Annotated in this window: 45 protein-coding genes and 2 pseudogenes (1 of these 47 running past the window's edge); 9 read left to right on the forward strand and 38 right to left on the reverse strand. The window is 70.5% G+C overall.

Features of this window, described 5'->3' with window-relative positions; genetic code table 11:
• Positions 1–653 precede the first annotated feature (653 nt).
• The 5 genes from ACZ6TU_RS30790 to ACZ6TU_RS30810 form a co-directional block, all read right to left on the reverse strand.
• Entirely contained in the window at positions 654–1052 is a 399-nt protein-coding gene (locus ACZ6TU_RS30790) for a PIN domain-containing protein (protein WP_467681553.1), read from the reverse strand.
• Entirely contained in the window at positions 1049–1333 is a 285-nt protein-coding gene (locus tag ACZ6TU_RS30795; protein WP_326590899.1) for a hypothetical protein, read from the reverse strand. The genes ACZ6TU_RS30790 and ACZ6TU_RS30795 overlap by 4 nt, the downstream gene beginning before the upstream one ends.
• 142 nt (positions 1334–1475) lie before the next feature.
• A complete protein-coding gene (locus ACZ6TU_RS30800; RefSeq protein WP_467681557.1) occupies positions 1476–1658 on the reverse strand; it encodes a hypothetical protein in 183 nt (60 codons plus the stop codon).
• Between the two features lie 941 nt (positions 1659–2599).
• Positions 2600–5050: an ABC transporter permease gene (locus ACZ6TU_RS30805; protein WP_467681559.1), complete on the reverse strand. Its 2451-nt coding sequence runs from the start codon at positions 5048–5050 to the stop codon at positions 2600–2602.
• On the reverse strand, positions 5047–5739 hold the full coding sequence (locus ACZ6TU_RS30810) for an ABC transporter ATP-binding protein (protein ID WP_469552258.1): 693 nt from the start codon (positions 5737–5739) through the stop codon (positions 5047–5049). The genes ACZ6TU_RS30805 and ACZ6TU_RS30810 overlap by 4 nt, the downstream gene beginning before the upstream one ends.
• Positions 5740–5959: 220 nt before the next feature.
• Between ACZ6TU_RS30810 and ACZ6TU_RS30815 the strand changes: the two genes are divergently transcribed.
• Both ACZ6TU_RS30815 and ACZ6TU_RS30820 read left to right on the forward strand, forming a co-directional pair.
• Positions 5960–7258 (forward strand): sensor histidine kinase, encoded by a 1299-nt coding sequence (locus tag ACZ6TU_RS30815; protein WP_469552261.1) that lies wholly within the window; start codon positions 5960–5962, stop codon positions 7256–7258.
• A complete protein-coding gene (locus ACZ6TU_RS30820) occupies positions 7255–7944 on the forward strand; it encodes a response regulator (RefSeq protein WP_469552263.1) in 690 nt (229 codons plus the stop codon). The genes ACZ6TU_RS30815 and ACZ6TU_RS30820 overlap by 4 nt, the downstream gene beginning before the upstream one ends.
• A 162-nt stretch (positions 7945–8106) precedes the next feature.
• On the opposite strand, the gene ACZ6TU_RS30825 is transcribed toward ACZ6TU_RS30820, so the two are convergent.
• Positions 8107–8499, reverse strand: coding sequence for a hypothetical protein (locus ACZ6TU_RS30825; protein WP_469552264.1), 393 nt, complete (start codon positions 8497–8499; stop codon positions 8107–8109).
• A gap of 1406 nt (positions 8500–9905) precedes the next feature.
• Here ACZ6TU_RS30825 and ACZ6TU_RS30830 point away from each other — a divergent pair.
• The gene (locus tag ACZ6TU_RS30830) at positions 9906–10586 is read left to right on the forward strand and encodes a phosphatase PAP2 family protein (protein WP_469552266.1); all 681 of its coding nucleotides are present in this window, start codon (positions 9906–9908) and stop codon (positions 10584–10586) included.
• Positions 10587–10598: 12 nt separating this feature from the next.
• On the opposite strand, the gene ACZ6TU_RS30835 is transcribed toward ACZ6TU_RS30830, so the two are convergent.
• The 22 genes from ACZ6TU_RS30835 to ACZ6TU_RS30940 all read right to left on the reverse strand — a co-directional run bounded on the left by ACZ6TU_RS30835 (position 10599) and on the right by ACZ6TU_RS30940 (position 40032).
• Complete coding sequence (locus ACZ6TU_RS30835) at positions 10599–11924, reverse strand: glutamate-1-semialdehyde 2,1-aminomutase (protein WP_469552268.1); 1326 nt, start codon at positions 11922–11924, stop codon at positions 10599–10601.
• A gap of 7 nt (positions 11925–11931) precedes the next feature.
• A complete protein-coding gene (gene rfbC, locus ACZ6TU_RS30840; protein ID WP_467681572.1) occupies positions 11932–12483 on the reverse strand; it encodes a dTDP-4-dehydrorhamnose 3,5-epimerase in 552 nt (183 codons plus the stop codon).
• A complete protein-coding gene (locus ACZ6TU_RS30845; protein WP_467681574.1) occupies positions 12480–13730 on the reverse strand; it encodes a polysaccharide pyruvyl transferase family protein in 1251 nt (416 codons plus the stop codon). Before ACZ6TU_RS30845 ends, rfbC begins: the two co-directional genes overlap by 4 nt.
• On the reverse strand, positions 13727–14701 hold the full coding sequence (locus tag ACZ6TU_RS30850) for a glycosyltransferase family 2 protein (protein ID WP_469552271.1): 975 nt from the start codon (positions 14699–14701) through the stop codon (positions 13727–13729). The genes ACZ6TU_RS30845 and ACZ6TU_RS30850 overlap by 4 nt, the downstream gene beginning before the upstream one ends.
• Positions 14698–15987, reverse strand: coding sequence for a hypothetical protein (locus ACZ6TU_RS30855; RefSeq protein WP_469552272.1), 1290 nt, complete (start codon positions 15985–15987; stop codon positions 14698–14700). Before ACZ6TU_RS30855 ends, ACZ6TU_RS30850 begins: the two co-directional genes overlap by 4 nt.
• A 4-nt stretch (positions 15988–15991) precedes the next feature.
• The gene (locus ACZ6TU_RS30860; RefSeq protein WP_469552273.1) at positions 15992–17314 is read right to left on the reverse strand and encodes a DUF4910 domain-containing protein; all 1323 of its coding nucleotides are present in this window, start codon (positions 17312–17314) and stop codon (positions 15992–15994) included.
• Positions 17302–18327 carry an NAD-dependent epimerase/dehydratase family protein gene (locus ACZ6TU_RS30865; protein WP_469552275.1) on the reverse strand — a complete coding sequence of 342 codons (1026 nt, stop codon included), beginning with the start codon at positions 18325–18327 and terminating at the stop codon, positions 17302–17304. The genes ACZ6TU_RS30860 and ACZ6TU_RS30865 overlap by 13 nt, the downstream gene beginning before the upstream one ends.
• A 3-nt stretch (positions 18328–18330) precedes the next feature.
• A complete protein-coding gene (locus tag ACZ6TU_RS30870; protein ID WP_469552277.1) occupies positions 18331–18978 on the reverse strand; it encodes a PIG-L deacetylase family protein in 648 nt (215 codons plus the stop codon).
• The gene (locus tag ACZ6TU_RS30875) at positions 18975–19769 is read right to left on the reverse strand and encodes a glycosyltransferase family protein (RefSeq protein WP_467681586.1); all 795 of its coding nucleotides are present in this window, start codon (positions 19767–19769) and stop codon (positions 18975–18977) included. Before ACZ6TU_RS30875 ends, ACZ6TU_RS30870 begins: the two co-directional genes overlap by 4 nt.
• 11 nt (positions 19770–19780) lie before the next feature.
• Positions 19781–21016, reverse strand: a complete 1236-nt coding sequence (locus ACZ6TU_RS30880; protein WP_467681588.1) for a class I SAM-dependent methyltransferase — start codon at positions 21014–21016, stop codon at positions 19781–19783.
• A complete protein-coding gene (locus ACZ6TU_RS30885) occupies positions 21013–22254 on the reverse strand; it encodes a glycosyltransferase (RefSeq protein WP_467681590.1) in 1242 nt (413 codons plus the stop codon). Before ACZ6TU_RS30885 ends, ACZ6TU_RS30880 begins: the two co-directional genes overlap by 4 nt.
• 2 nt (positions 22255–22256) lie before the next feature.
• The gene (locus ACZ6TU_RS30890; RefSeq protein ID WP_469552279.1) at positions 22257–23510 is read right to left on the reverse strand and encodes an O-antigen ligase domain-containing protein; all 1254 of its coding nucleotides are present in this window, start codon (positions 23508–23510) and stop codon (positions 22257–22259) included.
• A gap of 1 nt (position 23511) precedes the next feature.
• Positions 23512–25035 (reverse strand): right-handed parallel beta-helix repeat-containing protein, encoded by a 1524-nt coding sequence (locus ACZ6TU_RS30895; protein WP_467681594.1) that lies wholly within the window; start codon positions 25033–25035, stop codon positions 23512–23514.
• Between the two features lie 8 nt (positions 25036–25043).
• On the reverse strand, positions 25044–27029 hold the full coding sequence (locus ACZ6TU_RS30900) for an alginate lyase family protein (protein WP_469552281.1): 1986 nt from the start codon (positions 27027–27029) through the stop codon (positions 25044–25046).
• Positions 27026–29212: a bi-domain-containing oxidoreductase gene (locus ACZ6TU_RS30905; RefSeq protein ID WP_469552283.1), complete on the reverse strand. Its 2187-nt coding sequence runs from the start codon at positions 29210–29212 to the stop codon at positions 27026–27028. Before ACZ6TU_RS30905 ends, ACZ6TU_RS30900 begins: the two co-directional genes overlap by 4 nt.
• Positions 29209–31164, reverse strand: a complete 1956-nt coding sequence (gene asnB, locus ACZ6TU_RS30910; protein WP_467681600.1) for an asparagine synthase (glutamine-hydrolyzing) — start codon at positions 31162–31164, stop codon at positions 29209–29211. The genes ACZ6TU_RS30905 and asnB overlap by 4 nt, the downstream gene beginning before the upstream one ends.
• Before the next feature lie 3 nt (positions 31165–31167).
• On the reverse strand, positions 31168–32721 hold the full coding sequence (locus tag ACZ6TU_RS30915; protein WP_469552284.1) for a Wzz/FepE/Etk N-terminal domain-containing protein: 1554 nt from the start codon (positions 32719–32721) through the stop codon (positions 31168–31170).
• On the reverse strand, positions 32718–34115 hold the full coding sequence (locus ACZ6TU_RS30920) for a Wzz/FepE/Etk N-terminal domain-containing protein (RefSeq protein WP_469552287.1): 1398 nt from the start codon (positions 34113–34115) through the stop codon (positions 32718–32720). Before ACZ6TU_RS30920 ends, ACZ6TU_RS30915 begins: the two co-directional genes overlap by 4 nt.
• Entirely contained in the window at positions 34112–35377 is a 1266-nt protein-coding gene (locus ACZ6TU_RS30925; protein WP_467681606.1) for a glycosyltransferase family 4 protein, read from the reverse strand. Before ACZ6TU_RS30925 ends, ACZ6TU_RS30920 begins: the two co-directional genes overlap by 4 nt.
• Entirely contained in the window at positions 35367–36692 is a 1326-nt protein-coding gene (locus ACZ6TU_RS30930) for a nucleotide sugar dehydrogenase (protein ID WP_469552288.1), read from the reverse strand. Before ACZ6TU_RS30930 ends, ACZ6TU_RS30925 begins: the two co-directional genes overlap by 11 nt.
• Before the next feature lie 112 nt (positions 36693–36804).
• Complete coding sequence (locus ACZ6TU_RS30935) at positions 36805–38286, reverse strand: sugar transferase (RefSeq protein ID WP_467681610.1); 1482 nt, start codon at positions 38284–38286, stop codon at positions 36805–36807.
• 543 nt (positions 38287–38829) lie between these two features.
• A complete protein-coding gene (locus ACZ6TU_RS30940; RefSeq protein ID WP_469552289.1) occupies positions 38830–40032 on the reverse strand; it encodes an aminotransferase in 1203 nt (400 codons plus the stop codon).
• Between the two features lie 191 nt (positions 40033–40223).
• Here ACZ6TU_RS30940 and ACZ6TU_RS30945 point away from each other — a divergent pair, with 191 nt between their 5' ends.
• Positions 40224–40673 (forward strand): RidA family protein, encoded by a 450-nt coding sequence (locus ACZ6TU_RS30945; RefSeq protein WP_467681614.1) that lies wholly within the window; start codon positions 40224–40226, stop codon positions 40671–40673.
• A 90-nt stretch (positions 40674–40763) separates the two neighbouring features.
• On the opposite strand, the gene ACZ6TU_RS30950 is transcribed toward ACZ6TU_RS30945, so the two are convergent.
• The 4 genes from ACZ6TU_RS30950 to ACZ6TU_RS30965 are packed head-to-tail and all read right to left on the reverse strand — an operon-like array spanning position 40764 to position 46879.
• The gene (locus ACZ6TU_RS30950) at positions 40764–41936 is read right to left on the reverse strand and encodes a stearoyl-CoA 9-desaturase (protein WP_469552292.1); all 1173 of its coding nucleotides are present in this window, start codon (positions 41934–41936) and stop codon (positions 40764–40766) included.
• Positions 41933–43003: a methyltransferase domain-containing protein gene (locus ACZ6TU_RS30955; protein ID WP_469552293.1), complete on the reverse strand. Its 1071-nt coding sequence runs from the start codon at positions 43001–43003 to the stop codon at positions 41933–41935. Before ACZ6TU_RS30955 ends, ACZ6TU_RS30950 begins: the two co-directional genes overlap by 4 nt.
• Positions 43000–46530 (reverse strand): caspase, EACC1-associated type, encoded by a 3531-nt coding sequence (locus tag ACZ6TU_RS30960; protein ID WP_467681620.1) that lies wholly within the window; start codon positions 46528–46530, stop codon positions 43000–43002. The genes ACZ6TU_RS30955 and ACZ6TU_RS30960 overlap by 4 nt, the downstream gene beginning before the upstream one ends.
• Positions 46520–46879: an effector-associated constant component EACC1 gene (locus ACZ6TU_RS30965; protein WP_467681622.1), complete on the reverse strand. Its 360-nt coding sequence runs from the start codon at positions 46877–46879 to the stop codon at positions 46520–46522. The genes ACZ6TU_RS30960 and ACZ6TU_RS30965 overlap by 11 nt, the downstream gene beginning before the upstream one ends.
• A 417-nt stretch (positions 46880–47296) precedes the next feature.
• On the opposite strand from ACZ6TU_RS30965, the gene ACZ6TU_RS30970 reads away from it, so the two are divergent.
• A complete protein-coding gene (locus ACZ6TU_RS30970) occupies positions 47297–48589 on the forward strand; it encodes a phosphatase PAP2 family protein (protein WP_467681676.1) in 1293 nt (430 codons plus the stop codon).
• Here the strand turns inward: ACZ6TU_RS30970 and ACZ6TU_RS30975 are convergent.
• The 3 genes and pseudogenes from ACZ6TU_RS30975 to ACZ6TU_RS30985 form a co-directional block, all read right to left on the reverse strand.
• The gene (locus tag ACZ6TU_RS30975; RefSeq protein ID WP_467681624.1) at positions 48579–48953 is read right to left on the reverse strand and encodes a hypothetical protein; all 375 of its coding nucleotides are present in this window, start codon (positions 48951–48953) and stop codon (positions 48579–48581) included. The two genes, ACZ6TU_RS30970 and ACZ6TU_RS30975, sit on opposite strands and share 11 nt — an antisense overlap.
• On the reverse strand, positions 48950–50662 hold the full coding sequence (ctaD, locus tag ACZ6TU_RS30980) for an aa3-type cytochrome oxidase subunit I (RefSeq protein ID WP_467681626.1): 1713 nt from the start codon (positions 50660–50662) through the stop codon (positions 48950–48952). Before ctaD ends, ACZ6TU_RS30975 begins: the two co-directional genes overlap by 4 nt.
• Positions 50663–50932: 270 nt before the next feature.
• Positions 50933–51646: pseudogene (locus tag ACZ6TU_RS30985) on the reverse strand (RNA-guided endonuclease InsQ/TnpB family protein); the annotation flags it as partial.
• Between the two features lie 293 nt (positions 51647–51939).
• On the opposite strand from ACZ6TU_RS30985, the pseudogene ACZ6TU_RS30990 reads away from it, so the two are divergent.
• A pseudogene (locus ACZ6TU_RS30990) lies at positions 51940–52408 on the forward strand (MBL fold metallo-hydrolase); the annotation flags it as partial.
• On the forward strand, positions 52405–52965 hold the full coding sequence (locus ACZ6TU_RS30995; protein WP_469552296.1) for a GNAT family N-acetyltransferase: 561 nt from the start codon (positions 52405–52407) through the stop codon (positions 52963–52965). The pseudogene ACZ6TU_RS30990 and the gene ACZ6TU_RS30995, both read left to right, overlap by 4 nt.
• Here ACZ6TU_RS30995 and ACZ6TU_RS31000 read toward each other — a convergent pair.
• Both ACZ6TU_RS31000 and ACZ6TU_RS31005 read right to left on the reverse strand, forming a co-directional pair.
• Entirely contained in the window at positions 52951–53178 is a 228-nt protein-coding gene (locus tag ACZ6TU_RS31000) for a hypothetical protein (RefSeq protein WP_469552299.1), read from the reverse strand. The two genes, ACZ6TU_RS30995 and ACZ6TU_RS31000, sit on opposite strands and share 15 nt — an antisense overlap.
• Positions 53175–54185, reverse strand: a complete 1011-nt coding sequence (locus ACZ6TU_RS31005; protein ID WP_469552301.1) for an RraA family protein — start codon at positions 54183–54185, stop codon at positions 53175–53177. Before ACZ6TU_RS31005 ends, ACZ6TU_RS31000 begins: the two co-directional genes overlap by 4 nt.
• A 282-nt stretch (positions 54186–54467) precedes the next feature.
• Here ACZ6TU_RS31005 and ACZ6TU_RS31010 point away from each other — a divergent pair, with 282 nt between their 5' ends.
• Positions 54468–55529: a peptidoglycan recognition protein family protein gene (locus ACZ6TU_RS31010; RefSeq protein WP_467681632.1), complete on the forward strand. Its 1062-nt coding sequence runs from the start codon at positions 54468–54470 to the stop codon at positions 55527–55529.
• Between the two features lie 9 nt (positions 55530–55538).
• Here ACZ6TU_RS31010 and ACZ6TU_RS31015 read toward each other — a convergent pair whose 3' ends face one another.
• Positions 55539–57029, reverse strand: a complete 1491-nt coding sequence (locus ACZ6TU_RS31015; protein WP_469552302.1) for an alpha/beta hydrolase — start codon at positions 57027–57029, stop codon at positions 55539–55541.
• Between the two features lie 147 nt (positions 57030–57176).
• On the opposite strand from ACZ6TU_RS31015, the gene ACZ6TU_RS31020 reads away from it, so the two are divergent.
• Positions 57177–57671 carry the 5' end (the start) of an ATP-grasp domain-containing protein gene (locus ACZ6TU_RS31020; protein ID WP_467681636.1) on the forward strand. 762 nt of this gene lie beyond the right edge of the window, so 495 of the gene's 1257 nt are visible here — the first part of the coding sequence; the start codon lies at positions 57177–57179; its stop codon lies beyond the right edge, outside the window.

The raw sequence follows: 57671 nt of genomic DNA on the forward strand, positions 1-57671 counted from the left end.
CACGATCCACGGCCGCGACTGACGTTTCCCCACGACTCGACCAACGAGCAGACAAGCCGACAGTCACTTGATCAACAACTTCTGTTAGGACCTCTGAGACCGGGATCTGCGGCGGACCCGGCCTCTTCGACCAGACTGAAACCAAAAACCAGGTTCCACCCTGCAGCTCGTGACCGACCTGACCACCTGTGTGGATGGGGCCGCGACCGGAACGGGCAACCGGTCGCGGCCCCGCGTCGCGTTACCCCCGCTCTGCCTGACACAAATCGCCGACTGGGGATCGTCTACTACGCCTTCCCCGCCCTGCTCGCTCGCATCACGGTCGACACCGGATGGTCATCGGGTGCCACGACCGGTGCGTTCTCCCTGACACTCCTCGTCTCCACGGCGGCAGGTGTACCGATCAGTCGCATCCTGGACCGGCGCGGCCCGCACCTGGTCAGGGCAGGCGGCTCGGCCCTTGCGGTTGTCGGGATGCTGATCGTGGCGTTCGCCCCCAACCCCCTGCTGTTCTATGCCGTCTGGGCGGTCAGGCAGGCAAAGGGCGCCGCCCGGTAGCCAACCGAGAGGCGTACTGCACGAAGGCCCCTGGCCGTCGACGAGGTCGGGCCGGCCGGGAAATGGTGAAGTCGATGAAAGCACACGGTTGCGGATCAGACCTTTTCGGCGTTCACGCGAGGGTGGTCCGCGGTGAGCATGGTGACGTTCTCGACGTCGGAGGTCAGGATGGTGACGCGGCCCGGCTGGGCGAGGGCAGTGGCGCAGAGCATGGCGTCGATGGCGTACTTGTGGCCGTGCAGGCCGGCCGCGCGCAGCAGGCCGGCGGCGGATTGGGCGAGGGTCTGGGTGACGGGCTCGACCCGGAGCCGGGATAGCGTCCACTTCAGCGCGGCGTCGTTGATCCGGGGGTGGATCACCTCGACGAGTACGGCTGCCGAGGTGATCACGGGAAGGTCGGCGTCGCGGGCGGCGGCGAGCCATTCGTGGACCTCGCGGTCGCGTTGTACGGCCTTGGCTAGGCCCTCGCTGTCCAGGATGAGGGCGCCGCTCACGCAGCTGCCCCGGCATCGGAGGTGGTGCCGCCGGTGAGCTTGGCTCGCTTGGCGGCGACGGCCTCGGGGTCGGCGGGGCCATGGGTCTTGTCGAAGTCGGCGATCAGCTCGTCCAGGTTGTCGCGCTCGATCTGCTGCTGTGCGGCCCTCTCCAGGTAGGCGGACACGCCCCGCTTGCCGACCCGCTCACGGATCGCTTGCAGAGTGCCGGCGGTCAGTGAGACGGAGATTCCACTGGTAGGGCCGTCGCCAGGAGGGAAGTCGGTGTCGTCGTCAGCCATGACACAAGTATGGCATTTCGAATGCCATACGACGAGATTCTCGGCGACGCAGAGCTCCAGGTGCGCTTCGGGCGTGCGTCAGAGGTCGCACGTAGCCCCGTGTCGGGGTCGGTGACGGTGTAATGGCCGTCGGCGTCGCAGGTTAGTGGGACGCGGGCGGTGCCGGACTCGGGGCGGACGGGGCGGTACGGACGTCGATACCGGTGGTGGCGAGGTAGTGGTGCGGCCAGTCGGCTACGACGTCGTCGGTATGCGGGAAGCGTGCGGGTGTGGCGAAGGCGCTGCGGGCGTGGGCACTGGTTCTCGGGCACGTTGTACGTCCCATGACACTGCCGCTCTGACACGCACATCCGGGGTGGGCCGGTCGATCGCCGCCCGGTTTCCGGGCAGCCGCCGCGAGGTGGCCCTCGCCTGGGAGCAGCGTGTGACCAGGCCGAGAAGGGCCGTACGGCCGTACAAACTGAGCCTTGCCGACGACCAGGTTCGGCGCGACCGGGAAGCGGCGGAGGCCGAACGCGAACGACCGCTCCGGGAACTCGGAAACGAGGTGGACCAACGCCGTACCGCGACCAAAGCGCAGGCCGGCACATTGGCCGGCACTCCACGGATGGCAGTGATCCTGCCGCCTGCCCCCAGCACACCACCGCCCGCGGGCCGCCAGCCCCGCCTGTGCCCCCGCCGCTCCACTCGCGGAGGCTCGTCGACCCCGGCACGCTCCGGCTCGTCGGTCCGAGCGGCATCATCACGCCGCCGAAGCCTTCGGCTGCGGGCGCGCCCAGCGCACGGCCGAGCGGATACACCTCGGGTACGTCCGGCCTGCCGCAGCCCCGCGCCGGATCGGCGATCCCCCAACAGCACACGTCACCGCGCCCCTACACGGGTACGGAGCAGGAAAAGGTGGCTCTGGACGTGGTGCGCAAGGCACTCGCCACCGACGACGACTGGCTGCGTGACGTATGGGCCCAACGCGGCCTCGGCGCCGACGCGGTGGACGCACTGTCGCGGTTCTGAGAGATTGGCGGGGCAGGGCTCAGCGACCGATCGTGCCGCGGGCGGCATGGACTCCGTCCTCGACGATTCCGCTGAGCCAAGAGAAGTCGTTCACAGCCACCCGCACCGCTTCCCGCTGCCGGCCCCTGTCCGGGCCTCCCGAGTCCCTGTCAAGAGGACCTGCCTGGACGGGGGCCTCGTCGCCTGTGCCTGTACGGGCAGCCCGACCCCGCGGGCCTGGCGGATCGGCCCCAGCGGCTCGCGCTCCGGCGGACGCTACTCGGTGCGCAGCGCCGTGGCCGTACGGGCCCTGGCCGCCCAGCCGGCCGGGATCAGCGCGCCCAGCACCGCGATCACGACCCCGCCGAGCCCCAGCAGGAGCAGCTGGAAAGGCCCGAACACGTCGAGGACAAGCGACGGCAGGCTCGTGCCTACGGCACGCCCCATCACCGGCATGACGACGTGGTGCAGCGCGTACCCCGTAGGGACGCCGATCAGCCCGCCGATCACGCCGATCACGGCCACCGAGGCGAGCACGAGGCCCATGGTCTGCCGCGGCGTCATGCCGATCGCCTTGCAGACGCCCAGGTCGTGGATGCGTTCCCGGGTGTCGAGGACCACGGAGTTGAGTACGCCGAGACCGGCCACGGTGATCAGCATGAGGGTGAGCAGCACCGCCATCGCGGACATGATGAGGATGACGCCCTCCTGCCCCGAGGAGGCGTTGGTGGTGGCGTCGCCGCCCAGCGGCTGTACGACCGCGGCGACCTTCTGGGCGTATTCGTCGGCGGAGACGCCGGACTTGGTCTCGACGAGGAAGGTACTGGGCTCGGCGGACGCGAAGTTGGCCATGTCCGCGTGGATCTCCAGCTGGCTGCCCGACGTGTCGAAGGACTCGCCCACTATCCGCAGATTCGCGGTCTCCTTCTCGTAGGTCACCCGCACCGTGTCACCGATCTTGGTGCTGGTCCTCTCCAGGAAGCGGGAGGGCACCACGACCTGCCCCTTACCGGTGATCCAGTGCCCGGAGAGCATCGCGTAGCTGCCGGAGCGCGAATTGCCCTCGTAGAGGCTGGCCTGAATCGAGCCGGAGACCCCCGCCACGGCGACCTCGGTCTGGGCCTTGCCGTAGTACGACTCCGTGCCCGGTTGTGACGTGACGGCGGACCGCACCTTCGCCGGATCGGCGACCTTGGGCTTTTTGGACGTGCTTGCCGCGCTGTTTTCCACGGGAGGCGGGCCTGACTCGCTGCCGCCAGGGGGAGGCGGGTCTTCCGCGTTGCCCCCTACAGGAGGCGGCGGGGGAGGAGCGACTTCGATCGCCTTGGTCGTCGTGACCGTGACCGCAGCACGGCTCTCGGGGTCCTGGGAGGTGCCGATCGCGTTCAGGGACGAGGTCAGCCCCACCGCGAACGTCGCCGCGACCGTGCCGAACGCCACCGCGAGCAGCATCGCGAGGGTACGTACCGGATGCGTGAAGGGGGTGGCGAGACCGTAGGTCACGTGTCGCGGCAGCGGCAGCATCCCCATCGCCCGATGCGCCCACTGGCCGCGTCCTGTGCGCGGCGACCGGCCGATCGCGATGGCCTCGACCGTACGCAGCCTTCCGGCCCGCAGCGCGGGAATCAGAGCCGCGAGCCCCACGACGACCAGGGCGGCGGCCGGCACGGAGACATCCACCCACCAGGCCACCGAGAGTGAGACGCCGCCGTACACCGACTCGGTGTCGGACAGCAGTGGCACGGCCAGGAGATTCCCCAGGACGACACCCAGGGCGATGCCGGCGACGGCCGGGATCAGCGCCTGGGCCACGTAGGCGCGTACGACCTCGCGCGGGGTGAAGCCGATGGCCTTGAGGATGCCGATCCTGCGCAGGCCGGTGCCGACCGCGCCACTGATCACACTGCTGACGATGATCACCGACATCACGATGCCGAGCGCGCCGAAAGCCATCACGAACGGGACGGTCGCCGCCGCACCCTGATCAGCGGCGCGCTTGGTGTCCAGCCAGGACTGGGTCCCAAGGAGCGCCCCGGGCCCCACGGAGGCGGCGAGCTTCTTCCGGTCGGCGATGATCTGCTGCTTCGTGCTCGCGGAGTCGAAGCGGTAGAGCATCTGACTCGCGACTGGGTTGCCCTTCGATGCCAGCGCGTCGACCTGCGCGGGGGCCGCCCAGGCGTCGGCGGTCTTGCTGGCGGAGACGGCGAAGCCGACGATCAAAAGGGGCGGTGCGTCCTTGGCGTCCGACATCTTCATGGGGGTGCCGATCCCGAGGGCGGGCCCCTCGAACGACGCGTCGAGCACGATCTCGCCCGGCTTCCGCGCCCACCGGCCCGACTTCAGATCCACCCGGTCCACGGCGCCGTCAGGTCCGGACCGCCCGACCAGGGTCAGCGTCGGCAGTTGGAAGCCCGCCCGGTCCACCGGACGGACCGACGTGGACGGGTACGGTCCCGCGCTCGCGGCGACGCCGGGCAGCTTCCCGGTCTTCGCCAGCTCCGCCGCACTCGCCTTGGCAGGATCGAACTGCGCGGTGATGTGCGAACCTCGCTGCTTCTTGAAGGCGTTGTCGAAGGGCGCGGCCGCGGCGACCATCAGCGACCCGGCGACCACGGCCGACGCCACGGCCATCATCGTGGCCACGGCGATCACCACTGTCTGCACCCGCCGCCGGCCCACCCCGGAACGTACGACCCGGCCCATCGCGCCGGTACCGAACAGGCTCATCGGACGGCCTGCGCGTACGTGTCGAGGGCGAGGTGACCGTCGACCAGGTGGATCGTGCGGCTCGCGCACGCCTCCGCGAGGGACAGGTCGTGTGTCACCAGCACGATGGTCTGTCCGGCGCGGTGCAGATCCATCAGCAGCTTGCGGACGTCGTGGCCCGAGGCGGTGTCGAGCGCACCGGTGGGCTCGTCGGCGAGCAGCAGCGCGGGCCGGTTGACCAACGCTCGTGCGAAACCGACCCGTTGGCGTTCACCTCCGGACAGTCGGCCCGGGTAGGCGCGGGCGTGCTTCTGGATTCCCAGCATCTCCATGAGCTCACCCGCGCGGGCCGCGGCCGCGCGTCGGCTGCTCCCGGTCAGCTGGGCCGGTAGCTGGATGTTGTCGGTGACGGTGAGGTCGTCGAGGAGATTGAAGAACTGGAATGCCATGCCGATGTGCTCGCGACGGAACTTGGCGAGGGCGTGCTCGCTCAACTGGTCGATCCGTCGCCCGGCCACGATCACGGCGCCGTCGGTCGGCTTGTCCAGGCCTGCGACGAGGTTCAGCAGCGTGGACTTGCCGCTGCCGGAAGGGCCCGTCACGGCAAGGGCCTCTCCCTTGGCGACGCTGAGCGTGAGCGGTCCGAGCGCCGGCGCGCCAGCGCTGTCGTAGCGCTTCGCCACACCCTCCAGTTCGATCACTTGATGCATACGAGTTGTCCGTCCTTACGGTCGCGCGAGACACATGCCGTTGCCAGTCCTGCGAACCTAGGGGTGCCGCGTATGGGGCGCGTCGGCCGCGGAACCGACATCAGGCCCTTCCCGCGGAGGATTCGGCCGCGGAGTCCTACCTGAGAAGTAGGCCTCTGGGACAACGCCCTGGCCGGACAGGCGGACGCGGGCCGGGCGGAGAGCGCAGCACAATGCACGGATGGAGACGGAAGACCGGCGCAGTCGGCATCAGCAGCTCATCGACGCGCTACGCCCGGAGGCGAAGGCCGCCCCGCTGTCCCGGCGAGCGGTGCGCGTCGATGTGGTGCTGGCGGTCGTACTGACCGTCATTGCCCTGTTCGTGGCGGTGCGCTATCCCGGCGACGGACCGGTGCACATCAACCCGCCTACGGTGGACGTCGGGACAGGGGTCCCAGCCCCGCCCCCGCCGCCCGACCCTGGTCAGGTGCCCAAGGAGGAAGAACCCTCCTCCGTGCCCTGGGTCCTGGTCGTCCTGTCGACGCTGCCGCTGGCAGACCGGCGCCGGTATCCGCTGACCTTGTTCGTGGTGGTGCTGGGCGCGGCACTGGCCATCGGCAGCTCCGCCTCCTGGATCACCGTCCTGGCCTGTGTCATCGGCGCCTACAGCGCCGTCGTATACAGCCGTTACCGGATAACGGCGATCGCCGTCCTGGTGATCGCCGCCGCGCTGTCCGGTTTCGCTTTCCGCAACGCGGACCCCGTGCTCCCCGGATGGTCCAGCCCAGGATTCGTGCTCCTGGTGGCCGGGATGCTGGCCAGCCTCGTCCGTTTCCTGCAACTGCGGCTGGCGTCCAGCCGGGACCGGGTGACAGAACTGCAGGCCGCTCAGGAGGAGGCCACGCGCCGCGCCGTCGAGGAGGAGCGTGCCCGCATTGCCGCCGAACTGCACGACGTTGTGACCCACAATGTGAGCGTGATGGTGATCCAGGCCGGCGCGGCCCGCAAAGTGATGGACATGGCGCCCGAGCAGTCGAAGGAGGCACTGCTGGCCGTCGAGGCGGGCGGTCGGGCCGCCATGGCCGAACTCCGCCACGTGATGGGCCTGCTGGCCGCCCCGGACCACGAGAGGCCCGACAGCCTGGAGCCCCAGCCCGGGCTCGCACAGCTCGACGCGCTCGTCGCACGAGTACGCGCCGCCGGTACGCCCGTGAGCATCGGGGTGTCGCTGCCGCCGGATCCGCTGCCACCGGGGGTGGACCTCGCGGCCTACCGCGTCGTACAGGAGGCGCTGACCAACACGATCAAACATGCGCGCGGCGCGCAGGCGTCCGTCGCCATTGGTTACACCGACGCCTGTCTGGAGATCGAGATCACGGACACCGGCGGCGCCAAGGAGTCCCCGCCGGTGCAGAGCAACGGCCGCGGCCACATGGGGCTGCGCGAGCGGCTGGCCGTCTACAAGGGCGAGCTGACGGCCGGGCCGACAAACGCCGGCGGCTACCGGGTCACGGCCCGTATCCCGCGGAGCACCGTATGAACAAGGACCAGCCACTGCTGCGTGCCGTCATCGCCGACGACCAAGCCCTCGTACGCACCGGTTTCAAGATGATCCTGGCCGCGGACGGCATCGAAGTGACGGCCGAGGCGGCCGACGGGGCCGAGGCTGTCGCAGCGGTCCGCCGTACGCGGCCCGACGTCGTCCTCATGGACATCCGGATGCCGGAGATGGACGGCATCGAGGCCACCAGGCGCGTCATCGGCGACGCCGGCTTGGACAGAACCCGGGTCATCATCCTCACCACATACGACCTCGACCACTACGTCTACGCCGCGCTCACGGCCGGCGCCAGCGGCTTCCTGCTCAAGGACGTCACCCCCGAACATCTGGTCTCCGCCTTGCGCCTGGTGCAGACCGGCGACGCTCTCCTCGCGCCCACGATCACTCGTCGGCTGATCGAGCGCTTCGCCCGTCACGACGAACCGCAGACCATCGCCCCGCACCGCGATCTGTCCGGCCTGACGCCGCGGGAGCTCGAGGTGCTCCGCCTGCTCGCGACGGGCCTCAGTAATGCCGAACTCGCCTCCCGGCTGTTCCTCAGCCCGACCACGGTCAAGAGCCATGTCGGCCGCATCCTGTCGAAGCTGGACCTGCGTGACCGAGTCCAGGCCATCGTCTTCGCCTACGAGACGGGGTTGATCGCCCCGGGCGGGGCGCCCCGATGATCGATTCCGAGGTCAGTGGTCGTGGGCCGTCAGTGACCAGATGACTGGTTGGTCGGTGTGGTGGTTGTGTCAGATCGCGGCGGTCAGAGGAGGAATCGTCGCACGACGCGGACGGCTACTCCGGCAGGCTCGGGAGCCGCCTGTGCAGCTCCGGCATGTCCGTCACGCGGCTGCCCGGCTGCGGGAGGCGAGGAGGGGGAAGGCGTCTTCCCACACGACGCGTACGGTGCGACCGACGGGGGCGCGTAACACCGGCCACATCTGGAGGAGCAGATCCCGGTTGAGGTAGTGGGGCAGATCATCGCGCAGGCCCTCGTGCAGGACGGTGCGGTACAGGCCCATGCGCTGGCGAGGCTTGCTCATGTCGTACGAGGTCAGCCCCGACCAGGCCATGGGCAGCGGCAGCTCCACAACCCCCTGAGTGGTGCCGTGCGCCTCGTCCAGCGACTCCGGCAGACGCCGCCGGAACTTCTCCCGGTACAGCGCGAGGTCCTCGGCGACCGTGCCCGAGATGGCCATCGGGGCAGGTGCGGGATGCTGTGGGCTGGAGGGCATGACTCCAACATGGCGGCCGGAGAAGTAGACCGCGGCCCGCGGTGGTGCGGTCATGATGTGCGAGCCGGTGTGCGGAGTGAGCGTAGGCGCGCTCGGGCAGGGAGAGCCGGTGGGGGCAGCCTGATTACGCACCGAGGAAGGAGGGACGGACTGTTCGTCATGACGCTCGTTTGACGCTATGGTCGCCCGCAGGCGGGACAGCGAGCCGGGAAATGGGCTCTGACCTGGTCTTTTCTGAGACTCGCTCAGGACGACATCTTTCCGATGACGCATCATGTGGAGTGCGTTGCGATTCCCGAGCCGGTGGCTAAGGGCTCATGACCTGCGGCTTTATGCGTACGGGTTCGGTGGATCGGTTCCCGCTGCTGTTGTGAAACGCTCTCTGAAGCGGTTCGGGTCGCCGCGAGCACGGTTGGTCAGGGCGCTCAGAGGGCCGGACCACGAAAGTGGTCCGGCCCTCTGAGCTGGGGGAGATGGGAGCCCGGCGCATCGTCCGACGGCACGGACTCCCTTTTCGTGGCCCGATCGAGGCCAGTCCGTCCTCAGGCGGCCGTCTGCGGCTGTCGCGCTGATACGGCCCTCACTGCCGAGCCCGAGACGAGCACTCCTGACAGAGCGATCAGACTGGTCAGGATGTCCTGGATCTGTGCCGCAGGGGCATAGACGATCACGATGACGACGAGCAGGGACGCCCAGCCCCTCGGGCGGGCGATTGACAGTACAGAGCGAGTTGGAGCCACAGTCATAGCGGTACCTCCTGGTACTCAGTGCTCGCCCCACCGATCTTGCCGCCAAGCCGGTTCGGTGGTGCGGGCTTCCTGCTTGAGACCCATAGTGGGGCTTCTTCCGCCAGGACATATGTTGAGCGCCTCGGAAAAGGTCCACGGTCCCTCGGACGGGCGATGGTCGAGGCCGGTGCAGTCCTGCCGCTAAGAGTTCCTGACACACCTTCCGATGACCTCGCACGTGGAGTGCGTCGCCATATCCGCGGAGTGTTGACACGCGGGCTTTCCGACGGCGGTTCGCCGCGACCGCATTGTTGGTTAGGGTGGCAAGCAGAGACTGATTCCGATGTTCTTGGCCAGGGTGATGGACAGGCTGGCGAGTTCGGGGCGGGTCGGCGCCAGCGGAAGCCGAAGGCTACCGGCGCGGCATCGCGACAGCGGCGGGCCCTTGGGGCAGGGCGAGAGTCGGCTGGTAGGCCACGGTGTGCGGCGGGCTGTGCACGCGTTCGTCGGCCCGGGCGGTGCTGGCCGCGACAGGCCCGGTCGCCGGCGCGGGAATCAGCAGGTCGATCCGCCGGACGTTGACCGGCTCGCGGTCCCACGGGGCCTGGGACAGGAACCACTGCTGCGCATGGCAGACAAGAAGGCCGGCACCGCAGGTCGACCGGACGCGGTGGGCGTGTGACCGGCCGGCCGGCGCCCGCGGTGCTGCCCCCGTCGCTGCGCACGTGGCTCGGGCTGATCGCGGCCCTCGCCGCGCTGGCCGTCGTCGTACTCGGGGTCCTGTATGCCGACGACAGCCAGCCCGGCATGGTGGACGCGCGGATCTGGGCGGCGGTGCACGGTGTGGGGCCGTCGTGGCGCTACGTCGCTCTGGCCACGGACTTCTTGGGGGAGCCCGTGGGAGCAGCGATGTCGGTCGCGGCCACCGTGACGGGCTGCCTGCTGCTTCGGCGTCCTCGCGCAGCCGTGCTCGTCGTCGCCGGCGCCGGCCTGACCGTGGGGACGACGACTCTGCTCAAGTCCCTGGTGGGACGCACCATCCACGACGGGCACGTGTCCTACCCGAGCGGGCACACCGCCTTCCTCACCGCGCTCGCCCTCGTCGTGGCGCTGCTCGCGACCGGCCGGCTCGGCCTCGGCAGGACGGCCGGCACGTCACTCGCGCTCGTCGCGGCGCTGGTCGCCGGCGCCGCCATGGGCTGGGCCCAGGTCGCCCTGGGCGCCCACTACCCGACCGACGTCCTCGGCGGCTTGTGCACCGCGCTGGCGGTGGTACCGGCAACCGCGTGGCTGGTCGACCGGATGGCTGACCGGCTGGCCGACCGGATGGCCGATGACGGTCGGCGGGAGGGGCACTGACGTCACGTCACGTCACGCCAAGCGGCGGAACACGGGCTTCACCGCTCGTCCGGCCAGCCAGGGGGTGGGGTCGGCGGCGTCCAGTGCCTTCCGGTACACCGCACATGCTTGGGCCACCACGTCGACGGTGTGATCGATGTCGGCGTCGTCGAGCGCGCTGCTCACCACGAACGACGGGGCCAGCACCCCGCCCGCGAGGAGCCGGCGCAGGAACAGGGTGCGGTACCGCTGCGACGGCTGCCCGTTCTCGTCGAGGGTGGCGAAGACCAGGTTGCTGGCCCGGCCCCGGACGACGATGTGGCCGCCGACGCCCATGCCGGCCGCGGCCTCGCGGACACCGGCGGCCAACCGCTCGCCGAGGGCGTGCAGCCGCGCGGTGATGCCCTCTTCGACGTAGGTGGTGAGCACGGCCATCGCGGCTGCCAGGGAGTGCGTTTCCGCACCGTGCGTCGTGGACAGCAGGAACACCCGGTCGCCGGAGTGACGCAGCCCGCCCCGCTCCATCAGTTCGCGGCGCCCGGCCAGCGCGGAGACGGCGAACCCGTTGCCCAGCGCCTTGCCGAAGGTGGAGAGGTCGGGCACGACGCCGTACAGGCCCTGGGCACCCGCCTCGGACCAGCGCAGCCCGGTGATCATCTCATCGAAGATCAGTACGCAGCCGTGCCGGTCGGCCAGCTCACGCAGGCCGGCGAGGTACCCGGGCGCCGGCTCGGTGTGGGTGGCGGGTTCGAGGATCAGGCAGGCGACCTCGTCCCGGTACCGGGTGAGCAGTTCCTCCGTGGCGGCCAGGTCACCGTAAGGGAAGGCCACGGTGAGCTCGTTGGTCGCCGCCGGAACACCCGCGTACATCGGCGTGGTGCCGATGAACCAGTCGTCGACGGAGAAGAACGGATGGTCGGCGCAGATGGCCACCCGCGGGCGCCCGGTGGCGGCGCGGGCGAGGCGCACCGCGGCGGTGGTGGCGTCGGAGCCGTTCTTCGCGAACTTCACCATCTCGGCGGTCGGCACCGTGGCCAGGAAGCGCTCCGCGGCTTCGACCTCCACGATGGACGGCCGGACGAAGTTGCTGCCGCGGTCGAGTTCCCGTCGCACCGCCTCGATCACGCGTGGGTGTGCGTGGCCGAGGCTGACCGACCGCAGGCCGGAGCCGTACTCGATGTAGCGGTTGCCGTCGATGTCCCACACGTGGGCGCCACGGCCGTGGCTGATGACCGGGGCCAGGTTCTCGGGGTACTGGTCGTCGCCCTTGGCGTAGGTGTGCGCGCCCCCCGGGATCATGGTGTGCAGCCGCTCGTTCGCCAGCCGCGACCGGGGCAGGAGGAACTCTTCGGTGTCCACGCTGACTTCAGCTCTCCTTCTGCTTCAGGACCTCGGCGAGGCTCGGCGCCTCCCGGTCCCGCTGGGACATCGATGTGACCGGCAGCGGCCAGGGAATGGCGAGCTCCGGGTCGTCGAAGGCGATCGTCACGTCTTCGGACGGATCGTGCGGGCGGTCGATCCGGTACGAGGTGTCAGTGGTTTCGGTCAGCGCCTGGAAGCCGTGCGCGCACCCCGCCGGGATGTACAGGGTCACCTGCGTCTCGCCGGACAGCTCGAAGAAGGCCCGGTTGCGGTAGGTCGGCGAGTCCGTCCGCAGGTCCACGACGACGTCGAAGATCCTCCCGTACGAGCACCGCACCAGCTTGGCCTCGCCGGCACCGGAGCGCAGGTGCAGGCCGCGCAGCACGCCCCGGACCGAGCGGGACAGGCTGTCCTGAACGAAGGCGTCCGGGTCGAGGCCCACCGAGCGGACCACGTCGGCGTCGAAGGTGCGGCAGAAGAAGCCGCGCTCGTCGGCGTACGGCGTCGGTTCGAACAGGTACGCGCCGGCGATCGCCGGGACTTCGGTCGCTTTCATGGAGCCTCCTGACGAGCGTGGGCGTGGGCGTGGTCGGTCGCCGGGAACAGGGCCGCCGTCAAGGCGGTGAACTGGTGCTCGAGGCGCCGGGCGGCGACCAGGTTCCGCTCGGTGAGGGTCCGCCGCAGCTCCGCCGATCGCCGCTCCAGCGCCCGGAACTGCTCGAGCAGCCGGTCGGCGTCGACCTCGCGGGCCGGGTGGCGGTACGCGCCCAGCCCCATCTGAGCCATGAGCGCGTCGCTCTTCGCCGCATAGCTGAGCGCGAGCGTCGGCGTGCCTGCCTTCAGCGCGCAGATCAGGTTGTGGTATCGGGTCGCCACCACGGTGTCGGCAGCCGTCATCTCCTTCATCAGGTCGGCCAGCGAGGCCGCCTCGGCAGCGGTGACCAGCGGCGAGTCCACCGCGTCGAGGATCGCGGCGACCACCGGCACGTCGCACTCGTCGCCGGTGAGCAGCCGGACCGGCCTGCCGTCCTCGACCAGCGCGCGGACGAAGCGGGTCGTCCCGTCGAGGTAGCGCCGGTGGATCTCCTCGGCCCGGGCGCGGTCGTCGTTGCCGCCGTGGAAGGCCATGACGCCGACGCAGACCAGGCCCGGCGGGCTCAGGACTTGTTCTGAGTTCGCGCTCGCCGGCGGCGTCGGCAGGGCGAAGGCGAGGTCCGGGTAGACCTCGTCGCGTGCGGTGTCCACGCCCATAGCCCGCATCGCGTCGCGGGACAGGGCGTCCCGGTACGACCGGTACGTGGCCAGCCGCGCCGACCAGCGGACCAGGGTTCGGGTCGGCCGGTTGCCGATCGGGGCGGCGCCGACGCCGACCAGCGCGACCCGGGTGCGCAGCAGCCGGCCGGTCGCGCAGAGCAGGAACAGTGAGTACGGGAAGCCCCACGGCCGCAGCGGCAGCGTGGCCTCCAGGACGCCCATGCCCGGCACGATCACCACGTCGTGCCGGCGCACCCATGCAGCGGTGCGGACGGCGTCGACGAGTTTGCCCAGCCCCTTCGCCGCGATCGCGCCCGCACGCGACGCGGTCCGGTACTCCCCGCGGTACCAGTGCAGCCGCGTCGCGGGGATTCCGTACCGGGCCGCGACGACCTCGGGTCCGCCGCACAGCGCGTCCACGACCGCCTCCGGGTGCTCGGCGCGGAGGTAGCCGAGCACGGCCTCGAGCGACCCGTCGTTGCCGAGGTTGCCGGAGCCGAGCAGGCCGAACACCCCGACGCGCACCGGAGTTTCGCCGGCGGACGTCATGCCTGCCCCCCTTCACGGCCTTCACGGCCTTCACGGCCGGCGACGAGGGCGTCGACGGAGACGGTGAGCCGGCCCGGGTCGACCGGGGCGCGGTCCTCGACCCGCTCGCCGGCGCCCGGCCGGACCCGGCTGGTCATCCACGCGGCCAGGTGGCGGAAGCACGCGCGCCGGTCGGCGGGGGACAACGGCGCCCGCCGGATCGCCGAGGCGAAGCCCCAGACGTACTCGGCGAGGAGCCGGGGCGTCGGGTGCAGCGGGCCTGCCCGGCGCGGGTCCAGGTTCACGCACCGGGAGCGCTTGCCCGGGTTCGCCCGCTCGGCGCGGGTGGGGTGGTCACGGCGGAAGTACAGCAGCTCCGGCACCTGGTGGAAGGGCCCGTGCAGGGTGATCTCGGCGACGAACGTGCGGTCCGCGTGGTGGTAGCTGTCGTGCGGCTTCACCCGGCGCAGCACGTCGGCCCGCATCACCCCGTAGAAGTCGTCGCCACCGGGCTCGAACAGCAGGCTGCGGAAGCGCCCCGGCGCGTGCGGCGAGGCGGTGGCGAGCGTGTACTCGTACGGGACCTTCACCCGGCCGTCCTCGTCGATGACCGCCTGGTCGGCGTGCGCGAGGATCACGTCGGGACGCTCGTCCAGCGCCTCCACGCAGCGCCGCAGCAGGTCGCGGGCGTAGAGGTCGTCGTGGGAGGCCCACTTGAACAGCTCACCGCGGCACTCGGTGAACACGTGGTTGTGGTTCGGTGCGGCGCCGATGTTCCGCGACAGGCGGATGTACCGGATGCGTGAGTCCTGGGCCGCGTACTTGCGGCAGATGTCCTGGGTCCCGTCGGTCGAGGCGTTGTCGGAGATGACCAGCTCGAAGTCCTCGTAGGTCTGGCCGAGGAGGGCATCGAGCGACTCGGCCAGGTACTCCTCGCCGTTGTACACGGGCAGGCCGATGCTCAGCCGGGGAGTGCGGCGAAAAGCAGTCATGACGTCCTCACTTCGCGAAGGGGGTTCTGGTGGTGCTCGCGCAGGGCGGACCGCAGCTGCAGCCACCACAGGGCCGAGCCGCAGGCGGTCGCGGCGGCGACGCCCCAGGCCGAGCCGACCGTGCCGGCGAGGGCCGCCCCGCCGAGCCCGCCGCCGACGTAGCAGGCGGAGGCGAACAGTTGGGCGCGCAGGCTGCGCCGGGCCGCGCCGAGCGCGCGCAGCCCGGCCGCCGCGCCGGTGCCGAGTCCCGCGCCCGCGACGCCGAGCGTGACCGGCACGATGAGCTCCGAGGCGGAGCTCCAGACGCCGCCGAGCACGAGTCCGCCGAGGCGGTCCGGCACCAGCAGCAGCGCGCCGCCCCAGAGCAGCGCGGCGACGGCCTGTCCACCGCCCAGCAGGAGGCAGAACGGGCCGAGGCGGTGCGGGGCCCGCCGCAGCACCTGCGCCGCCTCCGCGACGGTGACCAGCGACAGGCCCATCAGCACAGCCATGAACGGGCCGAGCAGGAGCTCGGCGCCCCGGACCACACCCACCGCGCCGACCCCGACGATCGCGCCGAGCCCGTACGCCCGCAGCTGGCTCGCGCCGCTGTTGCTGACGTTCTCGACCAGGTACCGGTGGCCGAGGTCGCGGTGCGCGCGAAGCCACTCGCGCGCTCCGGTCAGACGGGGCCGGATGCCGGACTGGAAGCTGCCGCACACGGCGGCCACCGCGGCGGATCCGCCCCAGGCGAGCACGAAAGCGGCCACGCTGCCCACGCGGGCCGCCACCACCATGGCGGGGACGAGCGCGACGCCCCACACGAGGTCGTTGACGAACGCCTTCCGCCCGGCGCCGGCGGCGAAGAACGCGAACCGCCACGCGTCCTGCAGCAGCAGCCCCGGCAGGACGACGCCGAGGCAGGCGAACGCGGGCCCCACACGGCCGCCGACGCCGACGCCGACCACCAGACACGCCGCGCCGAGGGCGGCACCGACGCCGAGTGCGGTACCCGACGACCGGGCCACCGCCCCGCGCCAGGCCGCGTCCGACACGCCGCTGAAGCGCACCATGAGCGGATCGGTGGCCAGTCCGCGGGAGACGTTCAGCACCACGCCGTAGGTGACCCAGGCAAGGCTGAACACGCCGAACGCGGTCACGCCCAGCGAGCGGGCCACGTAGATGCCCACCACGAAGTTGCTCATGCTGGAGGCCGCTTGGTCGGCCAGTCCCCAGGACAGCCGCCCGACGACGGCCCGCCTGGCGTTCGCCGCCTTCGGTCTCGTCCTCTCCCCCTCGGTGGTCATCCCGTCACGCCTTGATCAGCCCGGCGCCGTGCAGGGCGTCGGCCGCCGCGGCGACGGTGTCGAACGGCAGCCCGGACCGCTCGGCGACGTCCAACAGACTGTGCTCGCCGTCGGAGAGGTTGAGCACCCAGAGCATGGCCATCTGGGCCTGCTTGGTGTCGCTGCGGCCGCCGAGCGCGTCGTACAACCCGCGCCGGCCCAACTGCGGTTCGCCGTAAGGGCTGAGGTTGACGTACTGGCGGTTGCGGTCGAGGACGGCGAACGCCTCGCGGCAGACGGCGAGCGTGTCCGTCATCGCCTCCGGGGACACGAAGTCCAGGTTGTCCGCCGAGGTGTGGTACTCGGGGTAACCGGCGTACGGGGTCCGGGTGAGCGAGCCCACGCCGAGATCGAACCCGGGTGAGCAGAACTGCCGCTCGTCGTAGCCGTACGGAGTGAACTCGGTGACGCGGTGCGGGCGTTCGGAGGCGGCCAGCACATGCCGCAGCACCCGGTCGATCTCCGCATTGCCGCGCCTGCTCTGCTTGTACGTCAGCGTGCCCGGGTCGCCGGCGCAGGCCAGCACCAGCCCGTGCTTGACCCCTCCCCGAGCTCTCGGCTCCGCTCGAGCAGGGGATACCCCATTCACCCGCTCCGCGTTGCGGGCCAGCCAGGTGATCGCCCCGATGGTGCCGGGCGCGAAGATGAACCGGTAGGTGTAGTACGGCGTTTGCCGGGCCAGCGCCCGGGCCAGGAACGTCGCCACCGCGATGCCGGCCAGGTTGTCGTTGGCCAGCGACGGGTGGCAGACGTGGCAGGAAACGATCACCTCGTCGGGGACCTGCCCCGGGACCACGTGCTCGGCGTAGGTGAGATGGCCGTCGGCGAGGGTGGAGTCGATGCGGACCTCGTACGCGCCGTCCGGCATCGCGTCCAGGGTGTCCTGGGCCAGGCAGAACCCCCATTCCGGCTTGTAGTAGCTGGTGCGGTACGGCACCCAACTCGGGTGGTCGGGCAGGGTGTGCAGGTGTTCCCGCAGCTCGGCCAGCGGCATGGTCGCCGACACCGGCACGCTGTAGCCGAGTACGTGCAGGCTCGACGCGGCGAAGTCGACGATCCGGTGGCCGGTGGTGTCGGCGATGTACGCGTCGCGGATGTTCCACTCCTGCGGCACGGTCCAGTCGAGCACCTGCGTGCCGGTCGGCACCTCGTGCGTCTGGAGCGGGATGTACTCCCCGACGATGTCCAAGGTGGCGCGCACACCGTCGCCGGTGATGCTCCGGCACAGCGGGTACAGCCGCTCCACCAGCGCGTACATCTCCTCGCCGATCTCTGTCACGGGCGCCACCGCAGCGTGTCGTCGACGGTGCCGGCGTCGGACGCCGCGCGCAGCACGGCAAGCCGGGTGAACCGTTGCTCGAAGTCCTCCCGGGTCAGCCCGTGTTCCCGGTAGGCGTCGGCGAGTTCGAGCGCGCCCTGCTTCACCGTCCACTCGCAGTCGAAGCCGGGCACCGCGGCACGGAACCGGGAGAAGTCCACCCGGTACGACCGCGGATCGGCACCCGTCTCCCCGGTGATCACCACCTTGGAGCCGGACACCGCCTCGGCGACCTGCTCGGCGATCTCGGCGACCGTGACGTTGTTGATCTCGCTGCCGATGTTGAACGCCCGGTCGTGCACCGCTTCGCGCGGCGCGGTCAGCGCGGCCGTGAAGGCCCGGGCGATGTCGGCGGCGTGCACCAGCGGGCGCCACGGGGTGCCGTCGGAGAGCACCAGCACCTCGCCGGACAGGAGCGCGTGGCCCACCAGGTTGTTGAGCACGATGTCGGCGCGCAGCCGGGGTGAGTAGCCGAAAGCGGTGGCGTTGCGCATGAACACGGGGCTGAAGTCGCCGTCGCAGAGCGCGTGCAGGTCGTCCTCCACCCGCACCTTGGACTCCGCGTACGGCGTCACCGGGCGCAGCGGGGCGTCTTCGGTGACCAGGTCGTCGCCGCCGGCGGCGCCGTAGACGGAGCAGGTCGACGCGTACAGGAAGCGCCGCGCCCCGGCGTCGCGGGCCAGCCGGGCCAGGCGTACGGACGCCTGGTGGTTGATGTCGTAGGTGAGCTCCGGCGCCAGCGATCCCAGCGGGTCGTTGGACAGGGCGGCCAGGTGGATCACGGCGTCGGCGCCGGCCACGTGTTCCGCCGTGACGTCACGCAGGTCGACCCGGTGCCCCTGCGGGTCCGCGGGCGTCGGGCCGAGGACGCAGTCGGCGAACAGGCCCGAGTCGAGGCCGACGACTTCGTGTCCGGCGGCCGTGAGGACCGGGGCCATCACGGTGCCCAGGTAGCCCTGGTGTCCGGTGAGCAGTACGCGCAAGGTTCAATCCCCCAGGTCGAGAACGAGTTTGGTGACGGCGAACGCCTCGGCGTAGCGCTCGTGGCATTCGATGCCGCGGATCCGGGCCAGGCCGAGGAAGGCCTCGCGGTCGTACCAGGGCCGGTGCCGCTGCGAGGGGTAGTGCTCCTGCAGCAGCCGCACCTTCTGTTCGGCGATCTCCGGCGACAGCGGCTGGTAGGCCGCCATACGGCCGAGATCGCCGTCCCACTTGACGATCTCGTAGCCGAGGACCAGGTGGTCGCGGAACGCGGTCGGTATCAGCTGCGCCAAGCCGCGGTGGTCCTGATGCGCGTCATCGGTACGTGGGGCGAGGACCAGATCCGGCTCGGTCCGCTCGCGCAGTTCCTCGACCGCTGTCTTGGCCTCGTCCCAGTGCACGGGCAGCCTGCCGTCCGGCAGCTTGTGCACGGTCAGCCGCAGGTCGGCGCCCGGGCAGAAGGCGGCGAGCGCCGCCTGCTCCTCCTGCTCCCGCTCGCTGCCACCGCCGGAGAGCACCAGCGCGTCGACGCGGACACCCGGCCGCGCGCGGCACAGTGTCAGCAGCGTGCCGCCGGCGCCGATGGCGATGTCGTCGCAGTGCGCGCCCACCGCGACGATCCGGTCCAGCCGCCCGGTGCCGAGCCGGATCACGCCCTCACCCCCGCGCGGTCCCGCTCCCATACGGCCCACGGGCGGTCGCCCCGGGCGTAGGCGTCGTCGAGCGCCGCCCGCTCCTTCACGGTGTCGGTCGGCTTCCAGAAGCCGCGGTGCTGGTGAGCCACCAGCCGGCCGCGCTTGGCGAGTTGGGCGCATCCGTCGGCGACCAGGTCCCCATTCTCCGGGATGTGGTCGAAGACCTCCTGGCGGAGCACGAAGTAACCGCCGTTCTCCCACAGTGGCAGTTCGCTCACCGCGGTGATGCCGCCTACCAGGCCGTCCTCGCCCAACTCCACGCAGTGGAACGAGGACTGCGGCGGCACCACCATCATCGACGCACCCGCGTCGCGCCGGGCGAACCGGTCGATCATCTCCGGCAGCGGAGCGTCGGTGAGCACGTCGGCGTAGTTGGCGAGGAACATCTCGTCGCCGTCCAGGTGGTGCCGCACCCGGCGCAGCCGCTCCCCGATCGGTGACTCGATGCCGGTCTGCGCGAACGTGATCGTCCAGTCCGAGATGTCGGTGGACAGCAGCTCGGTCCGCCCGCCTCGCAGGACGAAGTCGTTGGACGTCGTCTCCTCGTAGTTGAGGAAGAAGTCCTTGATGTGGTGAGCCCCGTACCCGAGACACAGGATGAACTCCGTGTGCCCGAAGTGCGCGTAGTAGCGCATGACATGCCAGATCAGCGGTCGCGGGCCGACCATCGCCATCGGCTTGGGCACGTCGTCTGCGGCACCGCTCCGCATCCGCATCCCGTAACCGCCGCAGAACAGAACGACCTTCATGCTGTGCCCTTTCAAGACGCGACCTCGACGATGCTCAGTTCCGGGATGGGAAAGACCAGCCGGCCGCCCCAGTCGTGCACGAAGGACAGCTGCTCGACCAGTTCGGCCCGCAGGTTCCACGGGAGGACGAGGACGTAGTCCGGTCTGTCGGCGGCTATCTGCTCGGGCGGCAGGATCGGGATGCGGGTGCCCGGGGTGAACCTGCCGTGCTTGTAGGGGTTGCGGTCGACCGTGTACGGGAGCAGGTCGGGCCGGATGCCGCAGTGGTTGAGCAGGGTGTTGCCCTTGCCCGGGGCGCCGTAGCCGACGACCGTCTCGCCGCGCTCGGCCGCCTCGATGAGGAACCGCAGCAGGTCCCGGCGCACCTTGGCCACCCGAGCGGAGAACTCGGCGTACCCGGACAGCTCCTGGAGCCCGGCGGCCTTCTCCCGGGCCAGCACGTCCACCACCCTCCGGCTCGGCTCGCCGGCCACCTCAACCGGCCGGGCCCACAGCCGGATGGAGCCGCCGTGCGTGGGCAGCAGCTCGACGTCCACGAGCGCGAGTCCGCCGCTCGCCAGCGCCCGGATCGCGGACGCGACCGTGTAGTACTGGAAGTGCTCGTGGTAGATCGTGTCGTACTGGTTCTCCTCGATCAGGGTCAGCAGGTGCTGCACCTCGATGGAGACCCAGCCGTCGTCGGCGACCAGGGCGCGCAGCCCTCGGGTGAACCCGACCACGTCGGGGATGTGCGCGTACACGTTGTTGGCCACGACCAGGTCCGCCGGGCCGTGCTCTTCGCGGACGGCCGAGCCGGTGTCCGGGCTCAGGAATTCCGTGAGCGTGGGCACGCCCGCCTCGCGCGCCGCGGCGCCGACGTTCACCGAGGGTTCGATGCCGAGGCAGCGGATCCCGCGGTCCACCATGTGCCTCAGCAGGTACCCGTCGTTGCTCGCGACCTCGACCACGAAGGCGTCGGTGCCGAGAGCAAGGCGCTGTACGGCGTCGGCGACGAACGTGCGCGCGTGCTCCACCCAGGAGGTCGAGTAGGAGGAGAAGTACGCGTACTGCGTGAACGTCTCCTCCGGCGTGATCAGCGGCGGGATCTGCGCCAGCCAGCAGTCGGTGCAGACCCGCAGGTGCAGCGGGTACGCCGGTTCCGGTCGATCCAGTTGGTCCGCGGCGAGAAAGCTCTCACATGGTGGCGTCGCCCCGAGATCGACGACGCTCGCCATCGCTTCCGAGCCGCAGAGTCGGCATCGTGTCATCTACTGTCCCCATCCCCCCTGCCCGCGCGGGTGTCCCCGCCGCGAGCCAGTGCTGACCGACCCGCGATCGCGGTGCGGTACGCGTCAACCAGTCGCCCCAGCCCGACGGCCGGGCTGAAGTCCTGCTCGTAACGGCGCCGGGCCGCCCGGCCCATCTCCCGGCCCAGGGCCGGCTCGGCCGCGATCCGGCGTATGCAGGACGCGAGTGAGGCGGGCTCGCCCGGCTGGTGCAGCAGCCCGGTGACCCCCTCCTCGACGAGTTCGACGAAGGCGCCGTGACCGGCGGCGACGACCGGGACCCCCGCCGCCATCGCCTCCACGACCACCAGGCCGAACGCCTCCAGCCACGTCGAGGGAGCCACCACGGCGACCGACCGCGCGACGGCCTTCCGGCACTCGGCCGGGTCCAGCAGGCCGACGTAGCGCACGTCGTCCCGGCCCGCCGCCCAGGCGGTCACCTCCGGCTCCAGCGGCCCCGCGCCGGCGATCACGAGCGGCACGCCCACACCGCCGCCCGCGGCGATCTCGTCCCACGCGGTCATGAGCAGTCGCACACCCTTGGCCTCCGCGAGCCGGCCGAGATAGAGCAGATGCTCGCCGTCGCCTACTCGGCGGTCGTCCGGGTCGGGCACGAAGTTGTGCTTGACCGCCAGCCGCTCGGCCGGCATGCCGGCCCGCACCAGGACGTCGCGCTGCGCCGCGGAGATGCAGAAGAACCGCTCCACGCCGGACCACCACCGCCGCCGGTTGACCGACAGGCTGACCGCGAGCGGAACCGTCGCAAGGCGGGAGTTCCGGTAGCAGCCGTGCCGGACGGCGGGCAGCGGCGTCGACCCGACGCACTCGGTGCACGGCCGGCCGTCCCGCTGGAGCGTGCCGGGCGGGCAGACCTGGGTGTAGTTGTGCAGCGTGGCGACGGCGGGCACGCCGGCGTCGGCGCAGGCGGCCAGCACCGCCGGCGACAGGAGCGGGAACACGTTGTGGACGTGCACCACGTCCGGCCGCTCGGTACGCAGCCGGGCGGCGAGCTCCGCGCGGACCGCCGGGTTCCACGGCACCAGCAGCGGTATCGCGGCCTTGCCCAGCAGGGACCGGGCGGCGATGTCGTCGCTGCGCCGTTCGAACACCTCGACCCGGTGACCGGCTCCGCGCAGCAGCGCCACTTCCTGGTCGACGACCTTGTTCTCCCCGCTCGGCTGCGCCGAGGCGTAGCGGTTGTGCACTACGAGGACGTGCATGCTCAGGTCACCTCCGTTCTCCGGGCCCAGCGCGGGATGTGTCGTCGAGGGACTTCGGGCGTCGATTCGGGAGCCGATGGGGGAGCGGTCGCGGCGGGTGCCGCCAGCAGCGAGGCGGCCACGGCCAGATGCAGCAGATACGGAGAGGCGTCGCCGAGACCGGCCTCGGTGTACGACGCGATCGCGCAGTAGCTGATCAGGAAGATCGCGCAGGCCCTCGACAGCGACGGTGGCCGCAGCAACGCGACGCCGCCCAGCACGACGATGAACGCCGCCACCAAGGCGACGCCGGTCATGCCCTGCTCGTGGTAAACGGCCAGCCAGCTGTTGTCGATCGGCAGCCCGCCGAACGACTTGTCGCCCAGCCCCGCGCCGAACAACTTCTCCGAAGTCGACCGGGGCGCAGCCAGCAGGGCGTCCCAGACCTTGGCCCGGCCGGTGAGGTTGGAGAAGTTCTCCTGGCTCTGCCCGCGCAGGAACCACGCCCGCAGCGCGGAGCTGAACGCCACCGCCGCCACCGCGGCGCACAGCACCGCCCAGGTGAAGAACCGGCGGGCGGCGGCGCTGGTCAGGATGAGCGAGCCGATCGCCAACACCAGCCCGATGAGCAGTCCGAGCGTGGCCGTCCGGGTATGGGTCAGCGCCAGCAGGACGACTGCCGGCACGATGACCACCGCCGCGCCGGCCCTGTCGGTCCGGCGGCCCAGAACGAGCAGCACGGTGAGCCCGATGATCACCGCGGCGTACTGTCCGATCTGCGGCGGGGTGAGCGGCCACAACGCGCCGACCAGCCGCCCGCCGTAGAGCTCGGGCATGGCGGCGCCCGGTGAGATGGCCAGGCCGGCGGCCACCGACCCGAGCACCGCGAAGTACATCCGGATGTGGTGCCGGACGAACGTCAGGCCGCCGTCCCACCAGCGGCTGAGCAGCCACAGCGTGCTGACGAAGAGAGCCAGCCGGGCGCAGCGGAACAGCGCACCGAACCCGGACTCCAGGTTCGCGCTGGAGATCACGCTCGCCACCAGGAGCAGGGTGAGCAGGAACACGTAGGCACTGGTTCGGATGCGCAGCCGGGAATTGACCGCGAGCGCCAGCGCGAACGCGGCGACCAGCGCACCCATGGTGACCATCTGGATGAGGGAGCGGGGCAGCGGGATGATGGTCTTCGCCCCGGCGGAGCCGAGCGTGTTGAGGACGAGCAGCCCCCAGACCGTCCCGACGATCTTCGACGTGTGGTCCGTGTGGTCCGGGCTCATCTCAACCACCGTCCCGTGCGCGGAAGGTGCTGCCCGCGTCCTGCTGGTACGGCGTGCCCTGCCACTGCCCGGAGTCGAGTATCCGGCTCGGGTCGTGGGCGACGAATGTCCATGGTCCGAGGTAGACGTTGTCGTGCCAGCGGTTGTGCTGCTTGCGGGTGATCGCCTCGGCCACCCGCTCGCCCTGGTACGGCGACCAGTCCGGATAGGTGCCGTAGTTGGCCAGCACCGCCATCCGGTCGCACTTCACCGTGCAGCCGACGACGGACTTGTCCAGCACGAAGCGGTTGCCGTGGATGTCCACCCGCTGGGTCTTCCACCGGCAGTCGGCATAGAGCGGTGCGGTGGCGATCGCCGGCTGCGTGCAGCGGTCGGTGTTCTTCACCAGCAACGTGCAGTCACCGGACGAGGTGTTGGCGGGGCTGTTGCAGAACCGGTCGGCGTTCTCCCACAGGGTGATCCCGGACCAGTTGTTCTCCAGCACGTTCCGGTAGATCTCGATCTTGTCGGTGCGGGCTTCGACCCGTGGTTCGCCGCCGGACTCGGACAGGTAGACGGTCGCGAACGGGAAGTTGTCGCCGCGGTCGGCTTCCCTGCGCCCCTCGACCCAGTTGTTCCGCCGGATCGTGTTGTTCCGGATGACCGCGTTGTAGCTGGTCTCGTAGATCAGCGCGGCACCGTCGTTGGCCTCGAGCACGTTGTTCTCGATGCGGAAGTCGTTGTTGTTGGTGTCCGCCCACAACCCGGCTCCGCGGTTGTCGTGCACCCAGTTGCCGCGTACGTCGGCACCGTTGACGGCCCAGAACTTGACGCCTCCTGTGCAGCCGCAGCCCGGCCGTCGCCGCTCCCAGTCGCCGGTGTTGTTGGCCACGATCTCGTTGCCCTCGATCACCAGGCCGCTGATGGTGTCGCCGGCCTTGTACGCGTTCAAGCCGTACTGTCCGTTGCCGCGCAGGCAGCTGGCACCAACCCGCTGGCGGGCACCGGCCATCAGCCCGGCGCCGGAGTTGTTCTGGATCGTCGCGTGCTCGATCACCCACCCGTCGGCCGAGTCATGGTTGACCACGCCCTCGTTGTGCGGCGCGACGAAACCCTGCACGGTCAGGTAGCGGATGGTGACGTTGCGGGCGGTGCCGCCGAACGCGTACTGGTTGGTCTTGCGCCCGTCGAGCACCGCGCCCGGCGCGCCGAGGTAGCTGTTCCCCTCCTTGGGGATGACCTGGGCGTAGCGGTCCGGCTCGAGCCTGTGCTTGCCCGGTCGAAGCCAGAACGTGGTGTTCGGGGGGCTGCTCTTGGTCTTCGCAGCCAGGTCACCGGCCACCGCGGGGTCGACCGTCACCGCGCCCGCCGGCGCCTTCGCCGGCCCGGCCGCGGGCTTGGCGCACACCCGGGCCACGGGCGTGGGCGACGGCGCGGCGGTCGGCTTCGCCCCGGCGTCCGACGTGCTGTCACAGCCGGTCACCGCCAGCAGGGCCAACGCCAGCGGTGCCGCCGCCGACGCCCAGTGCCGCCTCTTGTTCCCCACGCGCCCCCCTAGCCGCGGAACCTGAGGACGGTGGTGAACCCCTGCGCGCCGTCGGCGAAGCCGGTGCCGACCAATGTTGTGGTGGGTTCCTTGCGCCCGAAGCCGGCGGAGTACCAGCCCAGCGGCGGGTCGCTCTCGCCGCGATGCGCCCGCCAGCTCAGCTGCCCGGGCAGGTCGAGTACCGCGGAACGGTTCTCACCGTCCCGGGTCCACGTGAGCACTGCCCGGTTCCCCACCAGGTCCGCGGCGATGGCCGGGCCGAGGTGGAACGCCAGGCGCACGGCCCGGCGCGGGCCGTGCCGGCCGTGGACCTCGTCGACCACCCTCAGCTCCTGGCTCGCGGCCGTCAGCTCCACCCGGCGGCGGTGCACGGAGGGTTGGTAACCGTCATGCTCGGCACACCAGCGGGCGGTCCCCCCGTCGGAGGTGCCGGATGTGTCCGCGCCCAGGACGCGACTCTTGGCATGCCGGGTCCACAGGAACGGGCCGCCGGAGACGGACTGGTCACCGCCGTCCACTTGCAGGGTGTTGTGGCCGAGGGTGGACCGGAAGTACTGCCGCCACTCGGGCTGCCCGTGGTAGCAGTACGTCCCCGGGTCGGCGAGCACGTCGACCCCGTCGTGCCGGACCTCCACGGACAGCGCGTCCGCGTGAGCATGCGCGGCGATGGACAGGAATCCGTGCGGACCACCGTCGCAGCGGCACCAGATCTCCCCCGGACCACGCAGGATGGTCATGCCCGCGTCGGCGAAATGGGCCGGTCGGTTCGCCGGGCGGGTCACGGCCGGTGCGGTTCCGTTTTCCGGGTACGGCCGGATGAGCGCGGCCAGCAGCGGGGTGCGCACATCGGTGCCGTTCACCGCCGGCCACCAGGCGAGCCGGCCGAACACGGCGTCCCCGGTGGCCAGCAGCGAGGCCCAGCGATCGGTGCCCGCGCCGTCCACGACCAGACCGTGCCCGTCGTCCGCGTCCCCCTGGCGCGGCGGCCGTAGCCGGTTGTCCACGATGGCCGCGAGCGCGTCGGTCATCCGCAGCAGCACCAGCCGGATGGACGCGGGGACCGGCCTGCCCGCGGCATCCGCCTCGGCCACCGCGGCCAGGCCGAGTTCCAGCACGAGTCCGTGATACTCGGTGGCCAGCTCGCGGTTGAGGCCCGAGGCGAAGGTGTTGCCCCGCAGGTGCCGCTCCAGCGACCGCAGCGCGTCGGCTCGCCAACGCGCCGAGGAGGGGAACCACCCGAACGCGCAGGCCGCTGCGAACTGCCCGGCGGCCTCGGCGATGACGTGGTTGTTCGCCGAGGACCCCCGGCTGGGGAAGGAGGCCAGCCAGCGCTGGTGGTGCCAGATCTGGTTCAGCGCCACCGGGTTGCCCTCGAACAGCCCGGCCGCGCCCGGCCAGCCGTCGAGCAGCCGGCGGATCCACACCCAGGACAGCAACCGGATGCCCAGCTCGATGCCGCTGATCCAGTGCACGCCGCGCAGCGGTGGGTTGGCCGTCCACCACGACCGCAGGTGCTCGGCCACTCGCTCGGCGTACCGCTCGTTCCCGGTGATCGCGTAGGCGGCGGCGAGCACGGTGAGGTACTGATGCCGGGACAGCTCCCAGATCTGCTTGATGTCCCCGACCGCCTCCTCGTTCCGGTACGGCACGTCGAAGGCGTAGCCCCACGGAGCCCGGCGCCCGGTCTTCGGGTCGCACCACCAGTCCGGGTCGTCCAGGTCGTCGCGGACCACCCCGAAATACTCGGCGTGCCCGTACATCAGCCGGTCCGCCTCGGCGATGAGACGTTTCGCGGCGTCCGGAGGTATCGCGGCGATCGTCCCGGCGGGCAGTACCGCGGTGAACCGGGCACCGGTCACGCTCGGGCAGTTCGGCCGCGCCGACCGCCACCGCCGCCTGCGCACCGCGTCGCCCGCCCGGCCGCCGACCTCCCGCGGTCCCATCCGGGACAGCCGCCGCAGGTACCAGCCCGGACTCCCCGAGCTCACAGTCATCGGGCCCTCGCCAACGTCACCGGCGCGCCGCCGACCAGGCCGGCCTGCACGGCGAGGGTGGCCGACGTGGTGGCGACCAGCGACTGAAGCGGCACCGGCATCGGCCCGCCGGTCCGCACGGCCTTGACGAACGCGGCCAGTTCGGCGTTCTGGCCCTTGTCCCGGGCCTTGGGCAGCCGCGAACTGACCCACCGCTTGCGGCCGGCCCTGCCGTCCACGTACAGCGAGGCACGGACGAAGTCGTCGAGCCGCAGCGCGCGGCCGTCCGCGACCAGGTCCAGCGTCTCCTTGGGGAAGGTGGCCGGGCCCGTGGTGACGTAGCTGATGGTGGCGGTGGACCCGTCCGGGTAGCGCAGCACGACCTGCAGATCCTCGTTGCCGGACGTGGCGACCGCGTACACCGACACCGGGTCGGCCTCGAGCAGCCAGCTCGCCGTGTCGATGAAGTGCCCGCCCTCGCCGGCGAACCGCGAGCCCTGGGTGCCTTGTTGGAGGTACCAGCTGCCGTGCTCCAGCCGGCCCGCATTGACCAGGTAGCGCAGGCTCGCCGGCCCGGTCCGGGCGCCGAACCGCTGCCGGGCCTCCCGCAGCAGCGGCGCGAACCGGCGGTTGAAGCCCACCTGCAGCCGGTCGTTGCCGGACTCCTCCACCGCCGCGAGCACGTCGGCCAGCTCGTCCTCGGTGAGGGCCAGGGGCTTCTCCACGAACACGGTCTTGCCGGCCAGCAACGCCTTCCGGGTCAGTTCGGCGTGCGAGCTGTGCCGGGTGACGACGAACACCGCGTCGATGGACTTGTCGCCGAGTACGGCGTCGAGATCGGTGGTCGCCTCGGCGAAGCCGAACTTCCGCTGCGCGTTGGCCGCGGACAGCGCCGTCGTGGTGACGACGGTCGACAACTCGACGCCGTCGCGCTGTGCCAGGTGCGGCAGCAGCATCGACGTCGCGTAGTTTCCCGCGCCGACGAACGCGAGGCGCACCGGCGTCTTGGCGGCCCGGGCCGGACTCCGCTGCACGTTCACCGGAGGAACGGCCACCGCCGGAGCCTCGGCTGCCACCGCCTGTTCGGGGTACCGGAACAGCACGGCCACGGCCTTCAGATCGCCGTCCTTCAGGCGCTGGTACGTCTCGACCGCGTCGTCGAAGTCGGCGGTGTGGGAGACCAAGGGCTCCACGTCGACGCTGCCGCGGGCGACGAGGTCGAGGAAGCACGCCAGGTTGCGGCGCTCGGTCCAGCGCACGTAGCCGATCGGGTAGTCCCGCCCCTCCAGCTCGTACTCCGGGTCGTAGCGCCCGGGGCCGTAACTGCGGGAGAAGCGGACGTCGAGCTCTTTCTCGTAGTACGCGTTCCACGGCAGGTCCAGGCTGCACTTGCCGATGTCGACGACCCGGCCGCGGTCCCGGCTCAGCCGGGCGGCCAGCTCGACGGGCTGATTGCTGCCGCCGCCGGCGGCCAGGTACACCTGGTCCACGCCGTGACCGCCTGTGAGTTCGGCGACGGTGGCCTCCACGGCCGCCGACGAGGGATCGCCGCAGGCCGCAGCACCCAGACGTTCGGCGAGCTCGCAGCGCACCGGGTCGGGGTCGGCCCCGATGACGCGGACTCCCGAGGCGGCCAGCAGCTGCACCACCAGCTGCCCGATCAGCCCGAGGCCGATGACCAGCGCCACGTCGCCGAGCTGTGACTCGCCGCGGCGGACGCCCTGCAACGCGATCGACCCGACGGTGCCGAAGGACGCGTGCCGCGGCGCGAGGCCGTCCGGCACCGGGGTGTAGAGGTTCTTCGGCACCCAGTTCAGCTCGGCGTGCAGCGCGTGCTCATTGCCGGCGCAGGCCACGAGGTCGCCGACCTTCACGTCGTCGATCCCGGTGCCGACCTGCTCGACCACCCCGCACAGCGAGTAGCCCAGCGGCGTGTAGGAGTCCAGCTTGCCCATCACCTTGCGGTAGGTGGCGGGCACCCCGTTGGTGGCCACGCTCTGCATGACCTTGGCGACCTGGTCGGGCCGGGAGCGGGCCTTGCCCACCATCGACATGCCGGCCTCGGACACCTTCATGAGCTCGGTCCCGGTGGATATCAGCGAGTAGGCGCTGCGGACCAGCACGCCGCCCGGCTTGCACCCCGGCACCGGCACGTCCAGTACCGCCAGCTCGCCGCTCTTGTAGTTCTGTACAACCTGCTTCACCCGAACTCCTCTGATTCCCAAGCCGTTGATCGAGTGCTCTGGCCGGACCCAGAGGTCGCGTCGCGATACCAGTACTCGAGGGTCAGCACATGCCACAGATGTTTGGAGAAGTCCCGCTGCCCGGCGGCGTCCTCGGCGACCATGCGCGCCAGTGCGTCGCGGCGCAGGAGCCCGGAGCGGACGAGCTCGCCGTCGTTGACCACCTCGCGCACCAGCGGCGCCAGATCCCGGCTCATCCAGGCCCGCAGCGGGGCGCTGAACAGGCCCTTGGGCCGGTACACGATCTCCCGGGGCAGGATCGAGCCGGCCGCCTCCTTGAGGACGGCCTTGCCCTGCCGTCCGACGATCTTGCGGTCGCCGGGCACGGCGAACGCCGCCTTGACCACCTCGACGTCCACGTACGGCACCCGCACCTCGGTCGACGCGGCCATGCTCGACCGGTCCGTGTACGTGAGGTTCAGGCCCGGCAGGAACATCCGGGCGTCGCCCAGGCACATGCGGTTCACGAAGTCGTCGAGGTCGTTGTCCTGGTAGATGTCCGCGTGCTCGGTCAGCACGTCCTCGACCGTCCCGGCCAGGTCCGGATCGACCAGGGCGAGCAGCTCGGCCTGGTCGTACATGGTGTAGCTGCGCCGGAACGCGGTCTCCTCCGGCAGATCGGCGAAGGAGAGGAACCGTTTGGCGAAGCGCACCGACCGGTACCCCCGACGGGCCGTGGCGACCGGCAGCCGGTCCACGGTCCTGGACAGGCCGCGGCGCAGGGGCCGCGGGACGCGCTGGTAGCGCAGCGCGATCAGGTTGGCCAGGTGCTTGCGGTAGCCGGCGAACAGCTCGTCGGCACCCATCCCCGAGAGCATCACCTTGACCCCGGCCTCCCGGGCGGCCGAGCAGATCAGGAACGTGTTGATCGCGGCGGGGTCGCCGATCGGCTCGTCCAGGTGGTACGTCATCCGCGGCAGCAGATCGAGCACGTTCGGAGCGATCTCGATCTCGTGCAGGTCGACGCCGAACCGCTCGGCCACCTGCCGGGCATAGCGCAGGTCGTCCGGCATCGCCTCGAACCTGGCGTCCTCGGCGCGGAACCCGATCGTGTAAGCGGAGATCCCGGGTCGGTCGCGGGCCGCCAGCGCGGTCAGGTAGCTGGAGTCGAGGCCGCCGGAGAGGAAGGTGGCCACGGGTACGTCGGAGAGCAGGTGGCGCCGGGTCGACTCCTCGACGATGGCGGCTATGTCCGGCTGCTCGCCGGCCCGGGCCCGCTCCCGGCCCTCGGCGGCGACATCCTTCAAGTTCCAGAACCGGCCGCGCTCCACCTTTCCGTCGGGTCGGCACCGCAGCCAGCTCCCCGGCGGCAGCTTCTCCGCCTCGCGGAACGCGCAGCGCGAGTCCGGCACCCAGTAGTACAGCAGCGAGGCCACCAGCGCCGCATGGTCGACCTCCAGCTTCCCGCCGGCCGCGGCGGCGAGCGCCTTGAGCTCGGAGGCGAACACCAGACCCTCGCCGCGCCGGAGCAGGAACAGCGGCTTGATGCCGAGCTGGTCGCGGGCGAGCACGAGCTCACCGGTTCGCTCGTCGAAGATGCCGAACGCGAACATGCCGCGCAGCCGGGGCAGGCAGTCCGTGCCCCAGCGCCGCCAGGCCTCGAGCAGCACCTCGGTGTCGGAGGTACCGCGGAAGCGCACCCCGGCGGCTGTCAGCTCGGCACGCAGCTCGGGCGCGTTGTACAGCTCGCCGTTGTACGTCAGGGCGAGGCCGTCCGAGACCATCGGCTGGGCGCCGGTCTCGGACAGGTCGATGATGGCCAGTCGGCGGTGCCCGAGGTGCACGTCGCCGTCACCGACGGGGTGGCTGTACCGGCCCGCCCCGTCCGGGCCGCGGTGGGCGAGGGTATCGGTGAGCCGGTCGGTCACGACCTTCCCGTCCGGCCATCGGTAAGTGCCTGCGATGCCACACATGTTCTACCGCGCCTCCTGGTCGCTGTCCGGGACCCGTGCGGCCCACATCGGCTGCCGCTCCGTCCGCCGCTGACCCGCCCCCACTGCCTGAACGGCGTGGGAGGTACCCCCACCGTTCTGTCGGGGCGGTCGCTCGCTGCGGCCGCGCAGCGCGGTGTGCAGCCCGTCCCACAGCGTGCCGTCGGTCCGGTCACGCGGATCGGGGTCGATCAGCACCACACCGATCACCGCGATGCGCTGGTCCGCGAGCTGCCGCGCCACGGTGTGCAGCCATGCGGCGCTGCCGTGCCCGGCACGCACGACGAGCACGGTCTGGGTGCCGAGGTACTGGAGGTCGGTCCACGCGGTGCCGGGCGCGACCGAACCGACGCCGAGCCCGCGCTCCTGATGCGGCACGGTCGCGGCACGCGCGCCGCTGACCACGGTGGGGTCTCCCGGCTTCTGACGGCGGTTGGCGAGCTGCGGGCCGGGCAGGCCATCGACGATGACCACCGGCCCCTCCGCCGCCAGTGCGCCGGCGAGGTCCAGGGCGATCACGCTCGTGCTGCGCGCACAGCCCAGTTCCAGCAGCGACAGCGGTTCCGCGGAGCCGCGCACGGTGCGGGCCAGGGTCGCGGTGAGCCTTGCCCGTGCCGCCCGGGTCCGTCGGCGCTGCCACAGCCTGCCCGACCGGCGGGGCAGCTCCGCGATGACCGAGGCGCCCAGGTTCGCCGCGATGTCCCGGCGCAACACGGGGCGGTCCGCCACCACCGTGCCGACCGCGGCCAGCGCGAGCCCGAGGACGAGCCCGAGGACGAGCCCGATCGCGGCGTCGGTGACAGCGGCCTTGGGCAGGGAGTGTCGCACCGCGCGCGGGGCGTCCACGATCTGCGTGCCGGCGGCGACCTCGGGCGTGCCGGTGCGCGCCTCCCCGGCGCGCTGGTCGAAATCGGCGATCCGCGAGTTCAGTTCGGCCCGGCGGGCGAAGAGCGACTCGATGCTCGCCGACGCTTTCGGGTCGCTCTCCTGCGATCGGTCTCCGATCGCCTGGTTGACCTGGGCGAGCTCGTCCCGCATGCGGTCACGCTGGTCGAGCAGGGCCTTGGCCTCGGCCTTCGCGGTTTCCCGCATCCGCCTCACATGGTCCGCGACGAACGCGTCGGCCAGCGCCTTGGCCCGGGCCACCGCGTCCGCGTCGTTGTCCCCTGTCACCTCGATCTGCAGCAGGTTGTTGGTCAGGGCGGTGCCCCGGTAGTCCCGCATGAAGTCGTCAGGCTTTTCCTGGGACTTGAGGGACTGCAGGGCCTTGCCGGCGATCCGCGTGGTCCCCAGCAGCTCGACGTCGGTGCGGATCAGCGTTCCGGTGTCGTTCGGCTGATCCTCCTTGTGCGCGACCAGCACCTTCGTCACCGCGGTCGGCGGCGGCGGCAGCAGGACCGCCACCGCGGCGCCGACCAGCAGGCCAAGGAGCGCCATGACGTACCAGAGGCGGCGGCGCCTGCGCACCGCCACCACCAGTGCCTGCAGGTCGAAGAGCGCAGTGGCGGCCGACGACTCCGAAGTCGTGCTCGTCGTCACGCTGAACCTCCCGTCGCGTGGCCGCGAACCGCGAGCGCGGGAGTGGCGTCATCCGAAGGACGGCCGGCAGACCGCGCCGGACGGGCCCGGACCGTGCCGGCGACGACGATGCCGACGACCTCATGCCCGCCGTCCGCACACGCCTCGGCGATGCCGGCGAGCTCCTCCGCGGTCCAGCTGCCCGCGCTGAGGACGACCAGGGCGCCGGACTCGGTGTCGCGGTCCGGCACCGTCGGCCGGTCCACCGAAACCTCCACCACCCGCAGCATGGGATATCCCCTGCTCGAAGAGCTTGGGTAAGGATCGCTCTCGGCCTCGGCGACGAGCTGCCCGGCGGCCCGGCGGGCGGTCTCGTCGCCGTCCGGTACGACGACCAGCAGCCGCCGGGGGGCCGGCAACTGCTCCCGGAGGCGAGCGCACACCCGCCGGTAGCGGATCCGTCTGCCGGCCTCGTCGCCGGACCACTGCGGGGCCGGCATGTCCCACCGTGTGTCGACGCCGAGGAGGCGGCGGATCCAGGCTCGTGGGCCCCCGCCTTCTGGCTTGTGCGCGCCCCGTTCACCAGGCACGTCGACGGTACCCAGGAGCGCCGAGCCCAGCGCCGCGGCGATCTCCGGTTCGGTGCGCAGTCGGCGATTCATCCGTGCGGCGGCGAGATGGCCGATGACCGCGAGCAGGAAGAACAGCACCGCCCCGGCGATGATGAGCTGCATCCTCGTCGGCGGCGCCTCGCCGTCCGGCCGGGCCGCCGGCCCCATGACGACCATGCCGGCCTTGTCGGTCGCCGGGTCGGCCTCGTCCAGCTTCGTCATGGCCTCCTCCAACGAGGTGCGCAGCTTCTCGAGCGTGGTGCGGGCCTGCACGCTCTCCACGGTCTGCCCCGGATCGGCCGCGTCGGCCAGGTCGGTGATACGGCGGTTGGTCTCCTCGACCTCCTTCCGCAGCGCCTCGGGCCCCGAAGCGGCTTCGGAGTCGGTGCCGCCGCCCGCGATCCGCGCGGCGAACGCGACGAACTGCTGGGCCACCCGGTCGGAGAGCTGCTGCGCGCGCTCCGGGGTGTCGGACGTACCCGAGATTTTGATGATGTTCCCGTCGGCGGCCTTGGCGCTCACTCGATCCCGCAGGTCGGCGGCGCTGACGCCCGTCCGGCCGAGCGTGGCGGCCACGCGGTCGACCACCGTCGAACTGGTCGCGACATCCACCTGAGTCAGCAGCTCGCGCTCTTCCCACTGCCCCGGCAGCAGTACCGATGCCGACGTCGTGTACCGCGGCGGGAACACCACCGAGGCGCCGTAGCCGACGAGCGCGCCCACCACGGTGAGGACGGCGAGAAGCCGCCACCGCCGTCGGAAAATCCGCCCGATCGTGACCAGGCGTATCGTGTCATCGCTCAACGGCGCGGCCTTTTCCCTACGCGGTACGGGGCGCCCGCCGACACCGGAGTGTGGTCACGGCAGGCAGCGGCGTAGGCGGCGAGCAGCGACGCCTGCGAGTTCCGCCAGGAGAGCGGCCCGCTGATCCGCTCCTGGCCGATCTTGCCCATCCGGGCCCGCTTCTCCGGATCGTCGAGGAGCAGCGCGATGAGCCCCGCGAACTCGGCCTCGTCGTTGGCGGACGCGTAGACGGCGGCGTCGCCGGCGGAGACTCGCGCCTCCCGGAGGTCGAACGAGACGAGTGGCCGGCCCATCGCCATGTACTCCAGGACCTTGTTCATGGTCGACACGTCGTTGAGCGGATTGCGCGGGTCGGGGGAGAGGCACACGTCCGCGGTGGACAGGTAGCGCACCAGGTCGGCGTCCGGAATACGCCCGGTGAACTGCACCTGCTCGGAGAGCCCGAGCCGCCGGGACAGCTCCACCATCGCGTCGAAGGCGTCGCCGGAGCCGACGAACACCGCATGCCAGTCGGACCGCCCGAACTCGTCGCGCAGCTTCGCAAGGGCGCGCAAGGCGTAGTCGACGCCGTCCTGCGGGCCCATGACGCCGAGGTAACACAGCAGATGAGGCTTGCCGCGCTTCAGATCCGGCTCGGGCGGTACGGGTTGGAACCGGTCGATCTGGGGCGCGCTGCGCACCACGAAGACGTCCTCCGGCCGCCGACCGCCACGGCGCATCGCGACGTCCCGGTAGCTCTCGTTCGTGGCGAGCACGACGTCCGCGGCCCGGTAGGTCAGCCGCTCCAGCGCGCACACGGCGCGGTAGAGCAGATCCTCGCCGCGGTCGAACCGGGAGAGGTACAGCTCGGGTACCAGGTCGTGCTGGTCGAAGACGAACCGCGCGCCGCGCCGCTTCAGCCACAGTGCCGGCAGGAACAACAGGTCTGGCGGGTTGCAGGCGTGGACCACGTCGACCGGGCCGACCTTGCGGGCCAGCCGGACCGTGTGCCACAACGCCGATCCGTACTCCCGCAGGTAGCCGGCCGGCCCTCCGGTGGCCGCGCGCAACGGGTAGCGGTGGATCCGCACCCCGTCGATCACCGCCTCCGGCTCCCTGTCCCGCTTCTCCCCACGGGGACAGATGACGTGCACCTCCCAGCCCGCGTCGCGCAGCGTCGTGCACTCCTGCCACACCCGCCGGTCGAACGGCACCGACAGGTTCTCCACCAGGATCAGCGCGCGCCGGTCCGCCCCGTCGCCGCTGGTTGCGTTACCAAGCAAGGCCCATGTACCCCGGCTCGGTCCGGCGCGCCTCGGCGTCGGGAAGGCGGATGAGGTCGACGATCACCGGGCCGTCGCCATGGGGCAGCGCCGCCAGCACGGCCGGATCCCTGGTCCCGACCAGGCACACCTCGGCGTGCTCGAGCACCTCCTCGACGGAGTCCGCGAGCAACTGCGCGAGGTGCGGCAGCCGGGTCTCGATGTACTCGCGGTTCGCGCCGATCAGCCGGGAGAGGCTCACGTTGGCGTCGTGGATCCGCAGGTCGTACCCCTTGCCGAAGAGCCTCTCCGCCAGCTCGACGAGCGGGCTCTCGCGGAGGTCGTCGGTGCCGGGTTTGAAGGAGAGCCCGAACAGGCCCACCCGGCGCTTGCCGGTGCGCTCGACCAGCTCCACCGCGCGCTGGAGGTGGTCGGAGTTGGAGGGCAGCACGTGGGCGAGGATGGGCACCGAGATGTCGGCCCGCTGCGCCGCGTGGACCAGGCTGCGCAGGTCCTTGGGCAGGCAGGAGCCACCGAAGGCGAAGCCGGGCCGCAGGTATGCGGGGCTGATGTTCAGCTTGCGGTCGGCCAGGAACACGTCCATCACCTGGTGCGAGTCCACCCCGAGCGCCTGGCACACCGCGCCCAGCTCGTTCGCGAAGCCGATCTTGAGGCCGTGGAACGCGTTGTCCGCGTACTTGATCGCCTCGGCCGTCGGCACCGGCACTCGGAACACCTCGCCGGGCAAGCCGTCGTACAGCGCCATCACCGCGTCGCCGCTTGCCGGGTCGAGCTCGCCGATGACGGTCTTGGGCGGGTCGAAGAAGTCCCGCACGCTCGTACCCTCGCGCAGGAACTCCGGGTTGACCGCGACCCCGATGTCCACCCCGGCCGTGCCGCCGACGTTCTTCTCCAGGATCGGTATCAGCAGGTTCAGGCAGGTGCCCGGGAGCATGGTGCTGCGGAACACGACGGTGTGCCGGCCCCCCTGCTCGGCCCCCTCGGCCAGCGCGGCGCCGATCTGCTCGGTGACCCGTTCCAAGTACGTGGTGCACAGGCTGCCGTTGGGCTCCGACGGTGTGCCCACGCAGACCAGCGACACCTCGCTGTCCATGATCGCCTCGCGTACGTCGCCGGTGGCGCGTAACGCTCCCGTCCGCACGACCTCGGCGATGAGCTCGCCGATCCGCTCCTCGACCACCGGCGCCTTGCCGTCGTTGACCAGGTCGACCTTCACCTGGTTCACGTCCACCCCGATGACCTCGTGACCCATGCCGGCCAGGCACGCGGCCGACACGCAGCCCACGTAGCCGAGCCCGAAAACGCTGACTCTCATGACCCGTCTCTCCCCCCAGGCAGACCCTTGTGGCCTGCGGTCCCCCAATGCAGGCCCTTGCGGCCCGCGGTCCGCGCGCCGGCGGGACCGTTGGGTTGCAGCCCCCCGCGCATCAGTACGCCCCCTGCCCGTGGAGCACCGCACGCAGCGTCTTCCACAAGATCACTGTGTCCAGGGCGAGCGACCAGTCCTCCACGTACCGCAGGTCCAGCCGGACCGCCTCCTCCCACGGCAGGTCGCTGCGTCCGCTGATCTGCCACAGGCCGGTGAGCCCGGGCTTGACCAGCAGCCGCCGCCGGATGTCCGGACCGTACGCGGCGGACTCCTCCGGTAACGGAGGCCGTGGACCGACGAGCGACATCGAGCCGGTGAGCACGTTGAAGAGCTGCGGGAGCTCGTCGATCGAGTACCGGCGCAGCACTGCTCCCACCCGGGTGACCCGCGGATCCCGGCGGAGCTTGAACAGCAGCCCGGCGCCCTCGTTGCGGTCGGCCAGCTCGGCACGTGCCCCGTGGGCCCCGGCGACCATGGTGCGGAACTTGAGAATGGTGAACTCGTGGCCGTCCTTGCCGACCCTGCGCTGGCGGTAGAACACCCCGCCCCGGCTGTCCACCAGCACGAGCAGCCCGACGAGCACCATCAGCGGCGCGAACAGCATCAGCAGGATCGCCGCGCCCACCCGATCGACGACCCCCTTGATCGCCCGTCGGCCCCCGGTGAACGTCGGCATGCTGACCCGCAGCAGCGGTATCCCGAGCACCGCGTCGACGTGCAGCCGCGGGCCGGCCACCTCCATCAGTACGGGGGCCACGACCATCTCGGCATCGCTGCCTTCGAGGTTCCAGGCCAGCCGCTGCAGCCGGTCCGGTGACCAGTGCGGGTCCGGTGTGACCGCGACGACACGGTAGCCGTCGTGGCGGACGTGTTTGGCGACGTCCGCCAGTTGGCCGACGACCGGCACTCCGTCCAGTTGTTGATCACCGTCGAGCCCGAGACCGTCCGTCGTGCACACCGCGTCCACCCGCCAGCCGAGGTGCGGGAACTTGCGGGTCCGGGTGATCAGGTCGCGCACGGTGGCCGGGCTCCCGGCGGCGAGCACCGGTCTCAGGCACCGTCCTTCCTTCCGCTGTTTGTGCAGCCAGAGGCGCAGCAGATAGCGCGCGGTCATGGTGACCAGCGCGATCGCGGGGATCGCGACGAAGATCCAGAGCTTGATGTTGCGCGAGGTGAGGGCGATCCCGCCGAGCGCCAGTACGACGGTCGCCGTGAACAGTGAGCGACCGAGCCGGCGGAATTCCTCGGCACCCTGGCCGAGCACGGCCGGAGCCCACGACCGGCTCACCGCAAGCGCCCCCAGCACCAGCAGCTCGGTGCCGAAGGCGAGAATTCCCCACTTCTCATGCCAGTTGGCCGCGTCCCGGGCCCCGAAGAAGTTGCCGATCGCCGCCACCACGAAGGCGGTGGCCACGGTATCGCTGCTGATCACGGTACGGCGGTACCGCTGCTCCCAGTCGATCGCGGGCCGGCTGATCGCCCCGTCCGTCAGACGCCCGCGCTCCGACGGAAACGGGCTGACTAATCCCCCTTGCCGCACAGAACCCCCCAGGTCCCCAGTGGTTCGACGTGTTCGCCTAACACTGTTCCTCCCCCCCCCGGGGGCCCCGGCCCCCCGCACTGTTCCTCCCCCCTGGAGGCCCCCGCCCCCGCCCCGCATGACGTCCCGGCTAGTGCAGAGCTACTTGAACAACTCACCCTGGCGGCAGCGGACTCGCATGTCCTGCCAGGCTCTCGAGGTGCGCGGGAACCCGTCGAAACCCCGAGTGCTCCCCGCACCCAAGGCCCTTCTCGGGCTCCAAGAATTGATCATCCCCACGTCTGGCGCCGGGGACGCGACTGCTGGCTTTCCGTAGCGCCGGACCTATAGATCATTACTGGTCGCCTCATGCTCGAACAGCTGAAGCACGGTCAATCTAGACCATCGGCGCCAGTATGAAGAGAGGGTGTGTGCAATTTGTGCTCAACCTTTGAAGCTGGATCCACTGATCGGTCACCACCCACGGGTGCGGCGCCCGGTTCTGGAACAACTTCCCGCTGTTCGTGCGTGCGTGGCGATCTTGGAGCCGGTCGACCGCCGGCATCATCCCCGCCCTGGGGATGCGACGCCGCGGCCGTGCCTGCCCTCCCATGACGCGCCGAACTCCCTCAACCGCGCGCGCAGTTCACCAAATTGGGTATCCTTCAGGGCCGCGACGCTGAAGCGCAGAAACCGCTCGTCCGCAGGCGTGAAGAGGGTGCCGGGGAGCACAGCGACGTCCTGCTCCATCAGGAGCCCCCGCACCACCTTGTGCGTCGATTCCGGGAAGGGGTGCCGCACCCAGCCGAAGAACGCACCCGAAGCGCAGAGCTCGAAGCCGCCCGGCGAGTCAGCCATGAGCGACCGAAAACGGTCGAGCTTGGCGCCGGTCTCCAGAGCCCGTTCGTGTCGCCAGTCGAGCGCACCGCGCAGGCCCGCGATCGCCGCCTCCTGGGCGATGCCGGGAGCGCAGATCGTCATGCATTCGAGTAGCTTGCCGGCCTCGACCAGCAGGTCCGGATGGCCGACCAGGGCTCCAAGCCGGTATCCGGGCAGGGCGAAGTCCTTGGAGAAGCTGTGCAGGCTGATGACGTGATCCGGCCAGTCCCGCGTCCCGAAGAGGTCGTGTGGGGGGTCGTCGGACTGCCGGAAACTCCGATAGGTCTCGTCCAGGATCAAAACGATGTCGTGACGCCTGGCGAGCCGGGCGAAGTCGTTGATCACGGCGGGCGGAATCGTGGCGCCGGTGGGGTTCCCCGGGGTGACGAGGACCATCGCCTTCGTCCGGGGGGTGATGGCCCGCTCGGCCGACTCGACGTCGGGTATGAAGTGGGGGCCGACCGGTAGGTGGACGGGTACGAGATGGTCCATCCGGAGCCACATGTCGTGGTTGAAGTAGTAGGGAACCGGCAGAATGACCTCGTCCCCCACAGTCGCCAGTGCGGAGACCGCTATGCAGAAGGCCTGATTGCAACCTGCGGTGACGAGCACCTGCCGTTCGTCCACCGTGCCGAGGTAGGCGCTCGAGAGTTCCTCGGCCATAAGCTTGCGCAACTCCGGTACTCCCGACCGGGCCGCGTACCGGGATGTGTCGGGGCGCCGGGCGGCCTCGGCTACCCACTCCACGATCGCGGACGCCGGAGCATAGGTGGGAACGCCCTGCGACAGGTCGATCAATTCCCGGTCTCCGCGTCTTTCTGCCAACAATGCCTGCACCGCGCCGATCGGCGAGGCGGGCTGCTCCAGTGTGCGAGGTATCAGCTTCAAGTTCCTCCTGCCGAGCCGCGGTGTGCGGCGGTTCAGGGTTATCGGAATTGATCACCTTTTGACACGGCGAGGCCGGTTCTGGAACCAGCCCGCAATGGTAACATCCTTTCGGGAAAAGCCAGTTGGAGTATGCGGTCATTCTGACCTTCCAATTTTCCGCGAGCATGAGAACTGTCAGAAGGGGCATTTTTGTGACGATCATCGAGAAGCTTGCCGGACTGGGGTACGCCTACGAACCTGCCGCTTTGGAGTTCCCCCCGTTCCAGCAAGCGCGGCGGGTCGGCGACCTGGTCTTCACCTCCGGGCAGATCTCCACACACGACGGTCTGGAGATCAAGGGAAAGGTGGGCAAGGACCTCGACGTCGAGCAGGCCGCCAAGGCAGCCGAGCTCGCCGCCTACAACTGCCTGCGCGCGGTCGGCGCCGTTGCGGACATCGAGTCGATTCAGGGCATCGTCAAGGTCCTGGGCATGGTGAACGTCGCCGACGGCTTCGACTCGACCCCGCTGGTCATCGACGGGGCGAGTGACTTCCTCCTCAAGGCGCTCGGCGACCGGGGACGGCACGCACGCTCCGCCGTGGGGATGGTTCTGCCCTACAACTGGGCCGTCGAGATCGAGATGGTCGTCCACGTGTCCTAGTACCGGGCAGGGAGCCGGGGCCACCGGACGGGTTCCGCCGCCTCGTGCGGTGTCCCGTGGTCCCGGTGACCGGCAACGGGGCGCCGCACGCTAGTCCGTGAGACGGACCGTTCTGCCGCCGCCCTCACGGATGGCGGGTGGCAGCTCGTATGCGGCCGGATCGGCTCGGTGCAACGAGTCGAAGACCTCGTTGATCGCGGCCCGAAGACCCCAGACCTCCGTGTAGGCGGGCCATGACGGATGCCCGCCCGCGATGTCGTCGCGTCGGGCGAAGGGGTAGTTCACCCAGTTCCTGGACTTGGGGAACCGGTGGTGGTAGTCGTGGCAGGGGCCGTCGCCGACCATGACGAACAGTCGGACGACCAGGTGGTTCAGGATCATGCGGAGCCACCAACGGGTCCAGCCCCACGCCCGGCGCATCCCTCGTAGGGCCGGATCGGGCGTTCGCTCGCCCAGCAGGATGCCATGGGTGGCGGCCGCTATGGCAGTGCGGCCGTCCAGGTTCTGTCCCGCTGCCGGGAACAGATGCCGGCAGGAGAGCCGGAGCACGCCGGCGGCGTTGTAGAGCACGGTCAACGGTATGACCCAGACGATGACGGCGATCGTCCAGGCATCGGCCGCGGTGACGACGAGGGCCTGAGCCGCCAGCGTTATGGACATGAGTAGCCGGTGCCGGCCGGATGTACCGGAGAAGTGAGACCGTAGCCGCTCATAGGTGGCCCGCAGGTGGAATATCGGCGACAGAAGCGTGCGCACCATCGACCGCCACATCGCATTTCGCGCCATTCCGGGGCGGCATCCCATGACTTCCACGATAAAGCGGGCCGTGGGATCGTCGATGGTCATATGGCTGACCGAATGATGATCCGACACATGTTCACGGGAGTAGTCGTCATACTCCTGTGTGATCAGCAGAATTGAGATAGCCACGCCAAGAATGCGGTTCGTCCTTTTGTTCGACGCGTACGTCGAATGCGTGCACTGGTGCAGGATCATCGAGCCGAGCTTCCGCATTCCGTGGACCGTCAGCAGCCATGAAACGGGAAGGACGAGCAGCCACCAGCCGCCCGCTGAGATCCCGGCCCAGCCCATGGCGACGCCGGCCACGGTCGGAACCACGGATGCGGTGAGGTGGTCCACGGGCCGGAGATTCCAGCTCGGCTCGTCCGCGAGCGGTTTCCCGGTGACCCACGTCAACACCGTTTGCAGCCGCCTGGGAAGGACGCGCATCGACTCCCGCACGTCCGGTTCCGCTCCGGTCATTTCCGCTCTGCTTGTTCCGGTGTTCCCGGCCCGGCCTGGAGCAGGTAGGCCAGTTTGAGCCCCAACGAATCGTAGGCCGCGTCGGGGGTTTCGGGGCCGGTGACGTGCAGACGAGCCTCAGCAAAGAGATCTTCCCAGAACTGCCGCGTCTCCAGCTGCTGCCGCGTGATGTGGTGGATGAGGTAGTACGGGTTGTAGTAGCCGAGGCCGAGACCGTGCAACATGACCTTCTCGTCAGCAGGTCGGTGATCCACCTCGACCACGATCCAGCTCGCGTCCGGGTGGCGCTGGAAACTGCGGGTGAGGAGGCCGACGATCGCTTCTCGGCCGGCCTGCTCCAGGATCTCCTGCAGGACGAAGGCGGTGATGAAGCAGAGCGGCTCGGGCAGGTCACCGAGGTCGGGTGGCTCGGTGGCGGTGCCCATGCGGATGTCGATGCGATCCGTCAGATTGCGCTCCCTGACCAGCTTCCGGGCGTTGGCCACCGACTGCTCTCCGAGTTCGATGCCGACCCCGCGCAGTCCGGGTATCCGCTCGCAGAGTTCCACGAGGTACCGGCCGTCACCGCAGCCGAGATCCACCACAGTGCGGACCCCGCCCGGTATCCGTTCGAGGAGCCGCTCCGTCATGGGGAGCGCGTCGAACCGGCTGATCCCACAGCTTCCCACCCCCACCCGGACCGCGTCCCGGGACCCGTACACGCCCCGGTCGGCCAGGGCACGGCCGAGGTCGATCATGGTCCCCGCGTATCCGCCGACGAGGAGGGTGTACCAGGGGCGGAAGACGGCGATCTCGGCCCCCTTCGCCGAGAGCGTGACCTCATCCTCAGCCGTGAGCTCGACGAAATCCTCGTTCGCCAAGTACTGGAGAAAACCGCGGAGTCGGTCCTCGTCGAGACCGCAGGAGTGGGCGAGCCGGGCGACCGTGAGAGTGCCCGCGCTCGCGAGGGCCTCGTGCGCACCGGTCTCCAGGAACTGGTACAGGGACTGGGCGAGCACGAAACCGCGGATCGGCTGCAGAGCGGAGACGAGCTTGTCTTCGAGCCCGTCGGAGAGAGCGTCGGTCATGGGATCTCCTTGAATGGGCGGGGTCCACCGGACGCGGCTTCGCCGGGACGTTGGGCGGAGGCATCGACCACCACCACACGAAACCCGACGTCGTAGAACAGGTTGTAGGACCGATCAACGGCCCGGGAGCTGCACGCAGCGAACCGGAAGGTGTTGTACCAGGAACTGCCGCGCACGATGTGCTCGTCGAGCCTGTCGTACGCCGATCGCTCGGTGTCGTGCTCCTGCCCGTAGGGGCGGTTCAGGCTCGTGGTCCACTCCCACACGTTTCCGCCGAGATCGCACGGACCCTCCTCCCACGACGGGAGATAGATGCCCACCGGGCTGGGCTGCCGGATGTTCAGTGCGTTCGTCCGCAGGTGCGTCTTGTCATCGGACTCCTCCTCGCCCCACGGATAGACCCGGTCGTCGTCGACCGGTCGGCAGGCCCGCTCCCACTCGAACTCGGTCGGCAGCGAAACCAGTTGGTCCGGCCCGACCATGCCGGTGCGGCGGCCCTGTTCCGTCGCCCAGGCGCAGTACGCCTCCGCTTCCCAGTAGTTGATCCCGACGACCGGCTGGTTCGGCTGGTTGAAGCGCCGGTCGTCCCAGTAGAACGGTCTGGTACGCGTCCCGATCCGGACGATGGACTCGGCTCTCAGATCGGTGATGAGGATCTCGCCGTCACGGAGCTCCTTCGCGTGGTGCTCGTGCACGGTCTTCAGCCAGTGCGCGCGCAGCTCCGAGAGAACTGCCGGATTGCCGCTGATCCATCCGGTCGCCATCCGGCCGCGCCAGTGGTCCCGGTTGGAATACCCGCCGGCCTCGATGAAGGCTGCGTACTGCGCGTTGGTCACGAGATAGCGGCCGATACCGAAGGCGGGGAAGTCGACCAGCCGTGTCCCTGCCGAGAGCGTGCGGTCGTCGTCCAGCAGGCCGCTGCCCATCAGCGCGGGCCCCGCCGGGATCGCGACGAGATTCTCCCAGGGGCCTCTCGGCCGACCCGATTCCGTGGCGATGCGCCGGTCGCCCAGATGGCCGACGACCGAGGCCGCGCGGAAGCGCTCGGCCAGGGACAGCCGGGCGTCCTCAACCTGTTCCGTGACCGCGTCCTTGGCCCGTTGCCACAGACCGTCGATCCCGTGGGAGTCGGTACCCGGGCTCAGGACGCGGTCGAATCCGAAGGCGGCGAGGCGGCTCTGCCCGATCTCGACGAGCATCTCGGCGGCCAACTGGGAGGTGGTGACCGAGGAGACGGCCGGCGAGGCGCCGTCATGCGCCGGTTCTTCCCGCCGGAGCAGCTCGCTGACCAGCGTGAGAATGTAGAAGATGTTCTCGCCCTCGTAGCCGGCGAAACTCGCCATGAGCCGGAGCGGCTCGCGCCAGTGCAGCATCTGGGCCTTGACGAGGGCGTCCGCGGTTCGCGCCCCTTGGGCGTAATGCTGGCCGGCGAGGAACTCCTGGAAGTAGCGGTGGGCGAACCGGTACCGCCCCGGCCCGATCTCGACGAGCAGGCCGTGGCTGCGCAGCAGCCGGTTCGTCAGCTCGTGCGGGTCGGGTGTCGAGGACCGGACATGCAGGCGGGCCAGGTCAGCGCAGAGAGCCGCGGCCTGGCCGTGGATCTTCTCGGGGGTGACGCCGGTTGCCGATCCTCCCTGGGTGTTCTCCTCCTCGAGGTGGATGTGGTGCGCGACCCGGATGGCCAGGGCGAGCACTGAGCCGACCGGGACGGCAGTCTCGTCGCCGGTCTGCCCACGCCATCTCGCCTTGTCCGCTAGCAGGTACCGGATCGCCCGGTCGCACACGACAGCACGGATGTCGGGCAGCTGGCCCTCGTCGGAGTGGATGAGCGTCAGGAGCGTGAGGAGCAGCGGAAGTTCGCCGAGCTCGGCGAGTTCGGGGTTGAGTAACTCGCGTTTGAGGCTCGAGGCGAGAGCGACCGCCTCCTCCGCGGAGAAGCGGCCGGTCCGGGCGGCCGCGTCGTACCACTGCTGGACATACTGGTTCTTGTCCGTCCGGGTGTACGGCAGCAGTTCGAGCTCGCGGGAGATCCCGACCTTGCGGCTCGGCCTGGTCTGGCGGTAGTCGAACTTCCGGCAGGTGGCGATGATCCGGGTCCCGTTGGCGGGGAGGAGGATGTGTGAGATGGCCCGGCGGATGGCGCCGAGCGATGCCTCCGCGATCTCGTCGATGCCGTCGAGGAGCAGGAGCGCGCGGCCCTGCTGGATCTCGGTGCGCAGGAATTCGGCGAGTTGGTTGCCGGCGTTCCTGCCGTCGCGGGCGATGGTGAGTTTGACCTCCGGCACTCCGGAGAGCAGGAGCAGTTCGGGGTCGCCCGCCATAGCCGCGATGACGCTGCCCAGCTGCACCCTGATGGGCAGCGGGTTGTCCGGGGAAGAGAGGTGGCGACGGGCAGCCCGGACGGCGACGGCGGCGATCGAGGTGGATTTCCCGCCTCCGGGGTCTCCGAGGAGGACGACCGAGTCCTCGGTGGCGTCGAGAAGCTCGCCCAGGTCGACGCCATCGGTCGAGGCGGCCAAGGGGTCCAGGTCTGGGGCCTGAGAGTCCGCGACCCGCAGGGGCGTCCAGATCTGTTCGAGGGTGATCACGCCTGCCTCGTCGCCGGTGCCCGACTGCGCGGCCGGGTCGCCGAACGTCAGCTGGGAACCGGACCGGATCAGGTCGTGCAGGTAGTCCACGATGTTCCAGGAGCCCTGCACGGCAGCAGAGTCGAGTCCCCGAGCGGACTTGGCCGCCAGCTCGGCCGTCAGTCGTCTGATCTCGGCGTCGGGGTCGATGTGGGTGGTGCTCGGCGCGGCATTGCGGGCGAACAGGAACCGCCGGGCCCCCGACGTGCCGCTCTCGACCGGCTCCGGCAGGCCCGCGCGCAGCAGCTGGGCCCGCAGTTCGACGAATATCTGGTCCATTCGCAGCTCGGCGGGCTTGTGTGGGATGCCGCGGGCCACGACGTCCAGGAAGGCTTCGGTGAAGTACGTCGGCTCGTTTCCGAGCGGGGCTTTGGCCTTCGCGTGCATCCGGCTCGCACCCATGAAGTACAGCCCGTCGACGGGGTAGGCCTCGGCCAAGTCGGAAGACTGGAACTGGAAGTTGGCGCGGGTTCCGAGTTCGGCGTGACAGCAGTCGAGGATCACCAGCTTGGTGGCGGCCGGGCTGCCCCGCAGGATCCTGGCGATCGCGTCGTACAGGATCGCGGTGTGCGGCAGCGACTCCGGGTCCGCCTCGCTGTCGGCGAGGGCGAGCGCCAGCTGCCCGTCCGAAGTCCGCAAGCCGTGGCCCACGTAGTAGAGCAACACCGTGTCGGTGACATCCCTGACCACCGGGATCAGCCGGCGGGCGACCTCCGAGGGGCTGGCCAGGTCGGGCAGCGACACCACGCGGTCCGATGGCCAGCCGCACAGGTCGCTGGTCAGTAATCGGGCCATGGCGTCAAGGCTGGATGCTGCGGCGGGGAGATCGGAAATCTTGGGGTCGGCGTAGACGGAGTTGCCGATCAGTACCGCGCGCGACCGGGACAGGTCACGGCCCACGCAACAGCTCCCGAAGCAGCGGCAGTGTCTCCTCGAGGGAATCGGCGGTGATCTCGATGCTGTCACGGCCGCGCTGGACCTTGAGGGTCGTCTTCTGCCCGCGGGACTCGACGATGCTGCGCAGCAGATCGATAAAGCTGGTGATGGCTCCGCTGGAGAAGGCCACGATGAGGAGGTCCATTCCCGAACCCTGATCGCCCGCGGCGATCGGCGCGGGAACCGCCTCAAGGGTTATGCCGCGCATACCGCGGAGCTCGCGGTAGAGCGCGTCGAGGCCGTCGGCGTCGTCCGTCCGCAGTTCGACGACTTGCTGTCCCGGCCCTTGCTGATCTTGGTCCTGACTCTCCATGGCCCCCGCCCTCCCGCGATCACGCAATCCATGGTCCGTGCGCAGTCCCCGCCAAGCAGCCAGCCGACGAGGAGCGCCGCGGCAAGCGCCATTCTCCCCAGGGAATCCGCGGGCCAAACCGCAGATTTGGACCAGCGCGCCCATCGGCGCCTCGATGTTCGCCTTCCGTGCGGCTCTGGGGGCTCGGGAAGGCGGCCGATGATCGCTCGCGCCGCTGTGCCGCCCACGGGGAGAGTGGGCCGTGTCTTCATAACTACCTGCCCCGGGTGCGCCGTTCCGATAGCATGTTCGATCATGTGACGATCATCCTCATTACAACTAACAAATAGAATAAAACAATTGATGCCTTTAAAAATGCGGATTCCCTCGCGAATAAGACGCGGAATGACGTTCGCCGCATGGTCCCGACCGCGGACGATGCTGTGGGCCACGGCGTGTGTGGTGACCCTCGGGTTTCTCAGCGCGCTGGAGATCGCCGCGCGCCGCTACGGGGTGCCCGGGCCGATCACCTGCCAGGTGCAAGAGGTGATCGTCGCGCCCAAATCGGGCTTCCTGCTGTACGCCTGCATGGCACTGACGATGGTGGTACTCACCCGGCGGCAACGGTTCATCGCGTTCGGCGCCGCGATCGGTATCGACGCCGTCTTTCTGGTGGTGCGGTGGGCGGCCGGCACCTATCCGGCCGACGGCCATCCCTTCGGCAACGGCGCGTTATGGGTGATCCTGGGCTGTGCGGTCATCGCCGTCACGCGCCGCACCGGCAAGGAGCGTGTCCTGCTGCTGAAGGGTGTCGGGCTGGGCCTGCTGCTGATGGCCGGCCGCAAGACCGGTGACACCTGGCTGCTCATCACCTCGAAGACCCGCCCGACGGTGCTCGACCCGTACCTGGCGACCGCCGACCACGCGCTGGGCAACCCGTCGTGGCTGGTGGGCCGGATCGTCACGGCCGCCGGCCCGGTCGGTGCCCGTGCCCTCGACTACGTCTACGCCCAACTGGCGGTGGCCGCGGTCGTCGTCGCGCTGTACCAGCTGCGCCACGTGGCGGTCGAGCGCCGCTTCCCGCGCCATCATCTGGTGCGCACGTTCCTGGTCATCGGCCTCCTCGGGCCGGGCATCTACGTGATCTTCCCGGTCGTCGGGCCGATCTTCGCCTACGGCGCCGACGGCGGACACTGGGCGGTGGCCAACCTGTGGCCGGACCTGCCGTCGCCGATCAGCGCCGCCCCGCACGAGATACCGTTCGACGAGATCACCCCCCGCAACTGCATGCCCAGCCTGCACACGGCCTGGGCCACCGCGATCTTCATCCACTCCCGCAAGGGCCCGCGCGGGCTGCGGTACGCGGGCACGTTCTGGCTGATCGCCACGCTCACCGCGACGCTGGGATTCGGTTACCACTACGGCGTGGATCTCGTGGCCGGTGTGGTGTTCACGGTCACGATCGAGGGGGCCCTGCGCTCGCTCAACCGCGGCTGGGACCGGTCGGGAACCCAACTGGTCACCTACGGAGTGGCCGTCTTCGCGGCGCTCTTGCTGTCCTATCGCCTTCTGCCGATGGAGATGGCCGAGCGTCCGTGGCTGTTCGGGCCGCTGCTCATTCTGGCGATGGCCTCGGTGATCTACGGCTACGTACGGACCACCAGTCAGTGGGAACCGAAGGCCGTGCCGGTGCGGCAGCCGGAACCGGAACACGAACTGGTCAGCGGGTGAGCAGGACCGTCAAGGCGCTCACTCCGCCCGCGCAGGCGAGGACGGCACAGGCGCAGGCGGCGTGGCGGCGGAGCAGGGTGTGCCGGAGGGCGGCGTAGCGGCGCTCGTACTCCAGACGCAGCTCCTCGGCCCGCCGGACCGTGCTGTGCAGCAGCTGACGGGTGACGTCGAGACGCCGGCGGACGTAGTGGCCGGTGAGTTCCTCGGCTTGCGCGGTGGTGAGCCACGGCATCCGTGCGCAGAGGTCCTCGGCCTCGCGTCGTGCCTGGTCGCGGTGGGCGTGCGCGAGGAGGTAGCCCTCGGCCTCGTCGGCCAGCGCGTGCCGCGGGTCGTCGTGCGGAGCCTCGTGGCTGCCGCGTCTCACGGCCGTTCGCCCTTGTGCCCGTCGGCCTCGACGACGTCGCGTTTGCCGGTGTTCTCCGACTCGTCCAGCTGGGCCACCTCGGGATGGTGCAGGTCGAAGGCGGGGGATTCGGAGCGGATGCGCGGCAGGGTGACGAAGTTGTGCCGCGGGGGTGGACACGAGGTCGCCCACTCCAGGGAACGCCCGTACCCCCAGGGGTCGTTGACCTCGACCCGCTTGCCCTGCTGGGCGGTTTTCCACACGTTGTACAGGAACGGCAGCGTGGACAGGCCCAGCAGGAACGCGCCGATCGACGAGACGGTGTTCAGCCAGGTGAAGCCGTCCGCGGCGAGGTAGTCGGCGTACCGGCGGGGCATGCCCTCGGCGCCCAGCCAGTGCTGCACCAGGAACGTGGTGTGGAAGCCGACGAACAGCGTCCAGAAGTGGATCTTCTCGACGCGGTTGTCCAGCATCGTGCCGGTCATCTTCGGCCACCAGAAGCTGAAGCCGCCGAACATCGCGAACACGATCGTGCCGAAGAGCACGTAGTGGAAGTGCGCGATCACGAAGTAGGAGTCGGTCACGTGCCAGTCCAGGGGCGGCGAGCCGAGGATGACGCCGGTCAGACCGCCGAAGAGGAACGTGACCAGGAAGCCGGCCGCCCACAGCATCGGCGGCTCGAAGGACAGTGAGCCCTTCCACATCGTGCCGATCCAGTTGAAGAACTTCACCCCCGTCGGCACGGCGATCAGATACGTCATGAAGGAGAAGAACGGCAGCAGGACCGCGCCGGTGGCGAACATGTGGTGCGCCCACACCGTCACGGACAGCCCGGCGATGGCGATCGTGGCGCCGATCAGACCCGTGTAACCGAAGATCGGCTTACGCGCGAAGACGGGGATGATCTCGGTGATCACGCCGAAGAACGGCAGGGCCAGGATGTACACCTCGGGATGGCCGAAGAACCAGAACAGATGCTGCCAGAGGACCGCGCCGCCGTTCTCCGCGTTGAACACCTGCGCCCCGAAGCGGCGGTCGGCCTCCAGCACCAGCAGCGCGGCGGCCAGCACCGGGAACGCCAGCAGCACCAGCACCGAGGTGAGCAGCACGTTCCAGGTGAAGATCGGCATCCGGAACATGGTCATGCCGGGGGCGCGCATGCAGATGATCGTGGTGATGAAGTTGACGGAGCCGAGGATGGTGCCGAACCCGGACAGCGCCAGGCCCATGAGCCACAGGTCCCCGCCGACCTGGGGAGTGCGCTCCCCGCCGCTGAGCGGGGTGTAGGCGGTCCAGCCGAAGTCGGCGGCGCCCTGGGGGGTGAGCAGGCTGCCGAGCACGATCAGGCCGCCGAAGAGGAACAGCCAGTACGAGAACATGTTCAGCCGCGGGAAGGCCACGTCCGGGGAGCCGATCTGCAATGGCATGACCGCGTTGGCGAACCCGGCGAACGTCGGTGTCGCGAACAGCAGCAGCATGATCGTGCCGTGCATGGTGAACGCCTGGTTGTACTGCTCGTGGGACAGCCACTGGATCCCCGGCCGGGCCAGCTCGGCCCGGATCGCCATCGCCAGCGCCCCCGCGATCAGGAAGAAGACGAACGACGTGATCAGGTACAGGTGCCCGATCTTCTTGTGGTCCGTCGTCGTCAGCCAGGAGACGATCACCTGGCCCCGGCCGCGGCGCTCCGCCGCCGGTACCGGAGCGACCGGTTCGGTATGTGTGGCCATGAGCTCCCCGATCGGCAGTGCGTGTCCGACTCGGCGGAAACTAGTCCCGCTGATGCGGCTCGGCCGTCTGACGTGGGGCTTCTCTGGGCTGAACGGCCGAGCGATCCATGCGAATGAGTGGCGTTCCGTTCATGCGGGGAGGGTGGGCCGGCTTTCGGCCCCATGCCTGGCTCGGCGCTTCGATGTGACGGTGGGTCAGCAGGCACAGGGGCAGCAGGAGCGGATGCAGCAGTTGAAGTGCTCTCCCGGCTGAAGCCGGGAGATTCCTGCCTACCTTGCGGTGGCGGGCTTGACGCGTTTGCGCGCCTGACGACTGCGCCTTCCGGCAGCCGGGATCGCCACGAGGCCGATCCGGTACAAGTGCAAGATGTTCCGGGCTGCGTTGAAGTCGGCGTCGCCCGACCATCCGCAATGCGGGTTCTTGCATACGAACGTGGCCTGGTCTTCCCGGCTGCCCGGTGTGGTGAGGCCGCAGGCTGAGCAGCGCTGGGAGGTTCCGGGAGCCGGGACCTTGACCAGGGTGCCTCCGCACTGGGCAAGCTTGTACGTCAACATCGCGGTCGTGCGGCCCCATGCCTCCTGGCTGATGGAGCGGTTGAGACCGGCCTTGGCCTTGACGTTCTTGCCCCGCTCTTCGACGGTGCCCCGAGCGGACTTGACCATGTTCGTGATGGTGAGTGCTTCGACCACCACGACGCCGTAGGTGCGGGCGAGGTAGGCGATGGTCTGATGCTGCCAGTCAAGGGCTCGTCGCGTGGCTTTTGCTCGGAGCTGCTTGATCTGGTCGTAGGTGTGCTGCAAGCGGCGGGAGGTCTTCTCGCCGCGCTTGCGGAGGCGTTTGCGGTGCGTTGCTTCGCGTTCCAGGCGCAGCAGCTTGGCTTTCTCCTTCGGGGTGAGCCACTTGTCCCGGTCGGCGGTGCCGTCCGGGAGACAGGGCGGACGTCCGTGGTCCTGGTGGTCGCCGTTGGACAAGGCGAGCGGCAGATGTCACGGCGAGGATCACCAGGCCCTCCCAGAGGGGGACCGTGCCGTTGAGAGGAACCAGGACGAGTGCCGGCACGCCGCCCAACACGCCTCCGAACACCCGCAGCACGGGTGACGGGGCACTCGCACAGCAGATGGCGACCACCATGGCGATCGAGGCGACCACGACCAGCGGGCCGGTGCCGACCAGGTCCGAGAGGGCGGAGACCGGAAGCACGACCCCTGCCGCCGGCTCACGGCGGCCACCACGGCCAGGGTGACGGCGACCGCTGCCGCTGCTGGAAGAGGTCGAACACAGCCGCAACAAGAAGTGCGCCTACTTCGCCCCGGGCACACTGAACGCCCCGCCCGCGACGGTCCCGAGCACCATCTCGGACCTGCCGGAGGGTGACACCCTGGCCTTCCAGGTGCGGGCCGGGTACGGCGGGCCGTCGGCGTTCCTCATGGGCGCCAGCGACTTCGACGAGCGGGCGGTGCCGGGGGCTGCGCCCCGACCTGGCGATGGTCGCCGTGCCCTCCAGCACCGTCACCCACCGGTACGTGCCCCGGCTGCTGGGCGCACTGGACACCCCCGGCGTCGTGGTCCCCGTACACTGGGACAACTTCGAAGTGCCGCTGAGCGGTTCGCCGGTGCGCGATCCGGCCATGGACCTGGACGCGTTCGTCGCCCAGGTCCGCGAGGTGTCCCCCGCGGCGCGAGTCGTCGTCCCGGACTACCGGACCGTGTACGACGGCAACATGCGGCCGGGAGGTCCACGATGATCACGCGGGTGACCGCCGCGGCCACGGCATCGGCCCCTGCTCTCCTCCTGCGTCCCTGGAGGCCGGCCGACGCCGCGGACCTCGTCGACCTGTATCGGGACGAGGCCCTGCGTCGCTGGGTGAGTGCGGTCGTGCACGACCGTGCCAGTGCGGCGCGGTGGGTCCGGGATCAGCAAGGCGGCTGGGAAGCAGGGCACCGTTTCGCGTTCGCCGTCTCGGAGGTTCGAGAGCATGCCACCGAGGGACAGTTGGTGGGGCACGCCGTCCTCAAGAACGTCACCCCCGGCGTCTCGTCCGCGGAGGTCGGCTACTGGACCGCGGCGCATGCGCGTGGCCGGGGCGTGGCTCCCCGGGCCCTGATGGCGCTGACGGAGTGGGCCTTCATCACCTTCGCCGCCGACGGCCTGACCCGCCTGGAGCTCCTGCACCAGGCGGACAACACGGCCTCGTGCCGCGTCGCGCAGAAGTGCGGCTATGAACTGTCCTCGCTCCTGCCCCCGGCGCCACCCGCGTTCCCTTTCGAGGGTCACGTGCACGCCCGGTCACGGGATCTCTGAACACGCCGCGAGCTCGGTCATGATGCCGCCCCTGCCGGTGCCGGACGCCTCGACCGGGACGTAGCGGACGGTGCAGGCCGGGCCTGCCGCGCGGAAGCCGTCGGACAGCGGGGTCAGGCCGGCCAGGGCGCCCTCGACGCCGATCCGGTCGAGGGCCTCGGAGATCGCGGCCCTGGGCAGTGCCCGCAGCCGTGCGACGAAGTCGCCGCTCACCTCGCCTCCGTTCCGGCCGGGCGGGCGTCCCGCATGGCCTCCGGCAGCGGGGCTCCGGCCCGTACCTCGGCCTCGATGGCCGCCTCGCGGTCCGCGAGCGGCAGCGCCGCTTCCAGTACCTCTTCGGCCCGCTCGCGCGGGACGACCACGACGCCGCCCTCGTCCGCCGGCACCACGTCACCGGGCTCGACGGTCACCCCGCCCAGCGGGACCGGCGTGCCTGTCGGCCGCTGCCGCGGCCGGCCGCGCGCGGTCACCGGCACCTGCGTGCGGGCGAACACCGGGAAGCCGGGGTCGCGCGCCTGCGCCACATCCCGGCACGCACCGTCCGTGTTCCTGCGGGGGTGGCGGCCGGGGCGCTCCCGGCGACGTTCGTGAAGACCGGGTCGCTGAAAGGCCGGCGGGTCCGACTCCGGCTCGGTGAGTGCGGCGGCCCGCGCGAGCGGGGAGACCGCGTCGGCGGGCACGGTCCGCTCCTCCTCCCGCAGCAGCTTTTCGGCCACGGCAAGGGGGATGCGGTCGAGGAACGGAAGGTCGCCTTCCAGGGCTTCCGCGAGGTCGGCCAGGACGTGACGCGGCGAGGGCCAGTGCGCGGAGGAGGGCATGTCCTCGTCGAAGCGGCGGCCCACCTGTCCGTGGCGAGGGCCGGGACGGCAGGCGGTGAACAGGCCGTCCGAGGGCCGCCGACCGGTGCCCAGGGTGATGGGCAGCCCGTCCTCGCCCACCCCGAGGCACCGGAGGAGGGTCGTGTTCCGCACGATGTCCGCGACACCGCACAGCGGTCCGTAGTTCGGCAACTGAACTGTGCCGTCGTCGAGTTCCACCCCGTCGTGGCACCGCGGCGAGGCCACCGGGTCCGGGTGGAACGGCAGGCCGGGCGTGCGCTCCGCGTCCTCGATGCCGGCCTGCGGTGCGGGCGGGCGCAGGGTGGCGTAGGTGAGGGGAGCGTGCCGGGCCGGCCAGGCATCGACCCGGGCGCAGGACTCCTCGACGGCGGGGATGCTCACGGCAGCGGACCCTGCGCCCGGCCACCGACAGCGCCCCCGCCCTCCCTGATGCCGCAGCGTCGTAATCCCGCCGAATTTGAGGTCGTGGCGTACGGCGAGGTGAGCGACGGCGCGAGCGGCGCGAGAATGGTGGGGCCTGGCGACGTCCGCGCGGCAGCTCCGGCCGAACGGTCCGCCGGACACGCACCGCAGACAGACCCGCTCCCCGGCCGGGCACGCTCCGCAGATGCGATCGCACCGTCTTCAGACCGGCACGCACGCGCCGGAACGGAGGAGTGACTCATGGCCACCCCGCTCACCGCCGCCCGGCTCGTCGCCGCGCTGAAGGCCGAGGGCTGCGCCGTTCACGAGGTCGGCGGATGGCGCACCAACAACCGCAACCACAAGGGTCCGTGGGGGCCCGTGCACGGTGTGATGATCCATCACACCGTCACCGGGCCCGGCACGGACGTCGTCGAGCTGATCTACCACGGCCACAGCGCCCTGCCCGGTCCGCTCGCCACCGGATGCATCACCAAGGACGGCGTCGTCCACCTGACCGGTAACGGCCGGGCCAACCACGCCGGCGGCGGAGACGGCGACGTGCTCAATGCCGTCATCGGCGAGTCGTACGGCACGTACCCGCCCGCGACGCACGAGCACGACGGCTCGGCCGGCGCGGTCGACGGCAACGCCCGGTTCTACGGCTGGGAATGCGAGAACAAGGGCGACGGCAAGGACCCGTGGCCGAGTGTCCAGTACATCGCCATCGTCAAGGCCACCGCCGCGATCTGCCGCGCGCACGGCTGGGGCCCCAAGAGCGCGATCGGCCACCTGGAGTGGAGCGACTGGAAGGTCGACCCGCGCGGATTCGGCATGGCCGACTTCCGCGGTGACGTCGCCGACGCCCTGGCCCTCCCGGCGGGCCTGTGGGAAGGAGAGGACCCCATGCCCCAGTACGTCAACCTCGGTACAGCCGGCGGGTATCGGCTCGCGCCCGGTGCCTGGGACTCGGTCGAGTTCGCCACGGAGTGGGCCGACGAGACCGGCGACCACGCCACCGGCGGCAGCGTCTTCGCCCGTGGCCCGGCCCGTTTCAGCGGGAGCGTCAGCCTCCACATCGACGGGCTGCCGACCGGTGCGGTCGTCCAGGCGCGCATGTCGGAGTACGAGGGAGACCAGCACCGCGCGGACCACCCGATCCACGAGATCGTCGGGACCGGCGGCGGCACCTTCGCGGTCGTCCCCCTGACGAAGCGGCTCCCGTCGGGCCGGAGCATGCGGGTCAGGCTGCTGAACCAGGCCGCCGTCCCGGTCACGGTCGCGGGCGCGGTGCTGACCGTGCTGGTGTGGAAGGAGAGCTGAGCGGGCGGTCTACCGTGCCGTCGGCAGCCCGGGGCCCGTGCAGCGCACGTTCGCCGACGGCACTTCTCCGCGCAGCAGGTAGGCCGCCACGGTGTCGTCCACGCACGCGTTGCCGCGGCTTGCGAACACGCCGTGGGAGTAGTCGTCGTCGAGGGTGACCAGGCGTGAGCCGGGCAGCAGGGGCTGGAGGCGGCGGGCGCCCTCGATCGGCGTGACGGGGTCGTGTGCGGAGGCCACGAGGAGGACCGGCGGCGCGTCCGGGCTGCCGAGCGGGGTACGGCGGCCCGGCCGGTGGTGCCAGTAGGCGCAGGTGCTCGCCTCCATGCCCGTCAGCACCGGCTGCGGGTCGAGACGGCGGGTGCGACGGATGTCCCCGACGATGTCGCGGGAGCCGGGGGCGGGCCCGTCGGCACACTTGACGACGCGGTTGGCCGCCTCGTAGTTGCGGGAGTCGGGGCTGTCGAATGCGCCGGCCGGGCGCAGGCCGTCCGGGTCGCCGTCGGTCAACTGGCCGCGCAGCCCGTCCGCGAGGCCCGCCCAGCGTTCCGTGCGGCCCAGGGCGCGGTACACGGCCCGGTCGAACTCCGCCGGACCGAAGCCCGCCACCGGTCGCTCGGTGAGTTCCCGGCGTACGCGTAGATACGAGTCCCGCACCCCGGCCGGCGTCCTGCCCAGGCCGAAGCGCCCGGCGTGCGCGGCGGTCCACGCGAAGAAGGTGTCGCGCTGCCGCAGCAGGGCCCGGCTCTGGAGCACGTCGAAGTCGTACCAGTCCCCGGGGCCGACCACGCTGTCGAGCACCATCCGGCCGACGCGGTGCGGGAAGCGGGCGGTGTAGGCCGCGCCGAGGTAGCTGCCGTAGGAGACGCCGAGGAAGCTCGTCCGCGGTTCGCCGAGGGCCGCGCGTATCGCGTCCATGTCGTACGCCGTCTGCTCGGTGGACAGGTACGGCAGCAGGCGGCCGGCGTGCGTGGCGCAGTCGTCGGCCAGGACGCGCAGGGACGCCAGGTGGGCGTGCTCCGCCCGGGGTCCCGCCGGCACCGGGTCGCTGCCCGGGCTGTCGAAGAGTCCGCCCATCGGGCCGCACGTGACGGGGGTGCTCCGCCCGACGCCGCGCGGGTCGAAGCCGACGACGTCGTACGCCCGCCGCACGCTCTCGGGGAGTCTGGCCCGCTTGGTGACCGCGTAGGGAAGGCCGGAGCCGCCCGGACCGCCCGGGTTGACCAGCAGGGTGCCGCGCCGTTCGACGGGGGTGCCCGAGGCGCGGACCCGGGAGACCGCCACCTCGATGCGCGGCCCCGAGGGGCGGTGCCAGTCGAGGGGCACGGCGAGCCGCCCGCACTCGACGCGCTCCGGCGCGGACGGCCGGGGGACGGAATCCGGACAGGCGGTGAAACGGAGCGGGGAGGGCGGTTCGGCGGCCTGGACGGGGGCGGCGGGGAGCAGAGCGGTGGCGGCCGCCAGGGCGCACAGGAGTGCGGTGCGGCGTGCGGGACGGATCAAGGGGGTTCTCCAGAAGATCTTCGCCAATCAGGTGACAATGAAAATGATTATCGATAACGTCTTCGGCGGCAACACCCGGCGCCCTCCCCCCGGAGGGCTCGCCGGGCTGCCCGCACGCCGCGAACTCAACTCAAGGAAAGGGGAGTTGTGGCTCATCTGTTGGTGGTCGAGAGCTGGGTCGGGTCCATGAGCAGACTGCTGCCGCGGGCGATCCGGGAGAACGGACACGCGTTCACCTTCCTCACCCGCGACCTGCACCACTACCTGCGCTCCGCACCGGAGGGGACGGCCCATCCGCTGCTCGGCGCCCGCAACGTCATCACCGCCGACACCAACGACATCGAGGCGCTGCTGCCCGAGGTCGAGCGGCTGCACGGGGTGCTCGGCTTCGACGGGGTCGTCACCTCCTGCGACTACTACCTGCCGACGGTGGCCCGGATCGCGGGACGCCTCGGCCTGCCCGGCCCAGGTCCCGAGGCCGTGGAGAACGCCTGCCGCAAGGACGCCACCCGCCGCGTCCTCGACGACGCCGGGGTGCCCGGACCGCGCTTCGTCGTGCGGGAGGAGTGGGCGGAGATCGCGCGGGCCGCCCGGGAGATCGGCTACCCGCTCGTCGTCAAGCCCGTCGACCTGTGCGCGGGC

The organism is Streptomyces sp. NPDC052064 (genome assembly GCF_055585925.1).

What these genes read in the sequence shown, in the direction of transcription:
- ACZ6TU_RS30795 (WP_326590899.1), bottom strand. Translation starts at nt 1,333, where the DNA reads ATGGCTGACGACGACACCGACTTCCCTCCTGGCGACGGCCCTACCAGT.
- ACZ6TU_RS30800 (WP_467681557.1), bottom strand. Translation starts at nt 1,658, where the DNA reads ATGGGACGTACAACGTGCCCGAGAACCAGTGCCCACGCCCGCAGCGCC.
- ACZ6TU_RS30805 (WP_467681559.1), bottom strand. Translation starts at nt 5,050, where the DNA reads ATGAGCCTGTTCGGTACCGGCGCGATGGGCCGGGTCGTACGTTCCGGG.
- ACZ6TU_RS30810 (WP_469552258.1), bottom strand. Translation starts at nt 5,739, where the DNA reads ATGCATCAAGTGATCGAACTGGAGGGTGTGGCGAAGCGCTACGACAGC.
- ACZ6TU_RS30815 (WP_469552261.1), top strand. Translation starts at nt 5,960, where the DNA reads ATGGAGACGGAAGACCGGCGCAGTCGGCATCAGCAGCTCATCGACGCG.
- ACZ6TU_RS30820 (WP_469552263.1), top strand. Translation starts at nt 7,255, where the DNA reads ATGAACAAGGACCAGCCACTGCTGCGTGCCGTCATCGCCGACGACCAA.
- ACZ6TU_RS30825 (WP_469552264.1), bottom strand. Translation starts at nt 8,499, where the DNA reads ATGCCCTCCAGCCCACAGCATCCCGCACCTGCCCCGATGGCCATCTCG.
- rfbC (WP_467681572.1), bottom strand. Translation starts at nt 12,483, where the DNA reads ATGAAAGCGACCGAAGTCCCGGCGATCGCCGGCGCGTACCTGTTCGAA.
- ACZ6TU_RS30845 (WP_467681574.1), bottom strand. Translation starts at nt 13,730, where the DNA reads ATGACGTCCGCCGGCGAAACTCCGGTGCGCGTCGGGGTGTTCGGCCTG.
- ACZ6TU_RS30850 (WP_469552271.1), bottom strand. Translation starts at nt 14,701, where the DNA reads ATGACTGCTTTTCGCCGCACTCCCCGGCTGAGCATCGGCCTGCCCGTG.
- ACZ6TU_RS30855 (WP_469552272.1), bottom strand. Translation starts at nt 15,987, where the DNA reads ATGACCACCGAGGGGGAGAGGACGAGACCGAAGGCGGCGAACGCCAGG.
- ACZ6TU_RS30875 (WP_467681586.1), bottom strand. Translation starts at nt 19,769, where the DNA reads ATGAAGGTCGTTCTGTTCTGCGGCGGTTACGGGATGCGGATGCGGAGC.
- ACZ6TU_RS30880 (WP_467681588.1), bottom strand. Translation starts at nt 21,016, where the DNA reads ATGACACGATGCCGACTCTGCGGCTCGGAAGCGATGGCGAGCGTCGTC.
- ACZ6TU_RS30885 (WP_467681590.1), bottom strand. Translation starts at nt 22,254, where the DNA reads ATGCACGTCCTCGTAGTGCACAACCGCTACGCCTCGGCGCAGCCGAGC.
- ACZ6TU_RS30890 (WP_469552279.1), bottom strand. Translation starts at nt 23,510, where the DNA reads ATGAGCCCGGACCACACGGACCACACGTCGAAGATCGTCGGGACGGTC.
- ACZ6TU_RS30900 (WP_469552281.1), bottom strand. Translation starts at nt 27,029, where the DNA reads ATGACTGTGAGCTCGGGGAGTCCGGGCTGGTACCTGCGGCGGCTGTCC.
- asnB (WP_467681600.1), bottom strand. Translation starts at nt 31,164, where the DNA reads ATGTGTGGCATCGCAGGCACTTACCGATGGCCGGACGGGAAGGTCGTG.
- ACZ6TU_RS30930 (WP_469552288.1), bottom strand. Translation starts at nt 36,692, where the DNA reads ATGAGAGTCAGCGTTTTCGGGCTCGGCTACGTGGGCTGCGTGTCGGCC.
- ACZ6TU_RS30950 (WP_469552292.1), bottom strand. Translation starts at nt 41,936, where the DNA reads ATGACCGGAGCGGAACCGGACGTGCGGGAGTCGATGCGCGTCCTTCCC.
- ACZ6TU_RS30955 (WP_469552293.1), bottom strand. Translation starts at nt 43,003, where the DNA reads ATGACCGACGCTCTCTCCGACGGGCTCGAAGACAAGCTCGTCTCCGCT.
- ACZ6TU_RS30965 (WP_467681622.1), bottom strand. Translation starts at nt 46,879, where the DNA reads ATGGAGAGTCAGGACCAAGATCAGCAAGGGCCGGGACAGCAAGTCGTC.
- ACZ6TU_RS30970 (WP_467681676.1), top strand. Translation starts at nt 47,297, where the DNA reads ATGCTGTGGGCCACGGCGTGTGTGGTGACCCTCGGGTTTCTCAGCGCG.
- ctaD (WP_467681626.1), bottom strand. Translation starts at nt 50,662, where the DNA reads ATGGCCACACATACCGAACCGGTCGCTCCGGTACCGGCGGCGGAGCGC.
- ACZ6TU_RS30995 (WP_469552296.1), top strand. Translation starts at nt 52,405, where the DNA reads ATGATCACGCGGGTGACCGCCGCGGCCACGGCATCGGCCCCTGCTCTC.
- ACZ6TU_RS31010 (WP_467681632.1), top strand. Translation starts at nt 54,468, where the DNA reads ATGGCCACCCCGCTCACCGCCGCCCGGCTCGTCGCCGCGCTGAAGGCC.